Origin of the sequence: Ruminococcus sp. AF17-1AC, assembly GCF_003461385.1 — a bacterium.
In the GTDB taxonomy this organism is placed as follows: Bacteria; Bacillota; Clostridia; order Oscillospirales; family Ruminococcaceae; genus Hominimerdicola; species Hominimerdicola aceti.
On record NZ_QTWZ01000014.1, the window covers coordinates 1 to 57,671 of the forward strand.

The window sequence follows — 57,671 nt, forward strand, 5'->3', positions numbered from 1 at the left end:
TCGCCTATCGAATTTCTTAATAATAGTGTCCAATATGATTGACAAACCTACAGGAGTTTAAGTGAGGAGTGAGGAGTGAGGAATGGCAGCGCTGCACTTTGCAAGATAATTAATTATTGATTTTGGCGTTAGAGTACATAATAACTGTATTAAGTCCAGACCTTGAATGAAGCTCAAGTTTTCCATATAAACAAATCGGCAACTCTCTGTTATCTTTAAATCGTCTATCTGGACCGCCCGACTTATTGACATATCTCCACGTTTTATCGACTATTTGAGCGTCCCTAGGTACGTTTCCACTCTCAACAAAACGTGTTGTATATTTATTTGAGGATATATCTGAATAATTCAATGCACCAATCTTACTTCCTTGCATAATAAAGAGCTTATCAGGCATAAATAGCAAGGTTTCATTTCCAGCCTTAAAAGAGGCAACTTGAATGTTAGCCTTAAACGGAAAAGGCGCTTTCGTTGAGGTTTGACAATCTGTTCTATTAACTGTGTTACTAGCACCAGAAGTGTACTTTTTATCAATTACTTTGCTAGTTTGCATTATTCGCCAAACTTTTGTACATTGAGTAATCTTAATCATTGGTTTCATTCGCTCATCTACAATGGATTTTTGATCTTCATCAATTGAATAATCTAAATCAATAGTGCCTTTTGTTTTGACATAGATTTTTAAAGCGAGAAAAATAGCGGTAAATAGAAACATTGCGGGAAAAATAAAACCGCAAATAATAGATATCAACAATCCAATAGTTGATACTTTATTAATTTTTAATGTTTTACTTGCAGAAGCCAGCATATCTTCCAATCCCTCAGATACCATTGCAGTTGCTACATTATTTATGATATTTTGTGTATCATAATGATTATTGTCTATTGATTTTGGATATCTATTTTCAGACTGACTTTTGTTATTTTTACTGCTTTCGTGGACATATGAAATTCCTGTGCCGGGAATTGATGCTGTTGTTCTTTTAGTTCCTTTGGCGGTTTTAGTAACACGATATCCTTTAACACCCCAACTGTAACCAATTCCTGATTTGCTAAGATTTATTCTAAATCCTCCACCTAAATTTATGCTTTTTCTATACCTAAGACCCATTTTTTTCTCCTCCTATTTCTTGTTTTGAGAGTTGCTTTATGTTGGTGACCATAAAAAGATTTGTTGTTCTAATTCTGAAATTATTCTATTTAATACATATAGTCAAAAAACGGACAGTATAACGCTGTCCGTTTCAATTCTATCTCTTATTTGTCATCATGCGGCTCGGTGATAAGATCAAGATTGATCTCGTACTTGGAGTCAAGGGAGTTTTGTAAAGGTGCGTCCTTTACATATTTGTTTACAAGCGCTGTACTCTTTTCCACCGCCTGAAGTGTACCTGCACCTGCTACACAGCCGCAAGGACAAGCCATGCCCTCGAGAAGATAGCCGTCATATTTGCCTGCTTTCGCAAGGGTGAGAAGCTTGCGGCAGTCTTTAAGTCCCTGCGCTGATACTACCTTGACCTCACGCTCCGGGTCAAGCTTGTGGATAACGTCTGCTACTGCCTTTGCTACGCCGCCGCTTACTGCAAAGCCACGTCCGTCACCTGTACCCTCGCAAAGATCTACCTTTTCTTCATCTGTAATGTCTTCAAATGTTACGCCCTTGGCATTGAACATTCCCATGAGTTCTTCAAAGGTAAGCACAAAGTCTACGTCGCTGCGAATAGTACGTCTTGAAGCTTCAAGCTTCTTTGCCGCACATGGTCCGATAAATGCGATACAAGCGTCAGGATCGTCCTTTTTGAGCATTCTTGCTGTAAGTACCATTGGGGTCAAAGCCATTGAAATGTATGGGGCAAGGGTAGGGAAAAGCTTCTTCGCCATTACTGACCATGCAGGACAGCATGATGTCGCCATGAATGGCTGATGTTCAGGAACTTCTCTCATGAAGTCTTTTGCTTCCTCGATGGAACAAAGGTCTGCACCTATTGCTACCTCGACCACGTCTGCAAAGCCAAGCTTCTTCATTGCCGCTGTGAGCTTTTCAGGGCTTGCCTTTGGTCCGAACTGACCTACAAATGCAGGTGCTACGATAGCGATGACCTTCTTCTTTTTCTTCATTGCTGTTATAAGCTGGAATATCTGTCCCTTGTCTACGATAGCGCCGAATGGACAGTTTACAAGACACATTCCGCAGGATACGCATTTGTCATAATCTATTTTTGCCTTGCCCTCTTCGTCTGAGCCGATAGCGTCCATGCCGCAAGCTCTTGCGCATGGTCTTTCCATTTTGTTTATTGCATTGTATGGACAGACGCTCTGACATCTGCCGCACTTTATACACTTAGACTGATCTATTACTGACTTGCCATGCTTGATGGTTATGGCACCCTTTGGACAGACTTCCTGACATGGGTGTGCAAGACAGCCCTGACAGCAGTCGGTAACATGATAATGAGTTTCAGGACAGCCGTTGCAGGCAAACTTGATTATGTTTACAAGCGGTGGATCGTAATACTTTTCTGCGATCGCACTTTCTTCAATGCCGTCAGCCACAGACTTATGCTCCTCGATCGGTCTTAGGGGCAGACCGATAGCAAGACGGAGCCTTTCTTCAACGATAGCTCTTTCAAGGAAGATAGACTCACGGTAAACAGCCTTGCTTCCAGGTACTATCTTATAAGGAAGCTCTGCGATCTTTTCGGCATAATCGCCCTCTTCATAGGCAAGTCTTGCCACCTCTGTAAAGACTTTTCGTCTGATATCTGTTACTGAGGAATAGATACCTCTCATTTTCATATTTTTACCTCCTGCGTTGTTCTTCAAATTTGTGTCATACACTTACTATTGTACTATTTTTTCGGCTTTTGTCAAGTAATATATACTTTTTTTCATAAGGTATATTGAAAGTTTCGCATGACTTACATATTTGTCTGAAATAAGGTGCAGTAATAGTACGAAACGGCTCAAAAAAATAAAAGTATTTCTTTTTACCAATAGTTTTTCTGTTCATGAAAGTATGTGGCTTTTGCACAGTTTTGGGCAGGACGATTTATGCAAACAAATGATAAATGATTTAATTTGGCAACATTTCTGCAATTGTTGCATTTTTTATGCAACAAAAGGGGCGTTTTTCGGGATAAGTGAGAGATGTTTTTTGAGAGCCGTTAAGATATGGTGGTACATCTTTCGCAGAAATTAAAAAAGGAGGAACGATATGGCAGGCGAACAGAAAAGATTTGCGAGATTTTTCTTCTATCTGAGAAATCTTCGTGAAGCGGCTTTGCACACCGGTGCAAGGGCGGAGGAGGCTGAGGACAGGGGGCTTGAGCTTCTGCACTCGGCAGAAACGGAGGCGGAGCTTAAAAAGCTGGAGGAGGCTGACAGCGACACCCTTTCTTATGTGAAGCGAGGGCTTAACAGGATAGCTTTCGGGGCGGTGAATGACGCTGTAAAGCTTGTTTTTGACGCTGAGAACATGACGGCAAGGGACATCATGGGCATGGATCTTTTCAATGTGAGTGAGATAAAGATCAGCGGAAAGAACGTTTTGGAGATCAAGTTTTTTGACAGGCAGAAAGCCTTGGAAAAGCTCGGGGAGCTTGCGCCTCAGCTTGACGGCGGTGGTGAGTCGAAGCGACTTATCGAGAGCATTTATGGCAGGGACGGTGATAGCTTGTGAAAATAACAAGGCTGTCGGAAAATCAGAGGTTTGTTTTCAGATGGTGGACGGCACGGGAGCTTAGTGATTACGACGGGATAATCTGTGACGGTGCGGTCAGATCGGGCAAGACCTTTTGTTTGTCGGCGTCTTTTATGACATGGGCAATGACTAACTTTGACGAGTGCATTTTTGGGCTATGCTCAAAAACTATCGTGTCGCTGAAAAGGAATATCCTGCCTGCACTCAGAGAGTACATGAAATCCATGGGCATGACGGCGGTAGAGGTCACGTCAAAGAACTATATGGACGTGAGCTTTTGCGGCAGGAAAAACAGGTTTTACTACTTTGGCGGCAGGGACGAAGGCTCGCCCTCACTTATTCAGGGCGTGACCCTTGCGGGGGTGCTTCTTGACGAGGCGGCACTTATGCCCAGAAGCTTTATCGAGCAGGCTGTGGCAAGGTGTTCTGTGGCGGGGAGCAAGCTGTGGTTCAACTGCAATCCTGACAATCCTTACCACTGGTTCAAGAAAGAATGGATAGACAAGGCGGAGGAAAAACGTCTTATCTACAGGCATTTTGTACTGGAGGACAATCCGACCCTTGACCGGGCGGTGATAGAACGCTATCACAGGATATATACGGGGACGTTTTATGAGCGTTTTGTACTTGGCAAATGGACGGCGGCAGAGGGGCTTGTTTACCCTATGTTCGACGAGGAGAAAAACGTCTTTGAGGGGGATATACAGTGCGAGCGGTATGTTATAAGCTGTGATTACGGCACTGTAAATCCTTCAAGCTTCGGGCTTTGGGGCGAGAGTGGTGGTGTGTGGTACAGGCTCAGGGAGTATTACTATGATTCTCGACGTGAAGGTATGCAGAAAACTGACGAGGAGCATTACAAGGGGCTTGAAGAGCTTGCCGACGGGCTTTGCATCGAAAAGGTCATTTGCGACCCCTCGGCAGCTTCTTTCATACAGTGCATACGCAGGCACGGAAAATTCACTGTCCAGCCTGCAAAGAACGACGTTGTTTCGGGTATCAGGCTTGTGTCAGACTGCATAAAGGACGGCAGGATAAGGATAAACCGCAGGTGCAGGGATACGCTTCGTGAGATAAATCTTTACCGCTGGGACGAAAAGGCGGGAAAGGACGCACCTGTTAAAGAGAACGATCACGCCATGGACGATATGAGATACTTTGCGGCAGAATGTCTGGGACGTGAAAAGGACGATTTTTTTGTACTGACAGTTGAGCATTAGTACAAAAAAGTGTACAGAAAGAAAGGAGAGAAAATGAGTATTTTCAGAAAGAAGGTCCGTGAATTTGTGCCGAACACGGCAGGCTCTGACAGAGAGTCGGGGTTTCATTACAGGCTTGCGCCTGAGGGGGCTTTTCAGCAGGAGCTTTATGACGCACTCAGGGCGAACGTTCCTGTTATCGACGCTTGCTTCGGCAAGATAGTAAGGCTCACAGGGGGCTTTAAGGTCACGGCTTGTGACGAGAGGGCGCAGGTGGAGCTTGACAGGTTTTGCAGAGAGGTTTCCGTGGGGGTGTCGGGAAAGTCCATTTACACTTTTGCGGATATGTATCTGGATTCACTGCTTACATACGGCAAGGCGATAGGCAGGATATATGCAGATTACAGGACTGGAAAGGTCAAGGGGATATATGTTGGCGACCCGACTTTGTACAGAGTGCGTGAGGGCAGGAACGCTTTTGAAAAACGTATTTTTTACATGGAAAGCGGTGAGGAGATACCGGTAAGAAGTCCTGAAAAACTGCTTTACACGGCGCTCAATCCTAGTCCTAAGCACCCTGACGGGGTGTCCATACTCCGTGGATTGCCTGCGCTGAGCGAGATACTTATGCGAATTTACGAGTGCATGGGGCAGAACTTTGACAGGGTAGGAAATGTGCGCTATGCGGTGACTTATCACCCTGAGGGGGAGAGTGACAGGGCGAGAGCCAAGGAGCGTGCAGAGCAGATAGCTCAGGAATGGAGCAGAGGCATGAGGGCCTCACGAAACGGCTCGGTGCAGGATTTTGTGGCTGTGGGTGATGTGGACATAAAGGTCATTGGTGCTGACAATCAGATGATAGACACGGAGATACCTGTCAGACAGCTTATGGAACAGCTTGTGGCGAAGCTTTCAATACCACCGTTTTTGCTTGGGCTGAACTGGTCAACCACTGAGCGAATGTCTGCACAGCAATCAGATATCCTCACAAGCGAGCTTGAATATTACCGCAGACTGCTTGAACCTATACTCAGAGAGATATGCGAGGCGTTTTTAAGGCTTAACGGATATGCTTGTGGGGTGGAGATAGATTGGGACAACATAAATCTTCAGGACGAGGAAGCGTTGGCGAAGTCAAGGCTTTACAATGCGCAGGCTAAGGCGGCGGAGCTTGAAAACGAAAGGGTAGAGAATGAGAGAAAAAAGGAGGAAATGCAATGAGCGAAACAGTATCAGGCGAGGAGCTTGAAAAGATAAACGGCTATGCGAGAGAGCCGCTCACGGAGGACAAGGTCTTTGTTTTCAGGGTGGCGCTTTGTGACAATGACATTGACAGAGATGGTGAAAAGTTTTCATCAGGCGCTTTGGAGAAGCTTGCGGAGCTTTTTAAGGGCAGAACGGGTATTTTCGACCATGACCCTAAAAGCTCAAAGCAGACTGCCAGAATATTTGACACTTGGGTGGAAACTCTGCCTGAGAAAACTACAACAGACGGAGAGATCTACCGCAGGCTTATGGCAAAGGCTTATATGGTGCGAACAGCTTCTAACGGCGACCTTATAAGCGAGATTCAGGGCGGAATAAAGAAAGAGGTATCCGTTAGCTGCACCATGGGAAAGAAGCTTTGCTCTGTATGCGGAGCGGATTTGTATAAGGGCGGCTGTGACCATGAAAAGGGCGGTGAATACGGCGGTAAGCTGTGTTATCACATTCTTGACGAGCCGCTTGACGCTTACGAGTGGTCGTTCGTGGCAGTGCCTGCACAGGTGAACGCAGGGGTAACGAAGCGTTTTGCCTTAAGGGAGAAGCATGAAAGCACCGACAAGAGCCATGAGCTTGCCCTTGCGAGGGAAGCTTTTGAAAAGGACGTTTTAAGGCTCAGCTATTTCTGCAAGCCTTTTATGAGTGCAAAGCGTGTGAAAGAACTTGCGGAGCTTATGACAGTTACGGAGCTTATTGACTTCCGTGGCAGGCTTGAAAAGCAGGCGGCTGAGAATGAGGAGGTCTACAAAGCCGAAAGGGAGAGCTTTATCACGGGGGATTACAAGATGTAAGGGACAGATGTGAAAGGGGGCGATGACAATGTGGAGGTAGGGGCTTAAATGCCAGAATGTGATATCATCACTGTAGGGGCGGACAGTGTTCACCCGAAAAGACAAATGGTTTTCGATGATACGAAAATCAGTACAAAAAATCGGACAAATTTAATTATCGAAAAGGAGAAAATAATATGTACAACAATATCAAACTTGAAAAGGGACTTTATTCTATCACAGGAAAGACATTCACACAGGCGCTGGCTGAGCTTGATCCTGACGCAAACTATGAGAACACCGAGCTTAAAGGTCTTGACGCTTTTGAAAGACAGCTCAAGCGTTTTGACATCAAGGTAAAGGGTGCAAATTCTGACAGAGTGGAAAAATTCTTCATTTCCACTGAGTCGGCAGTGCTTTTTCCTGAGTACATAAGACGCACTGTCAAGCAGGGCATGGACGAGGCTTCTATCATGGGCAAGGTAGCGGCGGCTGTTTCATACACTGACGGAGTGGATTTCAGAGGTCTGAACGTTACAAAGTCGGGTTCAACTGACGTTGTGTCAGAGGGTGGAAATGTGCCTATCACAACTGTCAGACTTAGCACCTCCAGTAAGACTCTCACAAAGTTTGCAAGACGTCTTAACTGTTCTTTTGAGTCTGTAAGGAAACAGAAGCTTGAAGCTTTCGGCGTGGTGCTGAGAAACCTTGGGGCGACTATAAGCAGAGATGTGAACAGCCTTGCCATGACTGAGATAACAAGAGGTATTACAGCTCAGACTCTTATTGGCAGCGAGCTTACTTACGCTGATCTGGCGGCTTTTTGGGCTTCCATGGGCGAGTTTAACATGACGACCATGATCTGTACTCCTGATGTTATGGCTAAGATCCTTGCTATGGACGAGATGAAATACTGCATTGGCGACTATATGGCAGGCGGCACAGTTCAGACGCCATATGGTGTAACGCTTGTAAAATGCCCTCAGCTCACAGGCGGTATTGCGGTGGGCATCGACCAGAGCAGTGCTGTTGAAATGGTGCTTGGGGGAGATGTTATCGTGGACTACGATAAGCTTCTTACTAATCAGTGCAACGAAATCGTTTGCTCTGTGCTTGCAGGTTTCTCCGTACTTACGAGCGGTGCTGTAAAGACGCTGAAAACTACAAAGTAAGCTGAGAGGATAATGAAAAAGGGACGGTGGGCGGGTATATTTTTTTGAAAGGAGCAGGAAAATGGCAATAAGCAAAGACAATGTAAAAAGCGATTTCATGGAGCTAAGCGGACTTGACAGCACGTCGGCTGAGGTGTATGCAGGGCTTATAACGGTGTGTGCTGACGAAATGGAAAAGGCTGTTGACCAGGAGCGAATGGTCGCTGAGGGCGGGACGGCTATATGCGAATTTGCGGCGGCAGCGGAGGTCTTTTACAGATTTATTTGTCTGAAAGCCGCTGAATACAAGGTCATGTTTACGGCACAGGGCAAGGCGGTGGAGGCTTTTGACGAGGAGAACAGGATAAAGGCTGCAAGAGAGCTTCGTGACAGCGCAGTTTCAAGGGCGGAAAGATTTTTCTCAAAGGACGGCTTTGTATTCAATGCCGTTATCGCATATTAGGAAGGAGGACGAGCCATGACAGTCTGGACAGAAATGGCGGCAGAGATAAAAAAGATACTTGACGGAGCAGGCTTTACTGCAATGGGTGAATACACTTCGGCTGACAGTCTATTGCACAGTGGGGAAGCAATTGGCTTCTATGGGCTTAAAGGCTATGATGTGGTAGATGAAGTCATTGGGCAGGGCGGCAAAAAGCTTTACACTGAGTATATATGTCATATCGACCTGCGGCTCATGGGCAAGGCAGGAAAATACGATGACATGGAGGAGCTTCAGGAAAAGTGTGAAAGCGTTATGGCGGAGCTTGCAAAAAGCGACGTTCTGAATGTAAAGAGCGCAAAGCTTGGAAGCGCAGTTCAGACATTGCCCCTTCATAGGCTCGAAAGGCAGGCAGAGCTTAGTATCGGCATTTGCAGTGAGGAGGATATAAGTGAGTAAAAAGGGAAAGATAAAGCTTGACATCGGCACACGTTCATTTTACATGGACGGAGTTAAGCGAAGCGGAGGTTACATTCAGGAGGAAACAAAGGCTGTAAATGGTATTTTGCGAAATATCTCAGGCAAGGCGGCGGAGATATTTCAGTTCAGCGGCAGGATCGCTCCGTCGGACAAGGCTTACGCTTGGGCTGCTCTAAGCGAGAACGGAGGAAAGACGATCAATTTCACGGCAGACGGGGTCTTATACAGCGGATACATACTCTCAGAGATAGAAATGGATTTTCAGCCTGACAGGATGATCGGAAGCCTTATGATAAAGCTTAGGGGGGCGGAATAATGGCGAAGATCTACATCAGGTTTGAAATTATTGGCAGTGGCAATTTGGACTATAGAAACATTGTTTCAGCAAGGCTTGTGAAAGACCGCTATACGCCATACAGTGAACTTAGAGCGTCTGTCGTTCTGAATAACAGCATAAATCTTAACAATATCAGGCGTGTGGCACTTTATATAGGCAGCAGGCGTATGCACTACGGTCCTGCGGATTACATCAGAACAAGGGTGAGAGGCGGAAAAACTGTTCTTGAACTTATAAGCCGTGGGATAACACTTATGCTGGGGCAGAACGAGCCTGAACCCGGGGTATGGTCTAAGGTGAGTTTGACGGATATTATGAAGAGCTACAGCCCCTCAAGTGAGATAACCTACGAGAGTGGAACTAAAACTGTGAACTATGTGAACATCAAAGAGAAGTCTACACTGTGGGAGGCTATCGGCGTATATGCGGTCAAGGCTTACGGCAGGCGTGCATATATCAGAGGGGACAGGCAGGTCAATGTGTCGCTGAGTATCCTTTCGGTGAATATCGGTACTCAGCGTATTATTGAATACGGCAAACAGCTTGATACGAGAACGATGCTGTCAAAGATATATATGAAAAACGTGGACGGGGAGTATGGATATAGCTATTCAAGCGGTAAAACTATACCACATGGTATCACCAGGGAGAAGTATTATGGTCTTGATAAGCAGTGGCTCAATAATGTGGATGCCGGGCTTAAAGATAGGATAGAGTTTGCAGAGAGGGAGTATTTGGTGGAGCATATCACATATGAGGGGTATTGCGGTGAGGATATCACGGATAAAATAATTTGTAAGGGATATGGCGTAAATGGAAAAAGAGTGAGCAGAATGGAGATAACGGTCAATAGCAAAGGTATGCAGACGAAGCTTTTATGTGAATAGAAAAGAGAAGTAAGGAATGAATAGAGCAAAAAAACAGCGTACAGAAAAAACTGTACGCTGTTTGAAGTTTCGTATTAACCCTTTACGCTTCCCAGAGCAACACCACGAATGATGAACTTTGAAAGACAAAGGTAAACAATTACTACAGGGAGGATAGCAAGTACGATGTACAAGCTGAACATTCCCACGTCCTTTTCCTGTGGTCCTGCATAACGCATTGCGTTGAGTACCAGAGGGATAGTGTACTTACTCTTTGATGTAAGAATAAGTCTTGGCATAAAGTAGTTGTTCCAGTTTGTTACGAATGTAAAGATGATCTGAACTGCGAATGCAGGCTTGAGGATAGGAGTAACGATCTTGTTGAAGGTCTTGAACTCTCCGCAGCCGTCGATACGGGCGGCTTCTACGATCTCAAGCGGAAGTGCAGACGCCATATACTGCTTCATGAAGTAGTATGTAGCCGGTGCTGCGACAGCAGGAACAATCAGCGGAATGTAAGTATCTGTCCAGCCGAGTTTGTTCATGAACTGGTAGAAACCGATAGCTGAAGCCTGTGTTGGAACCATCATTACGATGAGAATGAACATATCTGCGAACTTTCTCAGCTTGAACTGGTAAACGTGTGTTGCATATGCTGTCAGTGCTGAGAAGTATACGCTGAGCAATGAAGCACAAGCTGATATGAACAGTGAGTTAGCCAGTGAACGCCATACGCTTCCGTATGCTACGGCTGTTGAACCGCTGAAAAGGTTCTTGAAGTTTGTTGCGAGGAAGTGGTCAGGATACCACCTGATACCTGCCTGTGATCTGCCTCGTGTTGCGTTGATTATCAAAAGATAGAATGGGAAAAGTGAAACAACGACCAAAAGAACAAGGACAACATAAGCTATTATCCTATGTATGATAAGACCAGTACTATTTGTCTTTTCACCAACTATTTCAGTACTTCTTGGCATTTCAGCTTACCCCCTTTTCTTCTTTTTCTTCTTTCCGTCATGGTCAGCAGACGCAAACATAAGTGCAAGTCCGATAACAGCGGAAACGATAAAGATTATTACGCAGAGTGCAGACGCCTTACCGATGTCGCCCTGCTTATTTGCCTGGATTATCATTACGACGGTCTTAAGTTTTCCGTTAGGGTTACCCATATCCTTTGTGAGGAGGGCAGGTACGTCGTACATCTGAAGTCCACCGATGAGTGATGTTACAAGAACATATGACATGATTGGCTTGATGAGCGGAATTGTGATCTTCCAGAATGTCTGGCTGGAAGTTGCACCGTCGATCTGTGCTGACTCATAGAGTGATGTATCAACACCCATGATAGCAGCCATAAGAAGAATTGTTGTATTACCATACCAAAGTATGAAGTTGATGAGTCCAACTACACCTCTTGATCCCCAAACACTTTCAAGGAGCGGTACCTTGATAAGATCATAGATAGCGCCGCCTCTGCTGAACAAGCTGTAGAACAGAAATGCAAAAGCAGATGCCATGATTACGTTTGGAAGATAGATAACAGCCTTGAAGAATCCCTGAGCCTTTATCTTAAGACGAAGGTCAGTGAACCATACTGCAAGGATAAGAGAGATAACGATCTGTGGGATAAATCCTACGATCCACATGATGATCGTATTCCAGAAAGACTGAAGCAGATCACTTCCTGATGTGAATATAGTTGAATAGTTATCGAAACCGCAGAATGTCGGTGTTACTTCGACAGCCTGTCTTGTCCAACCACCGCCGATAGAGCCCTGATCCTTAACATAGTCCGTAAAGCTGTAATAGAAAGTCTGGAACAGAGGATATAGTGAGAAGATGATGTAAACTACAAAGAATGGGATAAGGAAAATATATCCCCACTTGGCATAGCTTATGCTTTTTCTCTTCATATAAGTATACCTATTCCTTTCGTGAGATTAATAAATAATAGGGGGGGATATCCTCCACCCCCTATATTTAATTAGATACTGTTTTTTTATACGATTAGAAATCGCAAGTAAGGTTACCATAGAGGTCTGTGATGTTCTTCTTGAAGTTCTCAAGAGCAGCCTCATATGAATCAACTGTGCCGAGGAAGTAGTCCTTCATAGCACCCTGGAATTTCTCGTTGCAGCCCTGGTCATAAGCAGAAAGCTTGTTCTCGAGGGAGATCTTGTCAGCAGCCTCTGTAAGAAGTGCAAGGTGATCCTGTCCGCCGAGGAATGCGTTTGTATAACCGCCGTCGATAAGCTCCTTGATAGCAGCCTTGTTGTTTGTGTAGTCCTGCTCGCCCTCAGTGATAGCCTTAGCTACGTCCTTGTTGCAAGTCATAACCTTCATGATATCAGCAACGATATCCTGGTTATCGGAGTCGATAGCGCCGCAGATCCATGTACCGCCCCAGTAGTAAGCCTGTGGGCCTGAGCAAGCCTTCCAGAGACCATAACCGCCGTTGCCTTCCTTAGCGTTTGAACCGTCAGCCTTGATTTCTTCGTCAACTGTGTTTGGAAGAAGTGTGAAAGGAATGCCCCATGTTGAGAAGAAGTAGCCGAATACGCCACCGTCGATCTTCTGGCCAGCAGCCCAAGCATCGTCCCAAAGGGAAGTCTTGTTGTTGTAGCCCTTGTCTGTGTATTCCTTAGTCTGATCAGCCCAAGCCTTGATCTGTGGGTCAATTGTGATCTTGTTGTCTGTTACCCATGGGCTAGACATATTGTTTGAGAAGCATCTGTATGTATCATCGAAACCGGATACCATCTTGTAGCCCTTGTCAGCCATCTTCTGAGCTGTTGCTGTGAATGTATCCCAATCCTTAACAGCTTCCTGAACCTTCTCTGGATCGCTTGTGCCGAGAACGTCCTCAGCAATCTTTGTGTTGTAGAGGAACAGACCTGGAGTTGCCTGCCATGATACACCCTTCAGCTCGCCTGTCTTTGTATCTGTTGCAACGTCCTTTGTGTACTGATACATCTGTGACATATCGTCGTCTGTGATGCCGAGGTCCTGAATAGAAAGTGCAACGTCGCCGTTAGCATACTTCAGAGCGTAGTCAGCTTCCATAAGGAACATATCTACCTTCTCTGTGCTGTCCTGCTGACCCTTAAGAGCCTCGTCCAGCTTTGTCTGGTAAGCGTTACCTTCGTTTTCAACCTGTACCCAGTTCAGCTTAACGCCGTTGATTGTTGCGATCTCCTTAGAACCATCAGCAAGCTCGTTGTATGTAAGCTCGTTTGATGTGCCCTGTGGATAGTACTTATCAAGTCTTGACTTGAACTCTGTGTTCCAGCAGTAAATTGTAAGAGTCTTCTTTGAATCCTCTGATGAATCTACACCGTGGAGTTCAGCTGTGTTTACTCTGTCTTTGTCCTTGTTGATACCTGTGCCGTCGCCAGCCTTTGATGTTGTGCCGCCCTTAGCATCAGGTGTTGAAGATGAATCTGAGCTGCCGCAAGCTGTGAACATTGAAGCTGCCAGACAGAGGCTCAATGAACCTGCAAGTACTTTCTTAAGATTTGCCATAATAATTTTCCTCCTTAAAATCGCATTAGTTTATTTGATTTGCTCCGCAGCATTTCTGCGGAAAATTAATGCCTTGAATTAATTGATGTCGCTTACCGAGCCGCCTTCCAGCAGCTTTCCGTCGACTGTTATCACCTCTTTAAAGGTGGTCTGTGGGTTTTCTATCAGTGATACCAGCTGTTTTGCGGCTGTTACACCGATAAGGTCTGTGTCCTGAAGATAAGTCGTAAGCTTTGGAGAGAGAAGCTGTGAATAAGCTATTCCGTCGTAGCCCACTATCGAGATATCCTCCGGTACTGAAAGACCCATTTCCTTGACTGCATTAAAAGCTCCCATTGCTGAATAATCATCGGGCATGAAAACGCAGGTCGGTCTGTTCTCTCTGCTAAGAAGTTCTTTTGTCAGCTTATAAGTCAGATCAGGGTTGTGATAATCACCGTTAAGTATCCAATCGGGATCAACTGAAATTCCTCTTGTCATACAAGCTTTATAGAAGCCTGCCAGACGTCTTTCGGCTACTGCCGATCTGTTGCCCTGGATAAAAGCGATCTTCCTATGCCCCATCTTCGTCACATAGTTGATAAGCTCTTCCATACCTTTTTCATTATTGGACATGATCGCTGTTCTGCAATCGAAGATGTGGTCGATCGTGACCACTGGTATATCTCCGTTTATCACCTCGTACACGTCCTGCGACGTAAAATCCGTACAGGCAATGATAACACCGTCAACATTGCGGTATTTGCAATGTTCGTATGTAGACATTTTCTGCTTGCCCACATCTCTATTTATAAAGGTTATATCATATCCTGCTGCTTCAGCCGTAGTCTTAAAGCTGTCAAGCACCTTTGCGAAAAACTCATGGGTAAGACCGCTTCCTGCTTCGTCGAGATACATGACCCCGAGATTATAGGTCCTGTTGGTCTTTAAAGCTCTTGCCTGAGAATTTGGGAAGTAACCCATTTCTTTGGCGGCTTTCATAAGTCTTTCTCTTGTTGCCTCGCTTACGTCCTTATGGCCGTTGAGGGCTTTGCTTACGGTTGCGACGGATACTCCGCAGCGAACGGAAATGTCTTTTAAGGAAACCAATGATATTTCCGCCTTTCCGTAGATTTTAAACGTTTACGCTTGATGTTTTCCATGAAAACTTATTTCAAACGTTTCCGTTAATAAAAATATACAATATTCTCGGCATAATTTCAAGTCTTTTTTCGCATTTTTATGCCCTCTGTAATAAATTATGGAGGTTTAGCCAATTTTTCAACTTTACTTTTGTGCATTTTAACAACGCTATTTGGACAATTGTAATCGATTTGTTACGAAGAAGCTGACAGACCGATCAAAAAGCTGCGAAAATGCACTGCGTTTTCTGAGGGGTATATGAAACCGGGCTGTGTGGTATGTGAAAAATGTATATAAACATTTCTTTTGTATTCGATTATGTTATGTGAAATTACAAAAAGTATTAAACAGCCTGTTCATTAAACGTTTTCGGATAATAATTGTTGAAAAGTGTGCTGTGACATATGATATTGTTAAAATATTATCCTGATATGAAAATATGATAGTCATTTGATCGGAAAAGTTGGAATATTCGGTGTTTGCGAAGATATTTCTGAAACGTTTAAGCATATTTCAGCGTTTTTTTATTGTGCAAAATAACGATACGGAAAGAAAACGTATTTATTTCATACATTATATTCAAAAGGTACATATGATATGACTATTTTACAGGAGTTTTGCAAAACTTTAAAAAAATGCTTGAATTGATGTTGACAAAGGTGTGGTTTTGGTGTATAATAATCAAGTCTGATATGCTGATATGGCTCAGTTGGTAGAGCAGCTCATTCGTAATGAGCAGGTCGTCGGTTCGAGTCCGACTATCAGCTCCATCGCAGCGTGGTTTGCAGTTTGCCCTCCGATCCATTTGTATGGGTCGGAGGGTTTATTATTACGTTGCTGCGGAGGACATGGGGCAATGAAAGATGTAATAGTACAGAAAAAAGGACTGCTGCGGTCAGGCGGCAGTCCTTTATATTATTCTTCGATCTGTTTGCCAAGAAACATTGCGGCGGCTTTGGCGAGCATGGATTGTTTATCGGTACAAAGCTCGGTATCGTCGGTAGCCATGAACGCCACTGCGCCTGTTATATCGCCGTTTGTGAGGATAGGGGCGACGGTGAGGGCGTGGGTATTGATACCCTCGACAGCTCTAAGCGGCTCGGCTGTGGTATCGGTATAGTCAAAGGTTTTGCGGTTTTCCAAAAGCTCCTCCAAAGCAGGGGACAGGCGGCGCTGGGAATACTCTTTCTTCGGCACGCCTGACACTGCCACGACGTGGTCCTTATCGAACACCACGGCAGGCGCTCCCCCAAGCTTTGAGATGACTTCCGCTGCCTGAGCTGCGCCCTCGGACATTTCGTTTATGGCAGAATACTTTTTGAATATCACTTCGCCGTCGGGGTTGGTGTAGATCTCGAGGGGGTCGCCGTTACTGATAACGTTGACACTAAGATTCCTGCCTCTGCTGTCCGTTACAGCAGCTGCAAGCTGTCCGGCTGACTTTCCGATCTTAGTGCCTTGATTAAAATTTTCGGCTGATCCATCTGCTCCGACTGTCACAAGCTGCTGCTCTGTAAGCGTGCCGTATTTCAGCAAACAGTCGATATCCGCTTTGAGATGAATTTCAATTCTGTTTTCAAAGACCACTATCTTGTCAATTATAAAATTCAGGTCGTTCTTGTCAAGAGCGGGCTTGTTAATGATGTCATCGAAAATCTCCAGCACGGTTCTGGCGGTGCGGTTCACTCTGACAACGGTGTTGTGCTTGTCGACTGCAAGCTGCATCTGATTTTTCAGTCCCTCGATACGCAGAGTAAGCTCGTCTATCATCTCGGTGTAGGTCTCCTCGATTATCTCCGCACGGTCGGGGTGTTTCATAACATCCCTCGCCTGCTGTCGGGTGAGCATTTTCATTTCCGCCTTTGCGTCCTCTATCTGCCCCTTTATCACGTCAACGGTGGACTGACTGCTTTTCGTTTCAAGCTGTTCTTTAGCAATGGACTCCTGCAAACGGTCGATCATCTCTGCGGAGTTGTCACGCACCTTTTTGATATAGCTTTTCAGCAGACCGTCCAGCATATCAACTCTGGTATGGTGCGAGGTACAGCCTTTTGTTCCTCGCTTGTGGTAGGTTCCGCAGGTGTAGGCAGGAGCAAGATCGTTACGGCTCATTGCGAACATGGGTGAGCCGCAGTCTCCGCAGAAAAGATAGCCCGAGTACACATTGTCGTACTTTTTCACTCCCCGATAGTGAGAGGTCGTACGCTTCTTCAGCTGCTCCTGAGCCAGAGCGAACACCTTGTAATCGACGATAGGAGTGTGATTATTTTCAAATACTATGTGGTCTGTTTCGTCCTGCTTGACCTCCCCGCCGTTTATCTTCTTACGCCTGTACTTGCCCTGACGGAGCGTGCCGATATAAAAATCGTTCTGCAATATCTCGCTGACGGTGATGATACTCCACGTCTGCTTTACCTCACGCTTGCACTCCTCGCCTTTAGCCTCCCTGCGCATTTTTTCGCACATTCTAGGCGTGGGAATATGCTTGTCCGTAAGATAGTTGGCAATTTTTTTGTATCCCCAGCCGCTGTTGTACCTGTCAAAAATATCTCGGACAACCTCCGCCGCAGGTTCGTCAACCTCGAACTGCATGGTCTTGTTGTTTATCATAACGTAGCCGTAGGGCACAGCGCATATCCACTTGCCCTCCTCCTGACGGCGTTTGATGACCGATTTGACCTTTTTGGACGTATCGGTAACAGGCATTTCATTGATAAGAAAGCGGAACTGAATTGCCGTCCAGTCGTCATAGGTAGGATAATCAATGTTATCGCCAATCGAGATAATCCTCATTCCTGCGTCACGCAGATCTTCCAATTCCACCAGTCCCTTGCTGTTTCGTCGGGAAAATCTGGAGAAGTCCTTGATGATCAGAATATCGTACTCTAATCGAAGCATTTTCTTTCGCAGCTCCTGATAGCCCTCACGCTGTTCAAACGTATATCCCGATCGGTCACGGTCCTCATAGAAATCAAGCGTGCTGTCTGGAAACTTGCGTTTCACAAAGTCGGCTATGATAGCTTTTTGGTTTTCTATCGAGGTGTTGTCTCTGTCCATTTCCTCGTCGACAGAAATTCGGCAATAGCCTGCTATGCTGTACTTTATGCTCATTGTTTCACCCTTTCAATGTTGATTATTTTTTCGGTTCGGTTTTACCTTTGCGAATACTTACAATGTTGTCAGAAATATTCGTTTTAATTTATATCAATATTGTATCATATATCTTTCAGAATTGCAATAGGCAAAGGCAATAAATATCCGAGTGAAGATTTTATGACTTTGCCGCAATTTATGTTTTTTTACGTCAGTTATGTACGGTGCGCCTGATTGCGCACCACAAATCATAGGCAGAGGTTGTGCTCTATCAATCCCTCCGTGCAGTCAAACAAGTCGTTGTCCCCCGACATAAATACGGCAACCTTGTATTTTTTATCGCTGTACTTGTCTGCAGTATTCTGCACGAATTCGCTGATACTATCGTCCTCCTGCTCCTGATTTGTCAGCCAGATCTCTACGATCCGCTTATTTTCACTGACGTTAATTTCCAATAGGCAACACTCCTTTTGATTCATTTTTGACTTTGGGATTTAAGTTATTCAATTTTGAAAAATGCGGCAATGTCCTTTGATTTTCTGTTACGACTCCTGAAATCACACCGATTTTACGTGATTTTCAGTACTTACGACCCCTGAATTCTTCAAACCTCGAATTTATGACCCCATAAAAATTATGCACAACAATTTTGCTGAAACTGCGTATTTTCGGCACTTTTGCGGTCAGCTTTGCTGTCCGCTGTGACTGCATCGGGGGCTTACGACCCCGATGCTTTAACTTGCTTTACAATATTTCGATTTGCTTTAACCTCTGCATATCGGTGATCGTGCAATACTGACAGGAGCAATTTTTACCGGACTTTCATTCTCTCATCAGAAATCACCGTTAACCGCCTCGGACGTCGCACACATTCGGCGTGTATGGGCTTTAACCAACATAGGTGGGGCAAGGATACCGCCGAGAATCGGCAGGCTCACACGGGCGAGATTTCGGCGTTTCTTGCCGTGCGCAGTTCGTTACTCACCGCAGAGCATTCAATCAAGCGACTGGTTTCGTTACTTACCTCATCACAGAATTCAGCGTCTATAATATCATCTTCTTTCATAGCCTTTTCATAAAATTTCGATATCAAATCTGCCGCCTTATCAGGATGGTCCAGACAGTAGTTCCAGAACTGATAACATTGTATTTCCATTAGCTTACGCTTAAGCTTTTCGGGATTGCCGTCGCACTCCGCAAGAACCTTCGGCGTAACATAAAATCCGTACTTCCTTATCGTCGGGAGCACCTCGTCGCATATCCAAGCACGAAACTGTCTGCCGATCGGTAACCTTGAATTGAAAATCAGCGAATACAGATCTCCCTCGCTGATATAATTCTTCACGATAGTTTTTAACGGACTTTGCGGATGCGGAACAGTAAGCTTTATTGGCTCGTCGCAATGGTCTATGATAGCTTTTCTCGGATTGTGATATCCGAGAACCTTTGCACACTCCGATGCGGGGAAGTACAGCTTTCCGTTAACTTCAACACACTCAAGCTGACCGAACTCTGTGTCCGCAAAAGGATTACCATCAATTATCATTAATTTTTTCAACTTCATAAAAATTCCTTTCCATAGCAGAAAAATGAAAATCGCAGATGCGCAATTTGATATTCCGCCTCCATTTCGTTACGCACCTACCAATACTTATCTCTACTATACATTCTTTCTTCTGCTATATTAATATTATTAGTATGTTATATTAAAGGTATGTCTATGTGACACGGAGGGTATCGCAATTTATGTAATTCTGACCGCGTTGCCAATTCGTTACATACCACATTGAATTTATTTAGACAACAAAAAAGCTCGCACATATTTCAAGTTCACGATTAGTGCAAAAGGATATAATTATCCCGTTGCTATCAAAATCGTGCCTTAAATATGTACGAGCATTAAGCTCTAAAAGTATTTGCCGATATGTTTATGTAAGTAAAAGGCACTTATTTATTAAATTGTAATTTTATGTTAAATGCTGTTGTTTCTATTTGATATTATAGCATTAGAACACTCGTTTGTCAAGGGCTGATAAAAAACTTTTTGGCACTCCAATATTTTTATTCTCGGAGAGCGCTTTGTTTTGAACTACAAGTATATCACACAATGCTACAAAATTCAGTAACCAACTTAAAGCATAAGCAATAAACCTTTAAAATGGACTTGACTTCTCCCTAAAACAGAGTTAACATACGACAAAATGTGCAGTATACGCCGAAATTATCTTATAATATACCACTATAAGAAAAAAAAATCAATCCACGGATTGACTAAAACTGACAAAATTTACTGTATGTTTTGTACAAATTCAACGAACGAAATCTCACAATCTGTATATTTAATTGCAAAATATCAAGGATTTTAGGCTGTTTTTAACTCTTTTTTCTTCTATTTCTGGTCAAAAATCTCGTCAAAACGGGTGTATACTTAAAGTACATATTTTAAGGAGGTTTCGCCATGTCAAGACGAGGAAAAAACATATTCAAACGCAAGGACGGTCGCTGGGAGGGCAGGTATATTTCAAGTTACATGGAAAACGGTAGAGCAAAGTATTCGTCTGTTTACGCTTACAGCTATGTGGAATGTTCGCAGAAACTACAGCTTGCTAAAGTTGATTTGTTGCCGAAAAACGATCCGATAACGGTATCAGAACTGTTCTCGGTATGGCTTGCAAGTCGCAAAAATAGCATTAAATCATCAACCTATGTCAGTTATCGCACTATGTATCAGAATTACATCGCTGCGCCGTTCGGAGATATGCGTGTTGGCAGAGTGACTTCATTTATAATCAATCGCTATGTGTCCGAACTGTTGGAATGCGGCGGAGATGACGGAAAAGGGCTTTCATCAAGGAGCGTGCAGGCAATTCTGATCATGATGAAATCTGTATTCGCATACGGAGAAACTGAATACAAGCTAGATGACCCTGCTAAAAATGTATCGCTGCCAAAATCGGAACATAAGGAAATTGAGGTTTTTACAAGCGTTGAAATGGCAAAAATCCGTCAAAATGCTTTGTGTGATGACTGTCAAATACTTGGCGTTCTGCTGTGTCTTTATACGGGTCTGAGAATAGGCGAGATATGCGCTTTGAAATGGCAGGATATTGACCTTGTAAATCAGGTAATTCATGTATGGAAAACGCTCCAGCGGATTAAAAATCCGAGCGGAATTAGTCCTAAAACTATTGTAATAATCGATGAGCCTAAGAGTGCAAAGTCTATCCGTGATATTCCTATTCCGACTTTTATGCTGTCGCAGATTGCTAAAATCAAACGAAATGTCAATCCTGACTGCTACTTCCTGACTTGCTCTTTGAATTATACCGAACCGAGGACTTATCAGTACAGGTACAAAACTTTTCTGAAACACATTGGTGTAACGTATAAGAATTTTCATGTTCTGCGGCATACCTTTGCTACGGAGTGCATTCGGCTTGGGATTGATGTAAAGACGGTCAGTGAGCTGCTGGGTCATGCAAGCGTGAAAATTACTCTTGAAAGATATGTGCATTCCAACATGGATATGAAGCGTAAACAGCTTGAAAAACTGTATGCTTATGTTTAGCTTTTCTTTTTTATTTCTGGTCAGAATTGTGGTCGGAAAGCTCCGCAAAGCCTTGATTTATCGGGGATTGCGGGGCTCTTTTTCTTATAGTGGTATATTATAAGATAGGTATAGACACTTAGATTTATTCAAGTGAAGGAGCTTTATTATGTTTTGCAAAAAATGCGGAAAGAAATTATCAGACAACACAGTTATTTGTCCCGTTTGCGGAGAACCTACGGGAATGCAGCCGACGCCTTTCCCTCAACCAAAACCTACGGGAATGATGCCGCCGCCTTACACTCCACCAAAACCTACGGGAATGATGCCGCCTTACACTCCACCACAGCCACCCATTCATCCGGATCCTGCCACTCAGGTGAGTTATTGCCGTAAATGCGGTGCTGCTTTGCCTTATTGGCAGACTCTATGCAGCAATTGCCAAGCAGGTCAACTAACCGGGCAAAACCCGAAAGTAATAACATTTATGATCTCACTCTTATTATTCTATATGAAAGGTGAGATTAGAATGGAACAGAATTTTATTAAAACCAAACTTCCGAATGCGATTTTATTCATACCATTTGGCACTAAACGAAAAAGTATTCCTATTAATCAAATTTCATCAGTCAATTCAAATTTCTCATTGAATCCAAAATCCTTTATTTGCGGACTTGTTGCTTTAATTGCTGCCATTATATGCTTAGGTGGATCTCCTGCATGGGGAATTATATTGTTATTACTGGCAGCATTGTTTATTATAGATTCTTTTACAACAATGCTTGTCATAGAAAAGACATCGGGAAACGTAGAAGAAATTCCATTTTACATTATGGAAAAAACAAAATGTGAAAACATTGAAGAGATGATAAATCAGATTATTTCTCAAAGAATGTATTCAACCATGCAAAATAATTTTTAGGAAGTGACCAGCTATGTTTTGCAAAAAATGCGGAAAGAAATTATCAGACAACACAGTTATTTGTCCCGTTTGCGGAGAACCTACGGGAAAGCAGCCACGCCCTCAACCACAGCCACGCCCTCAGCCGCAGCCTGCTCCTGCCCCTCAGGTGAGTTATTGTCCTAAATGCGGTAATGCCGTTGCACCTAATGCGGAATTCTGTCTACATTGCGGATGTGTTTTAAATAACTTCAACCCTCAAGATGGAGGATTTGCAGCAATAATGAAAACTAATAAAAAACGTAATATACTTATTGCTATTATATTAATGTTGTTTATTGTTATAATTGCTTTTATTTTATTCAGGATATTTGAGAGCAACGAGAGTAAGATTCAAGGAAAATGGTTGCTTTATTCTGATGGTACCGAATTGGTAGATAAAGAAGATCAAGTGACTTGGGAATTTACCAATGGAAGGTTACTCATTTCCGGTGCTTATTCCGAGGAAGGCTACTACTCAATCGATGGTGATACTCTTGAAATATATGATGATGATTATAGAGTAAGTAAGTTACTTGGACATTCTAAAAGGTATGTAATTGAAAAACTTTCCTCCAACAAATTGATTTTGAGGAAAATAAATACAGATAGAACGTATGTTTTTAAGAGGTTATAACTATGATTTGTAAAGAATGCGGCAATAAAATAGATGATAACTCAACTTTTTGCAAATTTTGCGGATACAAAGTATCTGCGGAATCATCTTGCCAGAAAGCGTATTTAAATACCCCAACCGAAAACAGTTCTGCAATAAAGTCTAAACAAGTGAAAAAAAATATTATAATATCACTATCCTCTATTATAACTGTATTAACTGCTATAGTTTTGATAACAGTTATTATTAAAATACATAATAAACAAGAAAATATTGTCACGGATGACGATTTATCAAAAACAGAGATTGGATCTGGTGTTACTGATAATGCTATTAAAAGCAAATCAGCCAAATCAATAACAGATTCTAATACAAACGTTGAAATAGAGTCTGAAAAAACAGACTCAAATAATAAAACCTATGAATCGATTGAATTCATTGGAATCGATAATTATGACGACTGGTCAGCTGCAAATTTTTATGATACTGACGGAAACGAAGTAGAGTATATCGATAACAAATACTTTTCTGATTTCGAAGAAACAGGTTGTTCAATAACTGTTACTTTAAAATATCTTAATACTGATTATTATGTATTTGCACCCAAAGATGCTGTAGATTGGAATGCTCTTTATAAGCTTGACGGGAATTACATAACCGGTGTACCTACGGCAGCAGATGCAGTCAGCATTAATAATGAATCATATACTTTTCCAAATGAGATCAGTAATGACATTATTGAAAATACAAGAACATTTATACAATCAGACGGTTTTTTCTGTTTATTTGACTTTAAGCCTGAGACAGTTTCTTTCAATCTTTCTGCAAAAGCCATATCTTATCTAAAAAACAACGCTACTATAAACGATGACAATACAGAATATGGTGGGATAGTATTTCAAATGTACGGATGTATTATTACTGATTTGGTAATTGATGTGCCTCTCTCAGTTAATGATGTAGGTATGATTATAAAATCAAACCAGTAAATATTCTAATTATATATAACAAATTTAGGAGGACTTATTATGCCAAAATTAAACCAAAGAGATTTCAATGACGAACCGGTAAAATACGTTACGGAAAAACACGTTGCCTGTGTTTTTCTATTGGATACGTCAAGTTCAATGAACAGCAATGAAGCAATAAAACAGCTTAACGAGGGACTCAGAGTATTCAAGCAGCAGACCCTATCAAGTCTTGATACCCATGCAAAGGCTTGTATTGATGTGGCTGTTGTTACGTTCGACAGTGATGTCAAGGTAATTCAGGATTTTGCTCCGGTAGAAGAAATGGAATTACCTGAACTAAAAGCATATGGAAATACTGCTATGGGCAAAGCCCTGGAAACTGCAATGGATATGGTCACGATGCAAAAAAATAAATACAACTACGCAGGAACACCTTATTTCAGACCTTGGATCTTTTGCGTAACTGATGGTGGTCCAAATGATGATTACCGTGAGTCAGCTGAGAGATTAAAGTGGATGGAGAATAACGGAAAGGCGATTGCATACTGTGTTGGCGTGGACGGTTTTAGAGCCGATATTATGAAACAAATATTTGATCCAAATAATATATACGGATTAAAAAATTGTGATTTCACTGGGCTGTTTAAATTTGTTTCATCCAGTCTGGATGCTTTGAGAAACAGTACTGAGGAATCCGGTTCGTTAAATATTCCTGCACCTGATACAATGTTTAAGGTTCCGCTTGATTGAGCCTGCGGAAATTTTTAAAGATATGAAATAGATCGGAAGATACACTCTGCTGATAAAGGAGTAAGTTTGTAAGAATGATTGGATATTTTAAAATTTCGGCAATAGGAACAGCACATTTAGAAAATCCTGACGGTGTATGTCAGGATTATTCTGATGTGCTAAAGCTTGACAACGGATATACAATAGCTGTAATTGCCGACGGTTTAGGCAGTGCAAGTAAATCGGATATAGGTGCAAAAGTGGCTGTGAATTCATTCTTGGCTTACATAAATTTGCATATTAAAACCAAAAAAAGCGATAAGTTTTACATTGATCTTATATCACAGGCATATCAAGAAGCATATAACAACGTAATGAATACTGCCGAAGACATGAAAATAGATTTTTCGGAATATAATACAACCCTCACTGCTGCGATTTATAATGGTAAAAACTTATATTACGGTCAATGCGGTGACGGCGGTATTATCGTTTTAACGCCGAGCGGTAATTATGATTGTGCAACAGAAGTAAAAAAGGGAGAAGCATTCAATGAAACATATCCGCTCTTGGGCGGTCCCGACAATTGGTCCTTTGGAAAATATCCCGACGAGGTCTGTGCATTAACGCTTATGACAGACGGCATATTTGATATTGTGTGTCATCCTCTGCTTGCAAATGAAGCTCAAAAAATAAATATTCCATTTATCCGCCGATTTATGGACAGAAATATTCTTAGGGCAAATAACAAAACTGATTTTGAAAATCTGCAAAAAAGCATATCTAAATTTGTTTCGGGAAACGGCTTGCCTAATGTAACAGATGATAAAACTATCGTAGGATTGATAAACACTGATATTTTAGCAGATTTAAAAGACGAGGAATATTACAAGGAACCTGATTGGGATAAGTTAAACGAAAACATGAAACGCAAACTCCGTGAAGGCCGCAGACCTACTCCTATTGATATAAAAAAGCCTACAAATATAATCAAAGTAACTCCTACTGGTGAAAGCATAGTAATTAATGATGAATCCAGAAAGTTAAAGAAAAGATTACAAAATTCGTATAGAATCAACCGCCAACTAAGGAAAATCGTTTTGATACAGCTGATAGTGATATTAGTGCTTATTATTATTTGTTCTATCTGTATTGTTTTTTTAAACAAAGGTAACGTTCAGGATACATCGAAAAAGAGTATGGAATCTTCCAGTATAAGTAAGGATAGCGCTTACAACGGCAAACATACGCAGGGAAGCGCTATTGCGGATGATGATACTTCTGATCATGCAGATGATTCTACACAAAGCGATAGTATGGCGTCAAATTCTGAAAATGATAAAGCTAAAGATAAAGCTATAAAAGATGCTTTACCAAGAATGAAACAAGCTCTCCAAGAGGTGGGAACATCGACTCATTTTACTTATATTAATTCAGAAGCTGTTGATGAGCACTATAGTAATATAACGGGGGGTTCCAGCAGTGGCTTCTAATAATGATAGAAGAATTTATTACGATTTGAATAGCGGACAAAAATATGTATTGTTTGAAGAAAGCATTACTTCCGGCGGCGAGGGCAGCATTTATAATATAGAAGGTATGCCCGATTTGGTTGCAAAGATCTATCATGAAAAGAATCGTACCGAAAACAGGAAAAATAAACTTCTGGCTATGCTTGAAACAGATTCAAATGACTTGTCTGAATGTGCATGGCCTCACGCCATTCTGTATCAGGATAACAATTTTTGCGGATATGTAATGCAAAAAGTGTCAGGGTTAAGCAGCTTGATAGATTTTTACGTTTATGATAACAGAAAAAAATATTTGTGGTCACAATATGTAAAAGTGGCAGAAAATATTGCTGCCGCCGTGAATAATGTTCACGACAGCGGACATATAATCGGAGATCTGAACCCAAATAATTTCATGTTAGATGTGAACACTGGTCGAGTTATGCTTGTAGATACGGATTCATATCATATCAAAAGTAAATCAGGAGAAATTTTTCCATGTACTGTAGTTACTCCGGAGTTTATTCCTCCTGAGCTTCAGGGTAAAACTTTTGATGAAAATAATGCACGGAATATGTTTAACGAAAGCACAGACAATTTTGCTCTTGCAGTTATTATTTTCAGGCTTTTAATGAACGGCGTTCATCCTTTTTCATGCGTTGTTACCACCAAAGAATCTATGAGTAATTTCCAACCTGTAAAGAACATACAAAATGGATATTGTCCTTATTTTACAAAAAGTAATATTAATGGGAAAATAGCAAAAACGCGCTATTCACCTAATATAGGTATTCTTCCGAGAGATATTCAAAAGCTATTTGAAAGAGCATTTATTGAAGGTCAACAAAGCAAGAGCGCCAGACCGAGAGCAGACGAATGGTTTTACGCACTTGATTCTTTAAGTCAGAGATTGTGCAAATGTACCGACAATCCAAAGCATGAATACTTTATAGGACTAAGCAGTTGTCCTTGGTGTAAGCTTGACATGGAAATAAGAAATAAATCAAAGCCAAATCCGGGAGATTTGAAAATTGACGACGGATGGGAGGAATTTCGCAGGAAGCAAAATAAAGAAAAAGCATCAAAAGATGAAATAAATAGGAAAAACGATTATACTTTTATTTTCCCTCCTACCTGTCCAATATGCGGAGCATTATTGGTTAATGGAAAATGTTTATCTTGCAACTCCACACCTAAAACAAACCCTCAATCAAAACCTCACTCCACACCTAAAACAAACCCTCAACCAAAAACTCACAACGAAGACAAGGAAGCGACAAGAGCATTGATAGCTACGATTCTCATAATATCATTTTTTTTAATACTTGCTTTGATTGGTATTTATTCAGATGAATCCTCCCCAAATTATGCTGAAAATGTTACTGATACATATAATTATTACGATGATACTATCGACAGCAGTTTGTATAAAACAAATTCGATTTTTACTCCGATGTCAACTATAGATAAAAATGAATTGTCAGAAAATAAACAAGAAATATCAATTGAAAATATAGAAACTAATGTTGATGAAATATCGGCTTACGCTGAGATAGACTTTGACGAGGAGGTAATTTGGGATGTTCCCGAAACTATCTCTTCGTATGAGTCGTCTACAATACCTGCACCTACCCTCAGTTTTAGTGTTAATATTTATGATATCGATATATCTTTTGATTCGGACGCAACGGTTTATGACCTTATCGCAGAAACGGATTGCGATAAAGCTTATGTAGATCCATTTTCTAAAAATGGTATTGACTTTTATGATAAAGAAAACGGTCATGCGACCGTAAGCCTTTTCTATGCAGCTCCATGTTCAGGAAATCTATTTATAAAAAAATCAAATGGTGAAGTTTTAAAAAAAATCCCGATAGATATAGCGTGGAAAGACTGTGAATTTGTTTCAAGTAACGAAGATATTATAACATTTGGTGATGAACAGTTTGAAATAAAGTCTACAGGCAAGTTAACGATTTCTTATATTTATGGTGATGATGTTGTAGCAGAAAAGGAAGTTGAAGTAATTTAATACATATTAAGGCGTTGATTATAGATGATTAATACAGGAGTGAGATAGTTTATGTATTATGAATGGTTATTTTTTTAATAAAAATGGTACCTTTATAGCATACTGTTATCCGCCGGAAGATTCCTTTTTATCATGTCAAATTCCGAAAGGAAGCGCAAAATTCGTTTATACGGCATTTGACAAACCCGAAGACGGAACGAGATCGCTTCTGACATTAAAAAATGATGAGCAATATATTATAAAAATTGATTATAAGACAAAAACGATAGAAGTATATACGGAAAAAAGGAAAAATACTCAACAAAGCCACAATTTCAAAGTAATTCATAGGAAGTGACATACAATGAATAAAAGATGCCCTAAATGTGGGAAGCTGCTAAATGAAGATGCGAGAAGCTGTAATATATGCGGATATAAATTTAAAATTAATATACCCTACGATCCCAACTACGATCCCATTGTTATGAGGAAATGCAGCAAATGCGGCACCGGATTTACCATTCACAGCTCTAACCCAGGAAAATTATGCCCCAATTGCATGGAAAATAGGTCTAAAATAAATTCTTCCCGGAAGAAAAATCGTGTTGGGAAAATAGCTGCTTGTGTTTTTTCTGTTGCAGTTCTGGGAATAGGAGCTTTTTTTGCATATAAATATCTATCCTCAAATAAACCTACTGTTCAACAAGTCCAAACCGCTTATGAAAGCTATGAAAAGGTAAACTCTACTTTGAGAGATATAATATCCGATCCTGATTATAAGAATGGATCAGAGAACGACAAAAAAGAAAAAATCGAAAATGCATTAAACTGTATGGTCGAGGAATCAATGATCAGCGACATTGACTACAGTGAAGATACTATGATTTATGAATATGTCTATAACGATGGCTCTTTGGGCGGAGTAATGCTGGAACCTTTTGACGAGAGTGTTAATGGAATAGCAAAAAACTATGCCGATATAGATCAAAACGGTCAAATCAAAGCAATCGATAATAAAGTAGCCTTTGATTCGGAAAAATATTCATACAGCAAAACTGATATGAAAGCAAAAGTAATGTATGGTCTTGGATACGATGATATGCTTGAATTGTTAAATCAGCGTTCAGATGTGTGGACAAGCGAAAAGCTTTTAACAGATATCGACACAGATTGTACTGTTGCAGATTTTGCAGAGGAATTGGCTGGATATGATTTTATTGATATTGAAGAGCATGGTACACTTTATAATGATACTCCTATTATATGTACAAAGGAAGTTGTGACTGAACAAAATATCGGAGAATATTTTGATGATATAATTAACGGTAATATTATTCAAGTGACATATGATGACGATAGCTCCGGAAATACTTATTACTGTATTATGCCGTCCTATTTTACATCTCACTATAAAAATAACGAGCTTGAAGGATCAATAGTATTTTTAGGTTCCTGTAAAGCATACATAAACGATAAGCTTGTGAATGCATTCAAAGACGCAGGAGCATTAAGTGTAATTGCAAATACAGAAACAGTATATACATATTACAATTACTATATTCAGGACGCATTTGTTTATAGCTTAATGTGCGGAGACAGCATAGACGAAGCCCTTGATTTTGCAACAGATATCTGGGGCGAAAGTGATATAGAATGGGCTGATATGTATCTAACCGATAATGAGATCAAGCCAGAAGTTGCTACTCCCAAAATTGCAATAGGAGGTCAAAATAAGCTTGTTGAAGTAAATGAAAACACATCTCAACAAACGCCGGAATTCGTTGAAGAAATATTAAGCTGGTCGGAAGAACATGAACCTATGGACAGCGGTACCGGTTGGCTTGATTCATATGAAATGTATAAAGGTTATATTGGTCATAATTATGCTGAAAAGGATGAAATGTGGTTCCAGGATCTAACCGGAGATGGGGAACCTGAACTTATTATTGGCGGATATGGACTTATGATCGGACAGGAGGAGCAAAAATGCTTCACTGTTTATGAAAAAGATAATGGAATTATTGCAACGGGAGAAGATCTCTATACCGTATGGAGTAGTAACAGAAGTGATTATGGACATGATGCGTTTACCTTTACTCCATATAAAGATTCAAACGGAAAAATAATATTGGCAGACGGACAATTTTATGCATACACAGGTACAGATCTTCCTGAAGATGCAGGCGCATATACCTTAAATGAAGTTGTTTTAGGAGAGAACGATAAAAAAGTAAGGTGTACCGAGAAGATATACTTTAATTATGACGGTGAAAATAAAAAGTATTCTTCATTTAAAGTAGGAAATGATGAAACTACATCAAGTGAAGTCATTAATGCATATAACAATTATTTTGCAGATAAAACTCCTTTAAAAGCGTCAGTTAAAACTATAAAAAAGCTGGATTATCTAAAAATGACTCAGGAAGAACGTAAAAAGGCATTGACTGAATCTTATTATGCTTTTAAATATACCGAAGATAAAAGCATTAGGCCTCCGCTTAAAGATATGATCGATAGTATTCCTAAAGACAGTTCTGATAAAAAGGACACCGATAACATAGAAAAAAATAAAAATCCCGACGATGGTAAGAACACTGATGTTAAAGATATATACAGTGCATATCTTGACAAATTATCGGAATTAAATCAACAATCTTCCGTAGAACCCGCTTACGCTTTATTTGACATAAATAGAGATGGTACAGATGAATTGATTTACATATATGATATAGCAGCAGCAGCCTCAAGGTTTCATGTATATGAATATGACCCTGATGATGGATCGGTAGTATCTACAGGTGATAGTGATACTGGCTGGGATGATCTGTATTATTCAAAAACGCTCAATTGCCTTGTAAATTATTATTCTCATGGTTGTGATGTTAATGCAAATACACCCAGTGGAATAATAACCTTTCTTACAAAGTATTCCTTGTCTAATGGTAAATTAACGTCAGAGGAAATTTATAAAGGAGATGCACTTGAATTTTCTGAGAATGAATATTCATATTACAATTTTTACGAAATAACTATTGAGCAATGTAATGGCTGTACTATTGATGATTTAAAATCAAATGCCGAAAGAAATAAATTTTGATTGATACGGGTTGAAAAATATAAAGGAGGTCGGTAATATATGGACTTAAGGAATTGCACAAAACAAGAATTGTCTCAAATGCCTTATGAATATGTTCGTGAAGCATATTATCAGCACAACCCGAACGCTGTATGGATATTAGGAGTATTTTTTCGTCACGGAAAAAATGGTGCACCTCAAAACTATGAGAAAGCAAGACAGCTCCTTGAAATAGCTTACGAATATGAAGGTGCAGGATCGGGATTTATTTTGGGGAATATATATGAAGAAGGACTTGGAACAACTGTTGATCTAAAAAAAGCAGAAGATTATTATTGTGCATTTTCTGAAGAAACGCATGATCCAACCGGATACTCAGCCGCAGCTTTTTTATATCTGAAAAATGAAAACTTGCCGAATAGAGATGAAAAAATTCCGGAGTATCTAAAGAAAAGTGAGGCATTAGGCGGATGTCCATTATCAGATACGCTTATTGGTCAGTTATATATTGCAGGTACACCAGACTTTCCGAAGGATATTAATAAAGCTGTATTTTATCTTGAACGTTCAAAAAATTATAAAATACTTGGTGATTTATTTTCAGATGAAAAAAATATTGAGCCAAATTATAAATTAGCAAGCTATTATTATGAGCTCGGAATGTCGGATAATATGGATTGTTGTGCAAAATATGCATTTTTAAATTTATATTATGGTTCTATAAATGAATCGTGGACAAATGTCCCAAAAGGTATATCAGTAGCAAAAAAATATTTAAAAACCAATAATAATTATGAAAGTTCATTTTTTATTTTAAAAGCAATGTTTCTTTTTTTTGATAAAGCGAAAAATATTGAAGGTCTTGAATTGTGTACTGATTATTTATATATTATTGGTGAATGTAATAGTGATTCTGAAGATAAAAATCAATTATATTATTCAATTATTGATTCATTAAGTGATCTATATATAAATGAAAACCATACGGATAAATTAGATGGTCTTTTATTAAAGCTTTCTAAAATGACTGACGCTTATCCTCAGATTGCTGAAATCACATTTTATTTAGAAGGCTTATTATGTTATAAACACGGTATCTTTTGTTTAAATATAAATGAGATTTCAATGGCTTATGATTCTTTTGATTCAGCATATAAACTTGGGTTTGAAGATGCAAAAAAATTTTTGATCAGATTCAAAAGGGATATTTTCGGAAAATTAAAATTCAGATAGGGAAATGATAATTATGGATTATGTAGAAATGAATAAATGCGGTTCCTGTAAGTATTATACTTATGAGGGGGAATATAAGAAAGGCTATTGCAGTTGGTATAAATCTTATTACTATGCAGATGACTCGTGTAGCCATTGGGAAGAGGGAAACATATCAAGCACCGGAGGATGTTTTTTAACAACAGCTTGCTGCGAACATAAAGGCTTACCTGATGATTGCTACGAGCTAACAACATTAAGATCTTTAAGAGATCATTATATGAAACAGTCTGTTTTCGGAAATGGGTTAATAAAAATTTACTATGAAACAGCACCTGCAATTATAGAAAAGATCAACAAATTAGATAGAAAAGATGAGATTTACAATGAAATCTATAGTAAAATCGTTTATATCGTAGATCTTATTGAAACTAAAAAATACGACGATGCTGTATGTGAGTATGTACGTATGATGTTTTGGGCAGAAAAATTATGACTCGTAAAATTAATAAATAGTATACTAAAAGACATTTTCAATATAGTGACGTATCCATTAGGTCCTATTTCGGTTCTGAAAAAACAACTGTGTAAATGCGTATAACACCCAAAATAAAATCAATACTATATTTGCAGCCAAATAGGGCAACGCTGAGGAGCGACCCTATGCAAGCTGCGAGATAAAACGGTGGAAAGCAGCGGCAGCAATGTCGCTGCTTTTCGACCCTCTGAAAAAAAAGTCTGTAAAAAGTCAGTCAACTGTGGTAAAATAGAAATAACACAGGAGGCTGATTTTTTATGGGAAGAAGAAAAAGAGAACCAATGAGTGAAGGAAAAAAGAACATCATCGGAATGCTGCTCAAGGAGTATGATATCCGGTCAGCAAGGGATATAGAAGATGCTCTGAAGGATCTTCTTGGCGGCACTATACAGGAAATGCTTGAGGCAGAGCTGGATGAACACTTAGGGTACAGTTCATATGAACGCTCGGACAACTCCAATTACCGTAATGGAAAGAAAACAAAGAAGATACGTGGAAATTTAGGCGAAACCGAGATCGAAGTACCACAGGATCGAGACGGAACATTCGAGCCTAAGGTCGTAAAAAAGCGTCAAAAGGATATTTCAGGTATCGAACAGAAGATAATATCGCTGTACGCAAAGGGCATGACAACACGCCAGATAAGCGATACCATCGAAGATATTTACGGATTTGGGGTCAGCGATGGTATGGTATCCGATATCACAGACCGTCTCCTTCCGCAGATAGAGGACTGGCAGAAACGTCCGCTTGATGAGGTTTATCCCATTGTATTTATTGATGCTGTACATCTATCTGTACGAGAAAACGGACAGATAAAAAGCTTGCAGCGTATGTTGTTCTTGCTGTCAGTCTTACAGGACATAAGCAGGTATTGTCCATACATATCGGTGAAAACGAGAGTGCAAAGTACTGGCTTGGCGTTCTGAACGAGCTAAAAAATCGTGGCGTAAAGGACGTCCTCGTGATATGTGCCGATGGTCTTTCGGGTATGAAAGGAGCCGTAACAGCGGATACCGCCGTCTGAACAAACAGAGAAGCGTATTTCCGAGCGATACGGCGCTGTTGAAGGCTCTGTATCTTGCAACTCATAAAATAGCGAAAAAATGGACTATGCCACTGAGAAACTGGTGCAGAGTTCTTGGTGAGCTTGAAATCATGTATCCCGACAGGCTTGGCTGAGCGAGCCGCTGAAAATCAGCCTGATTCCATTGCGCTGTGCTCCACTCCATCAGGCTGATTTTCAAAAAGAACCTTGACAAATTACAGTACCCATTGTATACTGTAAAAAATTAGAGTGGCAAATTTTATGCCACTCCCAACTAATGTTTTTATCACAGTTGATTAATTTACAGAGATTTTTTCGCAGAGCCAGCTTCGCTCACAAACGGTAAAAAATGCGTGTCTGCACTATCCGTCCGGTTTCCGTTTTACTTTATGCACAACCTATCCGTCAATCTCAAAAACGCAAGCAGAAAATATAATAAAAACGCACCAATTTCAAAACGGAGTTGAATTTTTTTGCTGTAGCATAAAAACACAACCGCTGTACTTCATAATAATTAAGAACACTGCTTATCATCCAAAGATCCTATGTAATACCTCTACTACATCATCATTTTTAAGTCCATAGCTTTTCAAGGAATTGCTGTCAAATGGGTCTTGCCCCAACAAGTCAATAAAAGTATCAATATCTAATTTAACTTTTGCGGGTAATTCAGATACGCTTTCAAGCATTAGCTCAGCTGTTATTCGTAAAATGTCCTTTTTGTGCTTCTTTATATCGCTCGAATCAACAGCTTCGCCTTTCTCTTTCATTTGTTTCAAGTCAAGATATGCCTTTGCCTTGAACAGAATAAGATATTCAGGGCGAAGAACAGACAGGCCGTTTCTTACAACTTTTCCTTCCAGCAAAGCTTTATAATACTCATCATCAAGCAGAATTGCTGACAGACTTGAAACAGAATCATCTATGTGTATTGGTGTGATCCCTGTCATTTTACGAAGTTCAAAATTATTCCTACAAAACAGTTCTATCATTTTAGGATAGGTATCATCTTCAGGTTTATCAAATCTGTAAAACTGCGGCTTTTGTACACTTGTTGTCTTATTTCGGTATCTCCCGTTCTGAATAAATTTCCAGAATCTTTCTCCAAACTCAGGCGTAAGAGCCTCGACTATCAAAACCATATCCAGATCCCTTGTTGCTCTGAAAGTTGCGTCATTGCTTTCAAATATAATATCACAGGGTGCACCGCCTATAAGCACATATTGTTCTTCGTAGTCGGCAAAATAGTTTCTGAAAGTATCTAATCCTTTTACCACACATATTCCTCCAACATCTCGTTTATAGATTTCATTACTCTTTCGTCCTGCAATTCTTCATCGGTCAATGACAGGGATGCGCTTAGTGGGTCTTGTATCGGCTTATGGTTATAGTCAATGAAATAGCCCACTTCAAGAACTGCACAGCCAATAGCTTCTCCTTTTCGAACTTGCTTCAGCTTTTTTACCCCTGTGTCAGATAACTCTTTTTTTGTCACCGCATAGGTAGTGTAAGCATTATCAGAGAGCAATGAATACTCGCACAGAGCAGTGATTCCTGCCTTTTTGTCTAAATATATATCATTCGGAAACTCGTATCTTCTAATAACAGGGCTTCTAAGAATGTGCTGAAGCTGTTCCCACAGCTGCTTTATATCAGACGGAACGGTAACAGCTCTTGCTTTGCCCTTTGTATCAAGGATATTGACATTCAGATATTCTATTTCATCAAAGCACCTGCTCGCAGACGTTTTGGATACGCCCAGCTTTGTGGCAGCTTCTGATACTGTTACCTTGTTCCACCTTTCATAGATTGCCATAAGTATTAGCTTTTGCGTCAAGTACGAAATAATATCAACAGGTGCAATATCACGTTCACCTGAATTAGACAGCAGGCAGCCTATAAACGGCAAATAAACCTGCTTGCCTTTCAGTACAAATGGGATGCCGTCCTCGACAAGTTTTTCCTTGATATAAGGGGTGGTCGATTTAAGAAATATTGCACAGTTAAGTCCTGAAATATTCTGAACTTTAGCTCTGTCCTTTCGGAGCGCAATAAGACCAACATCGCCTTTTGGTTGAATTGCAAGCCAGTCTATTCCGTTGATTTCAACATCAAATAGATCGTATCTCCCTTTGAAAGCAAGCGGCAATCGGTCGTATAGGTCATTATTCTCTTTTATTTTAACGTTTTGTCTTAACGTTTTTTTTAGGTATTCTCTCATATGCTCACCTTTTAAATCTATAACGTAATTTAAGTTACAGATTTAAAATAACACATTCTTATCAAAATGTCAAGCTGTTTATAGTTTTTGCTTTTAATTTATTTTATGTACAGCCTGTCCGCAATTCTCAGCAGACACATACAGCATTCCAGTTCGTAGTTCAACGTTGTCTGTAACGGGTCGCCCTCACGGATACGCATGGTGCGCCTTATTTCTTTAGGTATGACAACTCTGCCGAGATCGTCGATCCTGCGGACAATTCCTGTTGCTTTCATATTTATGACCTCCGTTGTTTTTTCAAAATTGCAGTAATATTATTTGCAGAGGTGGGGGATTTATGCAGGAAAAAAGCAAATAACGTGACTTGCGGTCGTTGACAAAGGTTTTTTTGTTGGGAGATATAGCCTACACCATGTAATAGATCGCACGAAAAGACCCAAAACTTGAAGCTCGGGACATGTAACTATTGAAGAGAAGACATATAGATATCAAAATACATTTAAAATGTCATAATAACATTACAATTTTTACACGAATATTAAAATTATGATATAACTTCTGGCCATATAGTGCTACGATATAGTTGCAAATAAAACTAGAATCAGAAAGGACGGTTAAAAATATGAGAAGATTTAATGGCTATATGCACGGCATCGATATCGGAGGCTGGCTGTCACAATGCGATTACAGTAAGGAACATCTTGATAATTTTATTACTGAGGAGGACATCAAGCGTATAAAGGGCTGGGGCTGCGACCACGTTAGAGTGCCTGTGGATTATAATATCTTTCAGGACGAAAACGGCTTTATAGAGAGCGGCTTTGACTATGTTCAGAAGTGTATCGATTGGTGCGGAAATAACGGTATCAATATGATACTTGACCTCCATAAGACAATGGGCTTTTTCTTTGATAAGGCTCAGGCTGAAAGCGGGTTCTTTGATAACGCTGAGCTTCAGCAGAAATTCTATGACCTTTGGGAAGAGTTTGCAAAGCGTTTCAGCAAATATTCTGACAGGGTCTCTTTTGAACTTCTCAATGAGGTAACTGATCCGAAATTCAGTGCAAAATGGAACGCTATCGTTGAAAATGCCATAAAGCTTATCAGAAAATATAGTGCTGATATAAATATCATTGTGGGCAGCTACTGGAACAACTCTATTGATTCAATGAAAGACCTTGATAAGCCTTATGACGAGCATATTGTTTATACTTTCCATTGCTATGACCCATTTCTTTTCACTCATCAGGCTGCCTATTGGGTAGATGAGATGCCGAGAGATTTCAGGATCGATTATCCGGGAAGCGTCCCAAAATACAGAAGTGAGGTAAAGCGTCTTGGTCTTGAATATATGCAGACATACGAGGAAGTCAAGACAGAGAAATTTACGCCTGATTATTTTATGGGAAGATTTGCTGAGGCTGTAAGGGTCGCAGAGGAAAGAAATGTTCCTATGTATTGCGGCGAATACGGTGTTATAAATCTTGCATCTGCTGAAAATACTCTTAACTGGTACAAGGATATAAGCAGTGCCTTTGAGAAATGTTCTATCGGAAGAGCGGCTTGGTCATACAAGGGCGTTGACTATGGTTTTATTGACGGACATCTTGACAGCGTTCTTGATGAACTTGTAAAGTATCTTTAATAGATCATTTCTTAATATAACTCCATTTTTGGACAAGCTCGGTCACGTTTGCCGAGCTTGTTTTTTTATTCTTAGTTTCATAAATTGATGTTTGCTCATAAAATTCTATTTACGATAATTATTTGATATAAATAATTAAATATTGATATAATAGTTTTAAAACAAAGCGTATAATATAAACATAATAATTCATAGTCACTTTCTTATAATAACTTCCGAATAAACAGACCTGCTTGAATATCAAGTGGGTCTGTTTTCATATATTTATAATCTTTCATAAATTCGATATTAAACACTTTTATGATATTTATGTTACGTTTTTGATATAAACAAAACGTTTACATAGTTATAATATATACAGAAACAACAAAATAAATTGCTTTTAGCGAAAAATTTTATTGAAAAATAGGAGGAAAAGGTTATGAAGATCAAAAAATTTGTAGCAGGTCTTTCAGCAGCGGTTCTCGCAGCAACAATGATGTCAGTTTCTGTTTCGGCAGCAAAGCTTGGCGATGTTGTTCACCCGTCAGAGGAGGACACGAAAATGAATGACTCATATTACTCTATCGGAGCAATGGGCTTTTATATGGGTCAGGACTGGACCTGGAATCAGGGCGACTGGGTAGGCATCGATGATGCCGGCAAGATAACTGTTGAATATAAGATAAGCAAAGTTATCACCGACAAGACAATGTCAGGCAAGGGAACTCTTGGAGATATGGGCGTTATGGTGGCTAATCTTCCTGATGGTGTTTATCCTGTGGACGTTAAGATATCTGACGCAAAGTTCGTTGCCGAGGACGGCACAACAACGGTTTTTGATTCGATTAATTCTATCACTTCATTGGACGAGGACCCAGAGGGTGGAATAAGAATACATATCAGACCAACTGACGAGGTCAATGATGAAACAGGCGAGGTAACAAAGAAAGCTTGCCCTGAGGTCGCTGGCTGGGAGAAGGAAGGCGCTTTCAACGGCGGCACACTTTCAATGACGCTTGATTTCGGTGTTGCAGCTGCTGAGGGCGGAGAGTCAAAGGCAGATACTTCAAAGGCAGATTCAAAGTCTGATACTTCAAGCTCAAAGGCTGATACATCAAAGAAAGATGTTTCTTCATCTAAGGCAGATGCAGGCAAGACTTCTGCAGCAGCGGCTACATCTTCAAAAACATCTGACGATACATCTAAGGCAGCAGAAACAGGTGCGGCTGTTGGCGGAGCACTTGCTGTTATCGCTCTTGCAGGCACAGCAGTGATCGTTGCAAAGAGAAGAAAGTAATATTCGGAGGTATGGCTATGAATAATGCAAAAAGAGTTTTGACATTTGCCCTTGCAGTTTGCTCGCTTTCAGCATTTGCATCTTGCGGAAGTTCAAGTGATTCATCAAGCAAGGTAGTTGACAAAAAGCTTAAGGAAGATCAGCAGCAGATAGTTCAAAGACTTGCTGATGATATGAAAGATGTGAGAGATCTCAAAAGCAACGAAATAAAGTGGTTTTCACATTGGGATATCAACCCTACTGAGGCAGAGGACAAGGAGATAGGCGCTGACCTTGCTTTGTTCAAGACAAAGTATAATGGTAAGATAAACTGGGTGCAGACCACTTGGGACACTAAGTTTGACGACCTTGCGGCACTTGTAATGTCAAATGATTCACCTGATTTCATCGGTGCTGATGATATGGACGTTTTCCCTAAGGGTGCTATAAAGTCAATGATAGAGCCTATCGACGATTATATCGATCTTTCAAAGCCTCTTTGGACAGACATAAAGGGTGCGACAGATCAGTTTATGCTTGGCGATAAGCATTATGTGAGCGTTATCAGAACAGACCCTGCATATGTTTTTGTATACAACAAGCAGACAATGGAAGATAACGGCTATGACGATCCTGCTGAGCTTTTCAAAGAAGGCAAGTGGAACTGGAATACTTTCACAGAAATGTGTCTTGATTTTACTGACGCTGAAAGCGATAAATACGCTCTCGACGGCTGGTATTATGAAAAGGCTTTGCAGCAGTCTTCAGGTGTGCCGCTCATCGGTATCACAGACGGCAAGCTTGTAAATAATATTTCTGACCCTATGATAGCAAAGGCTCAGAATATGATGTATGAGCTGCAGAAGAACAATGTTGTTTATCCAAAGCACGAGAATAACTGGAAGCTCAGAGGCGACGCAGAGGGCAGCGGAATGGCAACAGGTCTGACGCTTTTCTATCCTATCGGACTTTGGGCACTTGAGAATGCTCCGTCAACAACTGTAAACTATGGCGATGTATCAAAGGGAGAGGTAATGTTCGTTCCTGTTCCTTGCTCAGCTGATAGCGATAAACAGTATATCCCTTCAAGAGTACACGGCTTTAGCATTGTAAGAAACGCTCAAAATCCTGAGGGCGTGGCAGCTTTCCTTGAATGCTGCCGTTATGCAGAGCTTGACGAGGCTGCACATCAGATAACCCTCGATCAGTACAAGGACGATTACGGCTGGACAGATGAGATGCTTGAAATGAGAGAAACTATCTATGATCTGTCTGCACAGAATCCTGTATTTGACTTTGAACAGGGCGTATCTGCCGACCTTAACTCTATTTGCGATACTGCAATAAGAGGAACAATGAATCCGCAGGAGTCAAAGAGCTGGTCACAGGTCGTTCAGGAAAATGAAAAGGCTATAGATTATCTTATCGACGAGGCTATGGCTTCAATGAAAGAGGCTAAATAATATCTAATTATCAGAAAAAAGGGCGGCAGGGTGATTTGCCGTCCTTTTTCTATAAATATGAAGCTTTACTTGTGTCTGTAAATATGATATAATAAGCTAAAAAGCAGGGGGTGAAAGCTATGGAAATAAACAGAGAATTGTCTAAGCGGCAGTTTATGCAAAAGGAAAATGACTATCATCATTCACCATATGAAACGGAACTGGAATTTTACTCTGCGGTGCGGGCGGGCGATCTTGAAACGGTCAAACGTTTGTATACGCCGCTGGATACAAACGGAAAGGGCAGGCTCAGCAAAGACGACCTTAGAAACGTCAAGTATCATCTTGTCATAACCATAGCTATGCTGTGCAGGTTTTGCATCGAGGGTGGACTTGACCCGGAAACTGCATATACCATAAGCGATATATACATTAATAAATGTGATGAATGCCGCAATGAAGAAGGCGTTATGGCTGTACACAAGGAAGTCATCGTTTATTATACAAAGCAAATGAAAAAGGCTGCGTCACAGAACGTTTACTCAAAGCATATCCTTATGTGCTTTGACTGCATTTTCGATAATATTTACAAGGGCGTGACCGTCAATCAGATAGCTGACGAACTGAACATAACGCCACAGTATCTTTCAAAGCTTTTCAGGGAGGAAGTTGGCGTAAAGATCTCTGATTTCATTATGTCAAAAAGGATACAAGCGGCTGAAAATATGCTGAGATATTCTGAATATAGTCCGCTTGATATAGCCAATTATCTTGCTTTCAGCTCGCACAGCCATTTTATTGCCTGCTTTAAGAAACAGACAGGACTTACGCCGAAACAGTATAGAGATCAGTTTTTCCGTGCAAACTGGAACAAGCATAGCACAAGCAGATCGAAAATTTAAGTTGATGTTAATAATCTGATATTTGCATTACTTTTCTGATATAAATATCACATTTGTTGATTTATAATACTTATAGAAGATAAAATTCTGATATTTATTCGGAGGTAATGAAAAATGAAAAAAGTTTTGGCTATGTCGATTCTCACAATGATAGTTATGTCTATGGGTGGCTGCGGTTCTTCATCTGATAGCAGTTCTTCGCAAGATGTCAGCAGCAAGGCGGAAACGGAAAGCAATTCTCCATACACGGTTGAGGCAGATTTCAGCAAGGGTGCGTCAAATGATTTTTCCATTTCAGCAGGCTGGTCAAATGGTGATCCATTCAACTGTTCGTGGAGTGAAGATAACGTAACTTTCAATGACGGAAAAATGCAGCTTACCATTGACAGTATGGGCGATTCCGAAGCGTACAGAGGCGGCGAGTATCGTTCAAAGGAAAACTATGGCTATGGACTTTATGAGGTTTCGATGAAAGCCATAAAGAATGACGGCGTTGTATCATCGTTCTTTACATACACAGGTCCATCGGAGGATAATCCTTGGGACGAAATAGATGTTGAAGTCCTTGGCAAGGACACAACAAAGGTGCAGTTCAATTACTACACCAATGGTGTTGGCAAGCACGAATACATGTATGATCTTGGTTTTGACGCTTCTGAGGATTTTCACACTTACGCATTTGAGTGGAAAGAGGACAGCATAACTTGGTATGTTGACGGAAAGGAAGCATACAAGGCAACGGAAAATCTGCCTGTTACGCCTGGTAAAATAATGATGAATGCGTGGAACGGCATTGGCGTTGACAGCTGGCTGAAAGCTTTTGACGGAACAGTTCCGCTGACGGCGGAATATGAGTGGGCAAGGTTTACGGCAGAAAAGTAAAGTGATCCGCATATTATGCTTGCTTTTATGTTTTGATTTTTTTGGTTAATGATATTGATATTTGAACCGACCCCATTTGCTAGGTCAAAAAGTCTAGCGAATGGGGTCGGTTTATTTTACAAAGACAAGCTCATATATTCACTCTTCTCATGAGCCTGACTATTTATGATTTCATGAGTATATTTCTGTATAGGGGTGTTTTTTTGCTATAATTTTCATTTATATTCTCACATCTCAACTTCTCGGTTATACGCCTCAGCACCCTCGACATACAGCGTTCTCATTTCTTCAAACGAGTCGCTTGGGGATATGATAACGCCGTCTTTGCCGAACTTATTGAAATAGTATTTGACTTGAATAGGCGGGGAGATGAACTCGTTGACAGCGTTGGGCTTGGGCTTTTCATTGCCTTTCAGTATGGGGCGCTGATAGAGTATTTTGCCGAACATTTCAACGCCTTTTTCGGTGAGGTACACTTTGGAGATATCGCTCTCATCACTGCCAAAACGTGGGTCGCTGAGTAGGTGCTTCACGGACTTGACGTGAACCTCTTTCAGACGTTCGTATTTGGTGACGGAGGAGTATTCCTTTTGGCTGAGCTTTTCTGCAATGCTTAGTCCGCTCAATCTGCTTATGCGATAGCTGTCGGCTTTGAACTCTTTGCCTGCGCTTTTTTCGTCGGACAGGCAGACTAGATAATTATACATCTTATATTCGTCGCTGACGATACGGTAGGGGATAAGCCTTATGCGGCGCTTTTCACGGCTGTACATATTAGAATATGCGTAAATGAAGCTGTAATATCTGCTGCCGTTTTGTTTGATGACTTCATTTATTTTTATGATATTGTCGGCGAAAATGAGCCTTTCACGTTCGCAATCTGACAGCAGGGCATAGTCCTCATACACGGCTTTCAGAAATCTTCTTAGGGTCGAGCTGTACACCTTGTTTTCATAATAAAGGTCATCACTGCTCAGTGTATCGTAAAGGTCACGGCATATGCTGAGCCTTACTCGCACTGCATTTTCGGTCTTGGTCTTTTCGTATTTTGCAGAGAGCTTTGAGATAAGATAGCCTTTTATTATCTCCTTGCTTTTATCATCAAGGCCGTCATCGATCTCCTCGATCTGCCATTCTACGAATGCGTTCAGAAGTGGGATACCGATATATTTATAGTTATCGTCACTTTTGTATTTTAATGATGCGATATATGCTGAATCAAATATACTTGTGAGAAATGAGGACATTGATACGCTGCCGTTAGGGGAAAGGCTTGTTTCAAATATGGACTTGTCCTTGATAATGACGGAATATGCAGAGGGTGAGAGGGGTATGGATTGCACCTCTGCGATATATGGTACGCCGCCCTCACGCTTGGGCAGAAATGTGCTTGGGGGTATGAGCATTTTTATCACCTCTTGTATCCATTATATCACAAATGTACTTTTTGTCAATATCACAGAAAATTATTTTGCTGAAATTGTGATATAAATGCCGTAAAAACGTGATAAATGTGCAAAAACATAGATAAAAAAGTTTTTGGAAATTACACTTTTGTTGACGATGATAAGGTGGTATAATGTATACAGAACAAAGGACAGGAGGTGATAAAAATGGGAAAGACGATCCTTACGGCTATCATTGTAGCTGTACTTGACTGCGCTATCGCAGCTGTCAAGGAGATTGGGGAATGAGATGAAATAACAACAGACGGGAGGTGATGAAAATGCTTTATGTAAAACAGCCACTTTCTATTGACATTTGTGTCTGAAAATGGTATAATATATATGTTAAAGCGTCGATAAAATAAGTTTGGTGTTTTATCACAGAATATCATTGATTATTTTGTCAACTTTGACCTACTATACTGGTGCGAATTTGCACTAGTCTAAAACGTATATGGCTTGAGCTTTCTTAGAGTGCTTCTACTACACTGGTGCGAATTTGCACTAGTCTAAAACTTTCGTATACATAAGGTATAGACTTGAAGCGCTACTACACTGGTGCGAATTTGCACTAGTCTAAAACTATCGTCAATAAAAGATGCATCCTGTGTGCCTACTACACTGGTGCGAATTTGCACTAGTCTAAAACGCTAGTTCCTGTACTTGCATTTGGAGTGTCCTACTACACTGGTGCAAATTTGCACTAGTCTAAAACGGTCAAAACACTGCACGTCATATGCCTTGGCTACTACACTAGTGCGAATTTGCACTAGTCTAAAACTAACCACCTAGGTCACCAGCTTTGACATTCTACTACACTGGTGCGAATTTGCACTAACTGGCAAAGTTTAATATTAAAACCAACAAATAAAAAAATCCCTTAACGCTCAATGCGCTAAGGGATAACTAATATAAGGAGTGATATTTATGGCAAAAAAGAATAAAATGAAGCCTAGAGAGCTGCGTGAGGCTCAGAAAAAAGCCAGACAGCTCAAAGCGGCTGAGATAAATAATAACGCTGCTCCTGCGATCGCTGCCATGCCTGCTGCAGAGGTCATTGCACCTGTGGCAGGGAAGAAAAAATCCTCCGTAAAGGCGGCAGGAATGAAGTCTATTCTTGTCAGCGAAAATAAAATGTACATAACCTCTTTCGGCAAGGGCAATTCTGCTGTGCTTGAATATGAGGTGGATAAGGTGGATAATAATGACTACAACCAAACTCAGCTTTCCTCTAAGGGCAGCAGCAATATCGAGCTTTGTGGTGTAAACGAAGTAAACATCACTTTTTCCAGCAAGCATGGCTTTGAGAGCGGAGTGGAGATAAATACTTCAAACCCTACTCACAGAAGCGGTGAAAGCTCGCCTGTAAGATGGGATATGCTGGGGCTTAAATCGGAGCTTGAAAAGCGCTTTTTCGGCAAAACTTTTGATGATAATATACATATCCAGCTTATTTACAACATTCTGGATATCGAAAAGATACTTGCGGTGTATGTAACGAATATCGTTTATGCGCTGAACAATATGCTCGGTATAAAGAAGTCTGAAAGTTATGATGATTTTATGGGGTATCTTTCTGCAAGAAATACTTATGAAGTTTTTACTCACCCTGATAAAAGCAATCTTTCCGATAAGGCAAAGGGTAATATCAAGAAAAGCTTTAGCACGTTCAATGACCTGCTGAAAACTAAGCGTCTTGGCTATTTCGGTCTTGAAGAGCCAAAGACAAAGGATACAAGAGTTTCGCAAGCTTACAAAAAGCGTGTTTATCATATGCTTGCAATTGTGGGGCAGATAAGGCAGAGTGTTTTCCATGATAAGTCAAGTAAGCTTGATGAAGACCTTTACAGCTTTATTGACATTATTGATTCCGAATACAGAGAAACCCTTGACTATCTTGTTGAGGAGCGTTTAAAGTCCATAAACAAGGACTTTATCGAGGGCAACAAGGTCAATATCAGCTTGCTTATTGATATGATGAAAGGCTTTGAGGCTGATGATATCATACGCCTTTATTACGATTTCATTGTGCTTAAATCTCAGAAAAATCTCGGTTTTTCTATCAAAAAGCTTCGTGAGAAAATGCTGGAGGAATACGGCTATAGATTTAAGGACAAGCAATATGACTCTGTGTGCTCAAAGATGTACAAGCTTATGGATTTTCTGCTTTTCTGCAACTACTACAGAAATGACGTTGTCGCAGGCGAAGCTCTTGTGCGCAAACTGCGTTTTTCAATGACCGATGATGAAAAAGAGGGGATATATGCTGATGAAGCGGCAAAGCTTTGGGGCAAATTCAGGAATGATTTTGAAAATATCGCCGACCACATGAACGGTGACGTTATCAAGGAGCTTGGCAAGGCTGACATGGATTTTGATGAGAAAATTCTTGACAGCGAAAAGAAGAATGCGTCTGACCTTTTGTATTTCTCCAAAATGATATATATGCTCACATATTTTCTTGACGGCAAGGAGATAAACGATCTTCTTACAACGCTTATCAGCAAGTTTGATAACATCAAGGAGTTTTTGAAGATAATGAAAAGCTCTGCTGTTGATGTTGAGTGTGAGCTTACGGCTGGCTACAAGCTGTTCAATGACAGCCAGAGGATAACCAACGAGCTTTTTATCGTAAAGAACATTGCTTCCATGAGAAAGCCTGCGGCTTCAGCGAAGCTTACGATGTTCCGTGACGCACTGACTATACTCGGTATAGACGACAAGATCACGGACGATAGGATAAGCGAGATTTTAAAACTTAAAGAAAAAGGCAAGGGCATACATGGTCTGAGGAATTTCATAACAAACAATGTTATCGAGTCCTCTCGGTTTGTATACCTTATCAAGTATGCGAACGCTCAGAAGATAAGAGAAGTGGCTAAGAATGAGAAAGTTGTCATGTTTGTTCTTGGGGGTATCCCTGACACGCAGATAGAGCGTTATTACAAAAGTTGTGTGGAATTTCCTGACATGAACAGTTCTTTGGAAGTAAAGCGCAGTGAGCTTGCGAGAATGATAAAGAACATCAGCTTTGATGATTTCAAAAATGTGAAACAGCAGGCAAAGGGCAGAGAAAACGTGGCTAAGGAGAGGGCAAAGGCTGTTATCGGGCTTTATCTTACGGTCATGTATCTGCTGGTGAAAAATCTTGTGAATGTCAATGCAAGGTATGTTATTGCGATACACTGCCTTGAACGTGATTTTGGGCTGTATAAGGAGATAATTCCTGAGTTGGCTTCAAAGAACTTGAAAAATGACTACAGGATACTTTCACAGACGCTTTGTGAACTTTGTGATGATCGTGATAAGTCGTCGAATTTGTTCTTGAAAAAGAACAAGCGGCTGCGCAAGTGCGTTGAAGTTGATATCAATAATGCAGACAGCAGCATGACAAGAAAATACCGCAACTGTATTGCTCATCTTACTGTAGTTCGTGAACTGAAAGAATACATAGGAGATATTCGTACAGTGGATTCTTACTTCTCCATTTATCATTATGTTATGCAGCGCTGTATCACGAAAAGGGAAGATGACACAAAGCAAGAAGATAAAATAAAGTATGAGGACAATCTTTTAAAAAATCACGGCTATACGAAAGACTTTGTAAAGGCTCTCAACTCGCCGTTTGGATACAACATTCCGAGGTTTAAAAATCTTTCAATTGAGCAGTTGTTTGACAGAAATGAATATCTTACTGAAAAGTAGCGTAGTGTAGATACCGCCGCTCTCTTGGGGGACAGGAGGCGGCGGTGATATTCATTATCAGCGCCATTAGGGGAATAGTCCCAATCGTCTGTATAAGCGATAACAACAGTATCGTTCTTAAAGTCAACTATAGCGCCAACACCATATGTAGTGATAAGCTGAGTTTTTCTTATATCTCCAACGGAGATCTTTTTGTCTGAATATGTTGATATGCCATTCTTCTGCATAATCTCTTATTCTAGGCTCGATACTTTCGACACGTTCAAGCATGGTTCGTTATATCTGCTCTATATCTTTATCATCAGCAGTTTTTCGACGATGGCAGCAAAAATCCAGCACTAACGCAGAAGATCGTGGACAGCGTATCGAGGCTTTCTGAGAAGGATCAGAAGCTTGTCCTGGAGATTTCGGAGAGGTTTGGGAAAGATTGAATCGATAAAGTGCCTTAATGCTAGTCATAAGGCACTTTTGCTATGTGGAGCATACAAAAAAAGAGTTACGCTTTTCGATTTCTCAAAGCATAACCCTACTTGTTTAGGTAATACAAAAACTCCCCCTGCGGCGTTAAATTCTGATAATAAAAAAAGCCATGACGGACAATGCCCGTCACGGCGAGTGACTGGTCGAGGTGACGGGACGTTGAACAGTGGGTTCAAGCCTGCGTTTCGACCAAAATAAAAAGAGTTACGCTTTTCGGTTCCTCAAAGCATAACCCTTTTTACTGGTCGAGGTGACGGGACTTGAATATATGAAAATATGAAACTTTTAATTTCATAATCATTGATTACTGTATCGTCTGCATACAACTTCTTCACACCATATGCCACCTTGATATATCTGATTTTCTTTCAAGCGACAAGTTGGTGTCGCACACGAAGTATAACCCTTATTTTAGCACAAAAACGCTTATCCAACCTCACTGCCTTTTTCAAGGATTTCTTGGTCTAAAAGCATTGTGTTTTTACGCTGAACGTCCTTGTATGAATGTGTGTAAATTTGGATTGAAGTATAAGAATCTGAATGTCCTAAAAGGCTTTGTAAGTCTTTCGGTGACGCACCATTTTTCGCAAGTAAACTTGCAAACGTGTGCCTTAAAACGTGCAGATTGCGGTATGGAATATCTGTACTCTGCATAAATTTCTTGTATCTCCTGCCAATGACTTTTGGCAGCATAGCAAGTCCGCTATCTTCTTGATACAGAACGTGTCCCGAATCAGTCCAATCTGGATTTTCAGATTTACGTTTTTCATGGTTCTCCCTTGCCTTTTTCAAAAGTTCTACTGTCCTTGTATTTTCAACGATCTGCAACTCTCCAAGTGCATACTCCTGCTCAACTTTTAGCTTAAATTGTTTTACTGTACTCAGCAAAGTACCAGCAGGAAAAGTCTTTGACTTTCTTTTTCTTGTGCCGTCCGTTGTGTTTACATCCCACGTCAGCTTGTATTTTTTGCTTACTCCGATTCCTATTGTTATCAAACTAGCCATAATATTTTTCTCATATATAAGTATGAGAACTACAACCCACAACATTATTGCAGGCTGTAGTTCTATTTCGGTTGTTATTTTACTTCATAGATTACCGATTCCCCATTGTCCGCCGCAGAAATAAAATCCTGCAACGCTTTCTCTGAGATACGGTGAGTCCTATTAACTCTTATGCTGGGCAAAAAGCCATTGTTTATTAGTTTGAGAACGGTGTGGTACTCAACTTTTAAAATGGCTGCAACTTCTTTTACTGTATATACTTCCATAGTCAAAACTCCTTCGTGTCAAGTTCAAATTGTTCGTCAAACGGCAAGTCGCTGCCCTCAACCTTTATCCTTTTTGGAATAGGCGTAGGTCTGCTGTCCGCCATTGAGAGAATTATTTCTCTTTTACTACCCTTGTGCTTTTCAAACAATATTCCCAAGCTATTGAGGGCATTTCTTTCTGAATTTAGTTTTCTTGATAGACTTGATTCTGAAAGCGGAAGATCAAAAGCAATACCTGCACTCTTTGCATATTGCTCAAGGTCATAAAGCAAATTTCTTGCCGTTCCTCTCCAACTGCCATTTCTGTTTCCAAGAAATCTTAGTAACAGGGCAAACAAAGTGTCCGATGAGTTACATCCTTGGACGATCTCTGCATTGCCATTAGAGTATTCGGTAATGAATGCCTGTGGATCAAGCCCCATAGCCTTAGTGAAAGCAGCTCCATATTGAACAAAGTCAGCCATTCTTGGTGCGTTTTCAATGTGCGAAAATTCATTAAGATAAAGCAATCCCGTTTTTATCGTGTTGAATATGCTTCCTAACAGCTTTGGCTTGATATTGTTAAATTCTTGCCATATCATAGCTTCTGTTTTTCTGTCACTTATAGTGACAAGATATATAGGATTGCAACGCTCTGCAAGATCAGGCTTTGACACGATATCACCAATACCAGTAATGATCATTTTTGCCTTTAGAGATATAGACACAAGATTATTATCACTATACAGCATTCTCTTGCTTGTATAACCTCCTGTGCAGGCAATAGCGAGAAGGTCGCTTGCTTTGCGGTTTATCTTGTCAGAATTATCGAATACAACAAGATAATTATTTGAAAGTGCAGCCGCAAAATCATCTTCTTTGGATGGCACAGAAATTACGTCAACAACAGCAGGGTCAACTAAGGACTTGATCTTTCTTGCCGTAGTCGTCTTTGAGGTGCTGTGAGAACCACTTAGCAGCAGTATTGGCGTATTGATATCAGGAATATAAAAACAGAGCAACTGAGCAATAAATCTCAGTAAATAGACTCTCATCTTTTATATTAAACACTTGTCTTATCATATTGTGCATCTCCCTTGCTTGCGATGAAAGATCGGGAAATATCTGAGGACGCATACCGCTGTCTTGATAAAACAAAGCGTTAGTGCCTGTGTATTTGCCGGCTTTGCCGTCTTTTATGCTTATGATATTTTTCTCTGATACGGCATAAAGAATGCAGTTATTTCTGGCAAACATAGAACTGATATTCTCATAACTGCATTTAACTGGTTTGCTGCCATGAGAATACCTGAGTTTTGAGCAATGTTCAGCTCAACATTTTGAAATTATTTATATTGTGCTGTTTTATGGGTTCACAAAGTGGAGAGAGTCATATTTTTATCGGTATCCTATTTCGTATCGTTTTATCAAAATCAGATTTTGATTGAAAAAGCAAGCCATCTGCATAAATATCTAATACTCTGCCCAAATTTTGATTAAACTTAGAAAGGTCATTATTAAATATACTCGTTTCCATTTCAGTGAATGCTGACATAACTATGTTTTTTCTTAACTGAGTTTGTTGATCCAAATAGGACATAAGTTGTTTTCTTTGTTCACATAAATTTTCGTAAGCGTCTTTATAGAACTGAAACAGGCGCTGGATTTCCTCGGTGCTTCTTAAGATCTTTATGGTTTCTATTACACTATTGTAAATTGAGGTACTTATGGTATATGCTATCATTGAAGCAAGAGGTGCAATAAATGGACCAACTACTGGTATTGAAGCGGTTGCTGCACCAACCACATTACCAACTATTACAGAAGCTGTTAATCCTGCTGTTTTTTCTCCTAATTCTTTAACTAATCCTGCTCCGTCAATATCCCCTTTTGCATAACGATAAATTGACTTTGTAAGCTCAACAGTTCCTACCACTGCGATTGCAGGAGCTGCACCTTTACTAAAAGATTCAAGTGCCGATGCAACTGTGTTGTTTGATACAGCAGAAGCCAATGCTCCTGCTCCTGTGGACACTGCTGTGGCAGTAAAGCCTATAGCATAAGCTGATGCTGATGCTTTTGCTGTATCAACTACGGTATTCTTAATGGCTTCTTCCCATTCTTCATTACCCTTCAACGCCTCAACAATGTTTTTTGCACCATTGAATACAACGGCTACTTTGCCAGCAGTTTTCATAGAATCCATACCGGCACTATGACAATCTTTGGCAGTATTTAGTATCAGATCCTTCTTTTTATTTGCAATGAGTTTTTTGGAATCCTCGTAAGTCAAATCTGACGCTACAGTAGTTTTGGCAATATTTTCGGCTCTTTTTGAAAGTTTCATATTTTCCTGGTAGCCGTCCATATCTCCATTTGCCTTACATTGTTCGGCTTTTGCTTTATAATCTCTTGCAGCATCTTTTGCCAATTTACGAACGTCCTTGACCTGATCTTTCGGTACGATTTTTTTTACGCCATCATAAGTATCCTTATCCATCAATGCTTTAAAAGTCTTTTGTGGCAATTCACAAAATTTAGATTGGTAGCCTACTTTTCCGTCATAAAAATCAGCTGATTGGTCTATGCCGCTTTCAGAAAGTTTTGCATTCGGCTCTTTACCGTTTTTTATTTTTTCAACATTTCTGTCATGAACTTCTTTTCTTTCTGCAGCACCTCCATGCTTTTGTTTGTCAGAACCTTGAATATGATCTGGATCAAGGCTTTTATATAGTTTTATATGCTCATTATTTATCTTTGCGTGCATATTGACAGCATCCATTGTGGCACTTGGTAAACCTGCCTCAATAGTTTCAAGAGACTTGCTTTCTCTTTCTTCTGCTTCCTTTTTAAAGACCTCATATTCTTTGATTTTATCAGCAACAATTTCCTCGTTGGTCATTATATATCGCCGCCTTCTCAATAATTATTTTACGTTTCTTTATTCTTTCTTTTTGTGCTTTATGTAATATGGAATACTGTCATTTACTGTACCTTTTGCAAGTTCAGCTATGTCATCATCAGTCATCTCTTTTAATTCATTTAAGTTACTAAACACTTCTGTAAGTGAGTTATGTATAGTAACTGCTGAATTTGTAGCAGTGGTTTCAGAAAGATCATATTTAATAGCTGCGTTCGCAAATACTTCTTGGCATTTGTCTGTTATTTTTTCAGCAAGTTCCTTATATTCATTGCCAAAACTATAATTATGTACAGTAATAAGTTTGCCATTTTTGTAATCAGTTTCACTGGATGTGATATATGCTGAGAGTTTGTTATTAACAGCAAATATTTCAATAAATCTCTCATATTTTTCTTCTGCACTTTGATCAAAGAGTTCTCCTTTATGAGCCTTATTGACATTTTTCAAAGCGCTTGAAACTGCACTATGTGCTACTTCCTTAAATGCGTGTTCAGGTATTTTGCCGATATTTACTCTGCCCATAGTTATACTAAACGATAAACCGTTGTTGTATTTTTTGCAGAATGCAACTAATTCTATGTTAGTAAGCTTTTGGGATAACTCTAAGTATACTTCTTTTGCTATCTCGGCTTTGATATCATAATTGAACTCATACTTGTCCAAAGCAGAAACATATGCCTTTTCACAGCTACATATTAATCTTTCTGCTACTTCTTTGTATGGATTACCAAAGCTGTAATTATCAACTGTTTCGTATTTACCGTCGATCTCTTCTGTTGTTTGTGAAACAATATAAAATCGTAGATCGTTGTATTTATGGAATATTTCAGTAGGCTTTAGCCGTTCTCTTTGTCCTTCATCTTCCTGCAAACCTGTTATTTTAGGAACTTCTTTAACGACCTTCACAAGTTCTTCGTTTATATCTCCGTCCTCTTTGACTATCGGCGTTACTATCATTCGGTTCAAACCATATGCAACGTTAACGCTCGTCATAAGCAATTCTTGGCTATCTTCGTCCCAATCGTCATAGTTGTTGCCATATTTTCTTATAATTTGATTTATGCTGCTTGTAAGGTTTACAAGCATACCATTAAGCTTCCATATGATCGCTTTTATTTCATCGCACTTCTGAGAAGTGTCATTCAAAAGTGCTATTTTTATTTGTACCTTTTCACAGTTTGTCTTTTGCTTTTCAAGTTGTGCCTTAGCTAAACTTGTTTCATTGCATATCTTGTTGTATTTGATTATTTTGCCAACGACAAATAATCCACCACCGATAGGTGAAAGCAATGAAAATTCTGCGATATTTTTAGCTATTGATACACCACTAGTCTCTTCCTTTCGGAAGTTTTGTGCAGCCTTTTCAATCTCCAAAAAGTTATAACCGCCATGCTTTGAAGATATAGCTTTAAATTTCTCATATGTGAGATTAGATATATTGTTGAAAAGATCGCTGTAATCCTTTATGGTCTCTTGTTGCACAGTTGTTTTCAAATCATTTAGTTTTTCTATCTTATCATTTAAAATATTTGCCGCAGCCTGATATTGTCCCTGTGTTTCTTTCGCTAATTGTTCAATTTGCCTATTAACAGCATTAAGTTCATCTACGGCATCATTATTTACTGATCGTGCGGCAATATTTACAGCTCCGACTACTCCTCCTATTAAACCGGCAACAATAAATGGTATTGGCATTATAACTCCTCCTTCAATTTCCTACAAGCTTCGTAATTAAGCTTATAATAATCATCTTTTCTAATATTGTTTTTGAAAATCAAATCATATGCATCATCTACTCGACAAAATATTGGTCGTTGTGAGTATATTGTACATAGATTATCTTGACCAAGATATTTGCAGATTCCTGATTTTAAGCGCATATCCTTAAACAAATCTGAATTAGGTAGGTGGCGGCAACATAAGCCGCATTTATCACATTTAAACATTGTTTATAATATTAATGAGTTCGCTGTTGATAGTATAGATATCTTTTACGGACTTTTCAAAACGCTTCATTACTGTTGCAGGAATGCCTGATATTTCTGAGAACGTACTGATACAATCATATTCTTCATCTTTGATGAGTTGATCAGCATATACGATACCTATCAACTCAAAAGCAATCATTCTTTTTTCTGATTCAGAGCTGATTTCACAGATATCTTTCATAAGATCGTCCATATTGTTATATGCGACCTTTTCCGAAAAGGGAATACCCATTTCATCGCAATATGCCTGCAACATAGTCACTTCTCTTTCATCAACGTCATTATCGACGTTTATAAGATATACGCACAGCTCTCTGAACATATCCTTCTGCTTGGAATTCAACATACTTAAAAACATAATAAGATCCTCCTAATAATAGTTTCTCATAATTTTGATCTCTGCCAGCATATCCTCCACCAGCGGTTTTGGCTCAAGGACTTTTACCCACGAGCCTTGGGAGAGCAGGTACATTATTATCCCCCTGCCGTAGTTGACCTCGGCAGTTATAACACTCTTTGTGCCGTTCTGCTCAATGATTTTTGCGGTGGGCAACCTGTCAAGAACTGCCTGCAAAGACAACCCCGAAAACTCAAAGGTTATCCGCACGTTGTCCCCTGGAAACATAAACTGATTTTTCTCACGCAGGTCGCCCTCGTCAAAGCTGTGCTCACGATCAAGCTGGAAATTTTCCCTGTGCTCAACAATATTTTTTATCCTGTCAATGCGGAAATACCTCGCCTTGTACTGGGTATCATCTGCCGCATATGCGATAAGATAAAAATAATATTCGCTGAACATTATCGCCGCAGGCTTCAGCTTCCTAACAACTTCGCTCCTGTCCATTTTCAGATATGTTACCGAAATGACCTTCTTACCATCAATGCACTGCACAAGACGCCAAAGATTGTTTATCACGCTGTTGCAATCAGAGCGTACCTCGTGATAATGATATATCTCCCTGAGGATCACCTCATCAAGAAGCTTTCGGTCATTGGCAGTGGTAAACTTTCTCAGCTTAGATACAATGAATAGCATATCTTCTTTGCTGAAACAACGTGCCCCGAGTATCACTTTTACCAAGGCAAAAAGTTCCTGATTTTTCAGAAACTCGTCGCTTTTAAGTATGTAAGCCCTGTCCTTGTGCGAATATGTGACCTCGGCATTTTGCATAAGCTCCCTGTGTTCCGCAAGAAAATCGTTTATCCTTGCAACGTCACGACTGACACTCTTTGATGATATCCTATACTCCTCCGCAATAAGCCGATTAGGCACGACCTCGCCGTGCAAAAGCCGATAAAATATTTCAAGTACTCTGTCTAAACGCTCATTTTCCATTTTATTACCCCTCTTTCTTACAATTATACCACATTTGATTTTGAATTTGTTAAGCTGGCTGCTTAGTATAACGTTTTCGAATAATATTTTTTTATTTTAACCAAAAATGTCAAATTATCGGTGCGGCAAATCATCGTATTTTGTCGTTTTATCTTGCTTTCAGTATAGCATAATTGCCAGACAAAGGTATGTCCGTTTAAAATTAGTTTACTTTTACATTATAACCCTTTATAGCGGTATATGTCAAGAAATAATACTAGTATAAGCGGTAATATCGTCACATTATATATATTATAATAGGTATAGTGATACAAATCGACGAAGGGAGTAATAAAATGACAGAAAAGGATATCAGCAACAGAATTACGCAGCTTAGATTGCAAAAAAATGTGTCCGAATACAAGATGAGCCTTGCACTCGGACACAGTAAAGGGTATATCCAAAGCATATCATCGGGTCGGACAATGCCGTCCCTTGGTGAATTTCTTGCCATTTGCGAGTATCTTGAAGTCACTCCGAAGCAGTTTTTCGACGATGGCAGCAAAAACCCAGCTCTCACACAGAAGATCGTGGACAGCGTGTCGAGGCTTTCTGAGAAGGATCAGAAGCTTGTGCTGGAGATTTCGGAGAGGTTGGGGAAAGATTGAATCGGTAAAGTGCCTTAATGCTAGTCATAAGGCACTTTTGCTATGTGGAGCATACAAAAAAAGAGTTACGCTTTTCGGTTCCTCAAAGCATAACCCTACTTGTTTAGGTAATACCAAAACTCCCCCTGTGGCGTTAAGTTCTGATAATAAAAAAGCCATGACGGACAATGCCCGTCACGGCGAGTGACTGGTCGAGGTGACAGAACGTTGACCAGTGGGTTCAAGCCTGCGTTTCGACCAAAATAAAAAGGGTTACGCTTTTCGGTTCCTCAAAGCATAACCCTTTTTACTGGTCGAGGTGACGGGACTTGAACCCACGGCCTCTGCGTCCCGAACGCAGCGCTCTACCAAACTGAGCCACACCTCGAAATACCACTGTAATATTATATCACACCCATCAAACCTTGTCAAGGCGTTTTTTTCTGTTTTGTATCCTCTTTGCTTTTTTTACTGCATTGACCTTTGGCGTATGACGAATTTATTGAAATCATTCTCATTGTAACTTATTTTCATTGACATACGCCTTGCGTTGTGATATTATATATATAAAGGCGTTCTCGTTTAAAAGTTTTTGTATGAGGTGATGAAATCGATGAATATGAAGAAAAGAATGTTGAGCATTGTCCTGTCTGGCGCAATGGCTGTTTCTACTGCTGTGTCTGCTGGATCGTTCAGTGCCTTTGCCGCGGCGCAATGTGTTGCGTATTCAGGCTCTAATGTGAATGCTCAGGACTATGTGCAATGGTCTGACACAGTGAAATCTTACCTGACAGTGTGCGACAACGGCAATTATATGCGTGTCCAGTCAGGCGCTATCGAGGGCAAACTCCTTGTGGAATATTACAGCTCTGATTTTGAACCGCTCAGCACTAAGCTTATCGACAATGAACTGCCGATCTTTGGTGCTTTCTATGACTCCGGCAATAATTATTATGTCCTTAGCGGTCAGGAAAATCCGAAACAAAACGACTCCCTCGAGGTTTTCCGTATAACGAAGTATGATAAGAATTGGAACAAAATAAAGTCCTGCGGTCTGTATGGAGCTAACACTACAGTTCCATTCGATGCAGGCTCGGCAAGAATGACCCACAGCGGTGACCACCTGCTTGTCAGAACTTGCCACGAGATGTATAAGTCAAGCGACGGAAATAATCATCAGGCTAATGTTACCATTGAAGTGGATATGCCTTCAATGACTATCACTGATTCGTATACCGGCATCATGAACGTTGATTATGGCTATGTTAGCCACTCCTTCAATCAGTTTATAAAAACCGACGGCAACCATATAGTCGCCCTCGACCATGGTGACGCTCATCCACGTTCTGCCGTTCTGGTGAAGTATAATTCTGATTTTACTACAGGCAAATTCTTCCCAAGCTATTTTGAACAGGTCAGCAATA

General features: G+C 40.3%; 48 protein-coding genes, 2 tRNA genes, 2 pseudogenes and 1 CRISPR repeat array (1 of these 53 running past the window's edge). Of the genes and pseudogenes, 29 read left to right on the forward strand and 23 right to left on the reverse strand.

What is annotated here, in order from left to right; genetic code table 11:
- Positions 1 to 109 precede the first annotated feature (109 nt).
- Positions 110 to 1,111, reverse strand: a complete 1,002-nt coding sequence (locus DWW81_RS09540; RefSeq protein ID WP_117897553.1) for a DUF4236 domain-containing protein — start codon at positions 1,109 to 1,111, stop codon at positions 110 to 112.
- A 146-nt stretch (positions 1,112 to 1,257) separates the two neighbouring features.
- Complete coding sequence (locus tag DWW81_RS09545; RefSeq protein WP_117897554.1) at positions 1,258 to 2,790, reverse strand: 4Fe-4S dicluster domain-containing protein; 1,533 nt, start codon at positions 2,788 to 2,790, stop codon at positions 1,258 to 1,260.
- Positions 2,791 to 3,214: 424 nt separating this feature from the next.
- On the opposite strand from DWW81_RS09545, the gene DWW81_RS09550 reads away from it, so the two are divergent.
- The 9 genes from DWW81_RS09550 to DWW81_RS09590 all read left to right on the forward strand — a co-directional run bounded on the left by DWW81_RS09550 (position 3,215) and on the right by DWW81_RS09590 (position 10,229).
- Complete coding sequence (locus DWW81_RS09550) at positions 3,215 to 3,679, forward strand: terminase small subunit (RefSeq protein WP_022287537.1); 465 nt, start codon at positions 3,215 to 3,217, stop codon at positions 3,677 to 3,679.
- Positions 3,676 to 4,920, forward strand: coding sequence for a PBSX family phage terminase large subunit (locus DWW81_RS09555; RefSeq protein ID WP_117897552.1), 1,245 nt, complete (start codon positions 3,676 to 3,678; stop codon positions 4,918 to 4,920). The genes DWW81_RS09550 and DWW81_RS09555 overlap by 4 nt, the downstream gene beginning before the upstream one ends.
- Positions 4,921 to 4,953: 33 nt before the next feature.
- A complete protein-coding gene (locus DWW81_RS09560; protein WP_117897551.1) occupies positions 4,954 to 6,120 on the forward strand; it encodes a phage portal protein in 1,167 nt (388 codons plus the stop codon).
- Positions 6,117 to 6,953 (forward strand): hypothetical protein, encoded by an 837-nt coding sequence (locus DWW81_RS09565; RefSeq protein WP_117897550.1) that lies wholly within the window; start codon positions 6,117 to 6,119, stop codon positions 6,951 to 6,953. The genes DWW81_RS09560 and DWW81_RS09565 overlap by 4 nt, the downstream gene beginning before the upstream one ends.
- Before the next feature lie 176 nt (positions 6,954 to 7,129).
- On the forward strand, positions 7,130 to 8,104 hold the full coding sequence (locus DWW81_RS09570) for a hypothetical protein (protein ID WP_117857977.1): 975 nt from the start codon (positions 7,130 to 7,132) through the stop codon (positions 8,102 to 8,104).
- A gap of 61 nt (positions 8,105 to 8,165) precedes the next feature.
- On the forward strand, positions 8,166 to 8,546 hold the full coding sequence (locus tag DWW81_RS09575) for a hypothetical protein (RefSeq protein WP_117857980.1): 381 nt from the start codon (positions 8,166 to 8,168) through the stop codon (positions 8,544 to 8,546).
- A gap of 15 nt (positions 8,547 to 8,561) precedes the next feature.
- Positions 8,562 to 8,984, forward strand: a complete 423-nt coding sequence (locus tag DWW81_RS09580; protein WP_117897549.1) for a hypothetical protein — start codon at positions 8,562 to 8,564, stop codon at positions 8,982 to 8,984.
- Entirely contained in the window at positions 8,977 to 9,321 is a 345-nt protein-coding gene (locus DWW81_RS09585; protein ID WP_117865280.1) for a hypothetical protein, read from the forward strand. Before DWW81_RS09580 ends, DWW81_RS09585 begins: the two co-directional genes overlap by 8 nt.
- A complete protein-coding gene (locus DWW81_RS09590; protein ID WP_117897548.1) occupies positions 9,321 to 10,229 on the forward strand; it encodes a hypothetical protein in 909 nt (302 codons plus the stop codon). Before DWW81_RS09585 ends, DWW81_RS09590 begins: the two co-directional genes overlap by 1 nt.
- A 74-nt stretch (positions 10,230 to 10,303) precedes the next feature.
- On the opposite strand, the gene DWW81_RS09595 is transcribed toward DWW81_RS09590, so the two are convergent.
- The 4 genes from DWW81_RS09595 to DWW81_RS09610 form a co-directional block, all read right to left on the reverse strand.
- Positions 10,304 to 11,185: a carbohydrate ABC transporter permease gene (locus DWW81_RS09595; RefSeq protein WP_117897547.1), complete on the reverse strand. Its 882-nt coding sequence runs from the start codon at positions 11,183 to 11,185 to the stop codon at positions 10,304 to 10,306.
- Positions 11,186 to 11,191: 6 nt separating this feature from the next.
- Positions 11,192 to 12,121 carry a sugar ABC transporter permease gene (locus DWW81_RS09600; RefSeq protein ID WP_117877229.1) on the reverse strand — a complete coding sequence of 310 codons (930 nt, stop codon included), beginning with the start codon at positions 12,119 to 12,121 and terminating at the stop codon, positions 11,192 to 11,194.
- Positions 12,122 to 12,215: 94 nt separating this feature from the next.
- On the reverse strand, positions 12,216 to 13,730 hold the full coding sequence (locus tag DWW81_RS09605) for a carbohydrate ABC transporter substrate-binding protein (RefSeq protein WP_117897546.1): 1,515 nt from the start codon (positions 13,728 to 13,730) through the stop codon (positions 12,216 to 12,218).
- Between the two features lie 78 nt (positions 13,731 to 13,808).
- Positions 13,809 to 14,819, reverse strand: coding sequence for a LacI family DNA-binding transcriptional regulator (locus DWW81_RS09610; protein ID WP_117865288.1), 1,011 nt, complete (start codon positions 14,817 to 14,819; stop codon positions 13,809 to 13,811).
- Positions 14,820 to 15,546: 727 nt separating this feature from the next.
- Between DWW81_RS09610 and DWW81_RS09615 the strand changes: the two genes are divergently transcribed.
- A tRNA-Thr gene (locus DWW81_RS09615) sits at positions 15,547 to 15,622 on the forward strand.
- Between the two features lie 145 nt (positions 15,623 to 15,767).
- Here DWW81_RS09615 and DWW81_RS09620 read toward each other — a convergent pair.
- The 3 genes from DWW81_RS09620 to DWW81_RS09630 all read right to left on the reverse strand — a co-directional run bounded on the left by DWW81_RS09620 (position 15,768) and on the right by DWW81_RS09630 (position 19,509).
- Positions 15,768 to 17,963: a stage V sporulation T C-terminal domain-containing protein gene (locus tag DWW81_RS09620; RefSeq protein ID WP_117897545.1), complete on the reverse strand. Its 2,196-nt coding sequence runs from the start codon at positions 17,961 to 17,963 to the stop codon at positions 15,768 to 15,770.
- A 230-nt stretch (positions 17,964 to 18,193) separates the two neighbouring features.
- A complete protein-coding gene (locus tag DWW81_RS09625; RefSeq protein WP_041337442.1) occupies positions 18,194 to 18,400 on the reverse strand; it encodes a hypothetical protein in 207 nt (68 codons plus the stop codon).
- 479 nt (positions 18,401 to 18,879) lie between these two features.
- Positions 18,880 to 19,509, reverse strand: coding sequence for a Bro-N domain-containing protein (locus tag DWW81_RS09630; protein WP_051706933.1), 630 nt, complete (start codon positions 19,507 to 19,509; stop codon positions 18,880 to 18,882).
- Between the two features lie 894 nt (positions 19,510 to 20,403).
- Between DWW81_RS09630 and DWW81_RS09635 the strand changes: the two genes are divergently transcribed.
- From DWW81_RS09635 to DWW81_RS09690, 11 genes and pseudogenes are all read left to right on the forward strand, one after another.
- Positions 20,404 to 21,513 (forward strand): site-specific integrase, encoded by a 1,110-nt coding sequence (locus DWW81_RS09635; protein ID WP_117897544.1) that lies wholly within the window; start codon positions 20,404 to 20,406, stop codon positions 21,511 to 21,513.
- Between the two features lie 148 nt (positions 21,514 to 21,661).
- Positions 21,662 to 22,414 carry a zinc ribbon domain-containing protein gene (locus DWW81_RS09640; RefSeq protein WP_117897543.1) on the forward strand — a complete coding sequence of 251 codons (753 nt, stop codon included), beginning with the start codon at positions 21,662 to 21,664 and terminating at the stop codon, positions 22,412 to 22,414.
- 13 nt (positions 22,415 to 22,427) lie between these two features.
- The gene (locus DWW81_RS09645) at positions 22,428 to 23,069 is read left to right on the forward strand and encodes a zinc-ribbon domain-containing protein (RefSeq protein ID WP_041337446.1); all 642 of its coding nucleotides are present in this window, start codon (positions 22,428 to 22,430) and stop codon (positions 23,067 to 23,069) included.
- A gap of 2 nt (positions 23,070 to 23,071) precedes the next feature.
- Positions 23,072 to 24,037, forward strand: a complete 966-nt coding sequence (locus DWW81_RS09650; RefSeq protein WP_041337447.1) for a zinc ribbon domain-containing protein — start codon at positions 23,072 to 23,074, stop codon at positions 24,035 to 24,037.
- Positions 24,038 to 24,076: 39 nt separating this feature from the next.
- Positions 24,077 to 24,769: a VWA domain-containing protein gene (locus DWW81_RS09655; RefSeq protein ID WP_041337448.1), complete on the forward strand. Its 693-nt coding sequence runs from the start codon at positions 24,077 to 24,079 to the stop codon at positions 24,767 to 24,769.
- Positions 24,770 to 24,843: 74 nt separating this feature from the next.
- Positions 24,844 to 26,241 carry a protein phosphatase 2C domain-containing protein gene (locus DWW81_RS09660; protein WP_117858697.1) on the forward strand — a complete coding sequence of 466 codons (1,398 nt, stop codon included), beginning with the start codon at positions 24,844 to 24,846 and terminating at the stop codon, positions 26,239 to 26,241.
- Positions 26,231 to 28,291 carry a hypothetical protein gene (locus tag DWW81_RS09665; RefSeq protein WP_117897542.1) on the forward strand — a complete coding sequence of 687 codons (2,061 nt, stop codon included), beginning with the start codon at positions 26,231 to 26,233 and terminating at the stop codon, positions 28,289 to 28,291. Before DWW81_RS09660 ends, DWW81_RS09665 begins: the two co-directional genes overlap by 11 nt.
- 343 nt (positions 28,292 to 28,634) lie before the next feature.
- Positions 28,635 to 31,367, forward strand: coding sequence for a zinc ribbon domain-containing protein (locus DWW81_RS09675; RefSeq protein ID WP_117964079.1), 2,733 nt, complete (start codon positions 28,635 to 28,637; stop codon positions 31,365 to 31,367).
- A gap of 39 nt (positions 31,368 to 31,406) precedes the next feature.
- Complete coding sequence (locus DWW81_RS09680) at positions 31,407 to 32,579, forward strand: SEL1-like repeat protein (RefSeq protein ID WP_117897541.1); 1,173 nt, start codon at positions 31,407 to 31,409, stop codon at positions 32,577 to 32,579.
- Positions 32,580 to 32,592: 13 nt separating this feature from the next.
- A complete protein-coding gene (locus DWW81_RS13125; protein WP_147337891.1) occupies positions 32,593 to 33,054 on the forward strand; it encodes a CFI-box-CTERM domain-containing protein in 462 nt (153 codons plus the stop codon).
- 323 nt (positions 33,055 to 33,377) lie between these two features.
- Positions 33,378 to 34,278 (forward strand): annotated as a pseudogene (locus DWW81_RS09690) (IS256 family transposase).
- A 396-nt stretch (positions 34,279 to 34,674) separates the two neighbouring features.
- Here DWW81_RS09690 and DWW81_RS09695 read toward each other — a convergent pair.
- The 3 genes and pseudogenes from DWW81_RS09695 to DWW81_RS09705 form a co-directional block, all read right to left on the reverse strand.
- Positions 34,675 to 35,421 (reverse strand): hypothetical protein, encoded by a 747-nt coding sequence (locus tag DWW81_RS09695; protein WP_117897540.1) that lies wholly within the window; start codon positions 35,419 to 35,421, stop codon positions 34,675 to 34,677.
- Positions 35,415 to 36,365, reverse strand: a complete 951-nt coding sequence (locus DWW81_RS09700) for a MarR family transcriptional regulator (RefSeq protein ID WP_117893587.1) — start codon at positions 36,363 to 36,365, stop codon at positions 35,415 to 35,417. Before DWW81_RS09700 ends, DWW81_RS09695 begins: the two co-directional genes overlap by 7 nt.
- A gap of 146 nt (positions 36,366 to 36,511) precedes the next feature.
- Positions 36,512 to 36,640, reverse strand: a pseudogene (locus DWW81_RS09705) (AbrB/MazE/SpoVT family DNA-binding domain-containing protein); the annotation flags it as partial.
- A gap of 347 nt (positions 36,641 to 36,987) precedes the next feature.
- Here DWW81_RS09705 and DWW81_RS09710 point away from each other — a divergent pair.
- From DWW81_RS09710 to DWW81_RS09730, 5 genes are all read left to right on the forward strand, one after another.
- The gene (locus DWW81_RS09710; RefSeq protein ID WP_117897539.1) at positions 36,988 to 38,010 is read left to right on the forward strand and encodes a cellulase family glycosylhydrolase; all 1,023 of its coding nucleotides are present in this window, start codon (positions 36,988 to 36,990) and stop codon (positions 38,008 to 38,010) included.
- A 421-nt stretch (positions 38,011 to 38,431) separates the two neighbouring features.
- Entirely contained in the window at positions 38,432 to 39,289 is an 858-nt protein-coding gene (locus tag DWW81_RS09715; protein ID WP_117897538.1) for a hypothetical protein, read from the forward strand.
- Between the two features lie 17 nt (positions 39,290 to 39,306).
- Positions 39,307 to 40,731, forward strand: coding sequence for an ABC transporter substrate-binding protein (locus DWW81_RS09720; RefSeq protein WP_242989598.1), 1,425 nt, complete (start codon positions 39,307 to 39,309; stop codon positions 40,729 to 40,731).
- A 119-nt stretch (positions 40,732 to 40,850) separates the two neighbouring features.
- Positions 40,851 to 41,612 (forward strand): helix-turn-helix domain-containing protein, encoded by a 762-nt coding sequence (locus DWW81_RS09725; RefSeq protein WP_046441783.1) that lies wholly within the window; start codon positions 40,851 to 40,853, stop codon positions 41,610 to 41,612.
- A gap of 114 nt (positions 41,613 to 41,726) precedes the next feature.
- On the forward strand, positions 41,727 to 42,494 hold the full coding sequence (locus DWW81_RS09730; protein WP_117897536.1) for a glycoside hydrolase family 16 protein: 768 nt from the start codon (positions 41,727 to 41,729) through the stop codon (positions 42,492 to 42,494).
- Positions 42,495 to 42,721: 227 nt separating this feature from the next.
- On the opposite strand, the gene DWW81_RS09735 is transcribed toward DWW81_RS09730, so the two are convergent.
- Entirely contained in the window at positions 42,722 to 43,900 is a 1,179-nt protein-coding gene (locus DWW81_RS09735; protein WP_117897535.1) for a hypothetical protein, read from the reverse strand.
- Positions 43,901 to 44,353: 453 nt separating this feature from the next.
- Positions 44,354 to 44,785: direct repeats of the CRISPR family, unit length 36 nt; unit sequence CTACTACACTGGTGCGAATTTGCACTAGTCTAAAAC.
- Positions 44,786 to 44,866: 81 nt separating this feature from the next.
- On the opposite strand from DWW81_RS09735, the gene cas13d reads away from it, so the two are divergent.
- Positions 44,867 to 47,644, forward strand: a complete 2,778-nt coding sequence (gene cas13d, locus DWW81_RS09740; protein ID WP_117897534.1) for a type VI-D CRISPR-associated RNA-guided ribonuclease Cas13d — start codon at positions 44,867 to 44,869, stop codon at positions 47,642 to 47,644.
- 123 nt (positions 47,645 to 47,767) lie between these two features.
- On the opposite strand, the gene DWW81_RS13400 is transcribed toward cas13d, so the two are convergent.
- The 9 genes from DWW81_RS13400 to DWW81_RS09785 all read right to left on the reverse strand — a co-directional run bounded on the left by DWW81_RS13400 (position 47,768) and on the right by DWW81_RS09785 (position 55,621).
- Complete coding sequence (locus tag DWW81_RS13400; RefSeq protein WP_181982953.1) at positions 47,768 to 47,914, reverse strand: hypothetical protein; 147 nt, start codon at positions 47,912 to 47,914, stop codon at positions 47,768 to 47,770.
- A 636-nt stretch (positions 47,915 to 48,550) separates the two neighbouring features.
- A complete protein-coding gene (locus tag DWW81_RS09745; RefSeq protein ID WP_181982717.1) occupies positions 48,551 to 49,129 on the reverse strand; it encodes a site-specific integrase in 579 nt (192 codons plus the stop codon).
- A gap of 74 nt (positions 49,130 to 49,203) precedes the next feature.
- Complete coding sequence (locus tag DWW81_RS09750) at positions 49,204 to 49,395, reverse strand: helix-turn-helix domain-containing protein (RefSeq protein ID WP_117897532.1); 192 nt, start codon at positions 49,393 to 49,395, stop codon at positions 49,204 to 49,206.
- A gap of 2 nt (positions 49,396 to 49,397) precedes the next feature.
- Positions 49,398 to 50,429: a hypothetical protein gene (locus tag DWW81_RS09755; protein ID WP_147338982.1), complete on the reverse strand. Its 1,032-nt coding sequence runs from the start codon at positions 50,427 to 50,429 to the stop codon at positions 49,398 to 49,400.
- Positions 50,430 to 50,764: 335 nt separating this feature from the next.
- On the reverse strand, positions 50,765 to 52,276 hold the full coding sequence (locus DWW81_RS09765) for a hypothetical protein (RefSeq protein WP_117897529.1): 1,512 nt from the start codon (positions 52,274 to 52,276) through the stop codon (positions 50,765 to 50,767).
- Positions 52,277 to 52,315: 39 nt separating this feature from the next.
- A complete protein-coding gene (locus DWW81_RS09770) occupies positions 52,316 to 53,992 on the reverse strand; it encodes a hypothetical protein (RefSeq protein WP_117897528.1) in 1,677 nt (558 codons plus the stop codon).
- A complete protein-coding gene (locus DWW81_RS13765; RefSeq protein WP_117897527.1) occupies positions 53,992 to 54,243 on the reverse strand; it encodes a YkgJ family cysteine cluster protein in 252 nt (83 codons plus the stop codon). The genes DWW81_RS09770 and DWW81_RS13765 overlap by 1 nt, the downstream gene beginning before the upstream one ends.
- Positions 54,236 to 54,643, reverse strand: a complete 408-nt coding sequence (locus tag DWW81_RS09780; RefSeq protein WP_117897526.1) for a hypothetical protein — start codon at positions 54,641 to 54,643, stop codon at positions 54,236 to 54,238. The genes DWW81_RS13765 and DWW81_RS09780 overlap by 8 nt, the downstream gene beginning before the upstream one ends.
- 12 nt (positions 54,644 to 54,655) lie before the next feature.
- Entirely contained in the window at positions 54,656 to 55,621 is a 966-nt protein-coding gene (locus DWW81_RS09785) for a WYL domain-containing protein (protein WP_117897525.1), read from the reverse strand.
- 335 nt (positions 55,622 to 55,956) lie between these two features.
- Between DWW81_RS09785 and DWW81_RS09790 the strand changes: the two genes are divergently transcribed.
- Positions 55,957 to 56,268, forward strand: coding sequence for a helix-turn-helix transcriptional regulator (locus tag DWW81_RS09790; RefSeq protein WP_117897524.1), 312 nt, complete (start codon positions 55,957 to 55,959; stop codon positions 56,266 to 56,268).
- Positions 56,269 to 56,558: 290 nt separating this feature from the next.
- Here the strand turns inward: DWW81_RS09790 and DWW81_RS09795 are convergent.
- Positions 56,559 to 56,635 (reverse strand) — tRNA-Pro (locus DWW81_RS09795).
- A gap of 225 nt (positions 56,636 to 56,860) precedes the next feature.
- Between DWW81_RS09795 and DWW81_RS09800 the strand changes: the two genes are divergently transcribed.
- A protein-coding gene (locus DWW81_RS09800; protein ID WP_117897523.1) for a fibronectin type III domain-containing protein crosses the window boundary here: on the forward strand, positions 56,861 to 57,671 show its 5' portion. Its footprint extends 2,213 nt past the window's final position; only the first 811 of its 3,024 coding nucleotides appear in the window; it begins with the start codon at positions 56,861 to 56,863; the stop codon falls past the right edge of the window.

Coding starts and splice junctions, on each gene's coding strand:
- DWW81_RS09540 (WP_117897553.1), bottom strand. CDS start 1,111: ATGGGTCTTAGGTATAGAAAAAGCATAAATTTAGGTGGAGGATTTAGA.
- DWW81_RS09545 (WP_117897554.1), bottom strand. CDS start 2,790: ATGAGAGGTATCTATTCCTCAGTAACAGATATCAGACGAAAAGTCTTT.
- DWW81_RS09550 (WP_022287537.1), top strand. CDS start 3,215: ATGGCAGGCGAACAGAAAAGATTTGCGAGATTTTTCTTCTATCTGAGA.
- DWW81_RS09560 (WP_117897551.1), top strand. CDS start 4,954: ATGAGTATTTTCAGAAAGAAGGTCCGTGAATTTGTGCCGAACACGGCA.
- DWW81_RS09565 (WP_117897550.1), top strand. CDS start 6,117: ATGAGCGAAACAGTATCAGGCGAGGAGCTTGAAAAGATAAACGGCTAT.
- DWW81_RS09570 (WP_117857977.1), top strand. CDS start 7,130: ATGTACAACAATATCAAACTTGAAAAGGGACTTTATTCTATCACAGGA.
- DWW81_RS09575 (WP_117857980.1), top strand. CDS start 8,166: ATGGCAATAAGCAAAGACAATGTAAAAAGCGATTTCATGGAGCTAAGC.
- DWW81_RS09580 (WP_117897549.1), top strand. CDS start 8,562: ATGACAGTCTGGACAGAAATGGCGGCAGAGATAAAAAAGATACTTGAC.
- DWW81_RS09590 (WP_117897548.1), top strand. CDS start 9,321: ATGGCGAAGATCTACATCAGGTTTGAAATTATTGGCAGTGGCAATTTG.
- DWW81_RS09595 (WP_117897547.1), bottom strand. CDS start 11,185: ATGCCAAGAAGTACTGAAATAGTTGGTGAAAAGACAAATAGTACTGGT.
- DWW81_RS09600 (WP_117877229.1), bottom strand. CDS start 12,121: ATGAAGAGAAAAAGCATAAGCTATGCCAAGTGGGGATATATTTTCCTT.
- DWW81_RS09605 (WP_117897546.1), bottom strand. CDS start 13,730: ATGGCAAATCTTAAGAAAGTACTTGCAGGTTCATTGAGCCTCTGTCTG.
- DWW81_RS09620 (WP_117897545.1), bottom strand. CDS start 17,963: ATGAGCATAAAGTACAGCATAGCAGGCTATTGCCGAATTTCTGTCGAC.
- DWW81_RS09630 (WP_051706933.1), bottom strand. CDS start 19,509: ATGAAGTTGAAAAAATTAATGATAATTGATGGTAATCCTTTTGCGGAC.
- DWW81_RS09635 (WP_117897544.1), top strand. CDS start 20,404: ATGTCAAGACGAGGAAAAAACATATTCAAACGCAAGGACGGTCGCTGG.
- DWW81_RS09640 (WP_117897543.1), top strand. CDS start 21,662: ATGTTTTGCAAAAAATGCGGAAAGAAATTATCAGACAACACAGTTATT.
- DWW81_RS09645 (WP_041337446.1), top strand. CDS start 22,428: ATGTTTTGCAAAAAATGCGGAAAGAAATTATCAGACAACACAGTTATT.
- DWW81_RS09650 (WP_041337447.1), top strand. CDS start 23,072: ATGATTTGTAAAGAATGCGGCAATAAAATAGATGATAACTCAACTTTT.
- DWW81_RS09655 (WP_041337448.1), top strand. CDS start 24,077: ATGCCAAAATTAAACCAAAGAGATTTCAATGACGAACCGGTAAAATAC.
- DWW81_RS09660 (WP_117858697.1), top strand. CDS start 24,844: ATGATTGGATATTTTAAAATTTCGGCAATAGGAACAGCACATTTAGAA.
- DWW81_RS09675 (WP_117964079.1), top strand. CDS start 28,635: ATGAATAAAAGATGCCCTAAATGTGGGAAGCTGCTAAATGAAGATGCG.
- DWW81_RS09680 (WP_117897541.1), top strand. CDS start 31,407: ATGGACTTAAGGAATTGCACAAAACAAGAATTGTCTCAAATGCCTTAT.
- DWW81_RS13125 (WP_147337891.1), top strand. CDS start 32,593: ATGGATTATGTAGAAATGAATAAATGCGGTTCCTGTAAGTATTATACT.
- DWW81_RS09700 (WP_117893587.1), bottom strand. CDS start 36,365: ATGAGAGAATACCTAAAAAAAACGTTAAGACAAAACGTTAAAATAAAA.
- DWW81_RS09710 (WP_117897539.1), top strand. CDS start 36,988: ATGAGAAGATTTAATGGCTATATGCACGGCATCGATATCGGAGGCTGG.
- DWW81_RS09715 (WP_117897538.1), top strand. CDS start 38,432: ATGAAGATCAAAAAATTTGTAGCAGGTCTTTCAGCAGCGGTTCTCGCA.
- DWW81_RS09720 (WP_242989598.1), top strand. CDS start 39,307: ATGAATAATGCAAAAAGAGTTTTGACATTTGCCCTTGCAGTTTGCTCG.
- DWW81_RS09725 (WP_046441783.1), top strand. CDS start 40,851: ATGGAAATAAACAGAGAATTGTCTAAGCGGCAGTTTATGCAAAAGGAA.
- DWW81_RS09730 (WP_117897536.1), top strand. CDS start 41,727: ATGAAAAAAGTTTTGGCTATGTCGATTCTCACAATGATAGTTATGTCT.
- DWW81_RS09735 (WP_117897535.1), bottom strand. CDS start 43,900: ATGCTCATACCCCCAAGCACATTTCTGCCCAAGCGTGAGGGCGGCGTA.
- cas13d (WP_117897534.1), top strand. CDS start 44,867: ATGGCAAAAAAGAATAAAATGAAGCCTAGAGAGCTGCGTGAGGCTCAG.
- DWW81_RS13400 (WP_181982953.1), bottom strand. CDS start 47,914: ATGCTTGAACGTGTCGAAAGTATCGAGCCTAGAATAAGAGATTATGCA.
- DWW81_RS09745 (WP_181982717.1), bottom strand. CDS start 49,129: ATGGCTAGTTTGATAACAATAGGAATCGGAGTAAGCAAAAAATACAAG.
- DWW81_RS09750 (WP_117897532.1), bottom strand. CDS start 49,395: ATGGAAGTATATACAGTAAAAGAAGTTGCAGCCATTTTAAAAGTTGAG.
- DWW81_RS09755 (WP_147338982.1), bottom strand. CDS start 50,429: ATGAGAGTCTATTTACTGAGATTTATTGCTCAGTTGCTCTGTTTTTAT.
- DWW81_RS09765 (WP_117897529.1), bottom strand. CDS start 52,276: ATGACCAACGAGGAAATTGTTGCTGATAAAATCAAAGAATATGAGGTC.
- DWW81_RS09770 (WP_117897528.1), bottom strand. CDS start 53,992: ATGCCAATACCATTTATTGTTGCCGGTTTAATAGGAGGAGTAGTCGGA.
- DWW81_RS13765 (WP_117897527.1), bottom strand. CDS start 54,243: ATGTTTAAATGTGATAAATGCGGCTTATGTTGCCGCCACCTACCTAAT.
- DWW81_RS09780 (WP_117897526.1), bottom strand. CDS start 54,643: ATGTTTTTAAGTATGTTGAATTCCAAGCAGAAGGATATGTTCAGAGAG.
- DWW81_RS09785 (WP_117897525.1), bottom strand. CDS start 55,621: ATGGAAAATGAGCGTTTAGACAGAGTACTTGAAATATTTTATCGGCTT.
- DWW81_RS09790 (WP_117897524.1), top strand. CDS start 55,957: ATGACAGAAAAGGATATCAGCAACAGAATTACGCAGCTTAGATTGCAA.